Consider the following 57,117-nt stretch of genomic DNA (forward strand, 5'->3'; position numbering starts at 1 on the left):
CAGCTACAGCACCCTGACCGCTAGTAAATAAGCCGCGCCCTGCGCAAAGGCAGAAGCTCCCGAAAGGGGCTTCTGCCTTTTCATATTTCCGTTTCGAACTCGCAGGATGGGTTGAGCGCAGCGATACCCATTGCTGTGGTCGATCACATCATGCGTGGGCCGTCGAAACCTATGGATATCGCACACTCAACCCCTTCCTACGTGTGTGGATAACTCCTCGGCGTGTACACCCAGTCGCCGCCTTCGGCGCGGGGGAAGCGGCAGGTCTGGCTGGAGCCGACGATCACCAGGGTGCGCATGTCGACCATCGCCGGCGTCAACTCGCCCAGGGTCAGGGTGCGCAGGGTTTCGCCGGGGCGGCCGATGTCGCGGCCGAGTACCACCAGGGTTTCCGGCGTGCGTTGCTGGCGCAGGATCTCCAGCGCGCGGCCGAGTTGCCAGGGGCGGGCCTTGGAGATCGGGTTGTAGAAAGCCATCACCAGGTCGGCCGCCGCCGCGTGCTCCAGGCGGGTTTCGATGATGCTCCACGGCTTGAGGTTGTCCGAGAGCGAGATCAGGCAGAAGTCGTGACCCAGCGGCGCACCCGCCTTGGCGGCGGTAGCCAGGGCGGCCGACACGCCGGGGAAGATCTGCAGCTCGACCCGCTGCCATTCCACCTCATCGGCGCCGTGCAAGGCTTCCAGCACCGCGGCGGCCATGGCGAACACGCCCGGGTCGCCCGATGACACCACCACCACCCGCCGGCCGCTGGTCGCCAGCTCGAAGGCATGGCGCGCGCGCTGCATTTCCTCGCGGTTGTCGGTGCAATGGCGCACCTGGTCCGGGCGCAGTGAGCCGGCCATGTTGATGTAGGTTTCGTAGCCGAGCAGGTCCTGGGCTTCGTCCAGGGCCTGGCGGGCGGCGGGCACCATGAATTCCGCTGCGCCCGGGCCGAGGCCGATCACCGTCAGGCGGCCCCGCGGTCGGCCGAGCTGGCTGGCGTCGAGGGGGGCGCTGGCCTGCAGCAGACGCAGGGTGGCGTGCTGGCTGTGCAGCGGCGGCAGTTGCCGGCTGTCATCGATGAAACGCAATGGCACGTTCAGCTGCGCGGCGACGGCTTGCAGGTCGGCGTTGGCCATCCATTGTGGGGCGGCCAGCAGGCACGCCAGGCTCTGTTCGGCCAGCGCGGCGCTGTGCAGCGCCTGGCGCAGGTCGTCGAGCAGCGCCGGACCGGGTTGTTCGATCCAGGCGGCGACCTGGCGCGGGTGGATCAGCAGCTCGTCGGCGCGGGCAATCCGCCGGTTCGGGCTGATGTGGATAACCCGTTCGGCCTGGTTATCCACAGGCAGGTTGGCCTGTTCCAGCCAGGGCGCGTCGCCCTCGATACGCACCGTCTCGCCGCCCAGCAGGTCGCTGACGAAACCCTTGCCCTGTTCGAGGTCGGCCAGCACGTAACCGGCCGGCGGTTCCAGCAGGCAGGTGCCGAAGCGCAGCTCGCCGCTGGTGGTGATGGCCGCGTTGACCTGCAGGTGGCTGGCGATTTCCCGGGCCATGCGGTTGACCCCGGCCAGGCCGCCGAGCAGGGGCACCACGGCGCTGCCATCCTCGGCCACGGCCAGTACCGGTGGCTCGCTGCCTTTCTCGCCCAGCACCGCTGCCAGGCTGCGGATCACGATGCCGGCGGCGCACAGGGCGATGATCGGCACGTTGCGCCGGTACAGCCCGCGCAGGGTGTCGCCGAAATCGTCATAGGGCTGCTCGACGCCCTCGACCCGGCTGCGCAGTCCATGGATCTCGGCCTGTGGATAACAGGCCTGGATACGGCGGGCGCAGGCCAGGGCGGAGGGGCCGAGGATGAGGATGGCGGGCGTGCGGGTCATGCGGGTTCCATCTGGTCGGTGTGCCTGGAGCGGATCGGGTCCGGTTGGTGGGAGGGGCTTCAGCCGCGAGCTGTCTCAAGCCTGTCGCGGCTGAAGCCCCTCCCACGGGTTTGAATTCACCCGCGCCATTTCTCGCCGGGGATGATGATCATCGAGAAGTAGGGGGAGGACATCGGGTCCACGTCGTCCAGCGGCACGATGCGCTGGTTGCCCATGGTGGCGCGCTCCACGTAATGGGCGCGGCTGTCGATGCCCAGCTCCTGCAGCACACGGCGGACCTTGTCGAAGTTGCGCCCCAGCTTCATCACCACGGCGGCTTCGGCGTCGCGCAGGCGGTGCTTGAGCTCGTCTTCCGGCAGCACGCCGGACAGCACGCTCAGGCTTTGGTTGCGGTACACCAGCGGGGTGCCGAGCACCGAGGCGCAGCCGAGCATGGAGCACACGCCGGGCACCACCTCGACCTGGTAATCGGCCGCCAGGCGGTCGTGCAGGTACATGTAGGAGCCGTAGAAGAACGGGTCGCCCTCGCAGATCACCGCCACGTCGTGGCCGGCGTCCAGCAACTGGGCCACCTGGTCGGCGCAGGTGTCGTAGAAGTCGGCGATGACATCCTCGTAGGACAGCGGCGGCGCGAGCTTCTCGGTGGTCACCGGGTAGACCAGCGGCAGGCGCTGCTGCTCGGCGGTCAGGTGCTGCTCGATGATGCCGAAGGCGTTACCGCCGTGGCCGGCGTTGTGCTTGGCCTTGGCCACGAAATACGCCACTACCGGCGCCGACTGCAGCAGGCGCAAGGCCTTGAGGGTAATCAGCTCCGGATCGCCCGGGCCGACGCCCAGGCCGATCAGCCGGCCTTTGCCTGATGGGCCGCTCATCACTCCACCTCCGTGGCCAGGGCGTTGACCGCGGCCACCGCCATCGCGCTGCCGCCCCGGCGACCGCGCACGATCACGTAGGGCACGCCGCGGCTGTCAGCGGCGAGGGCGTCCTTGGATTCCGCGGCGCCGATGAAGCCCACCGGCATGCCGATGATCAGCGCCGGTTTCGGGGCGCCGGCGTCGAGCATTTCCAGCAGGTAGAAGAGGGCGGTGGGGGCGTTGCCGATCACCACCACGCTGCCTTCCAGGTGCGCGCGCCAGTGTTCCAGGGCCGCCGCCGAGCGGGTGTTGCCCAGTTCCTTGGCCAGCGCCGGAACGTCCCCGTCGTGCAGGGTGCAGATCACCGGGTTGTTGGCGGCCAGGCGCGGGCGGGTGATGCCCTCGGCGACCATCCGCGCATCGCAGAGAATCGGCGCGCCCTTGGCCAGGGCCGCGCGGCCGGCGGCGCCGGCACCGGGGGAGAAGCGCAGGTCCTGCACCACGTCGACCATGCCGCAGGCGTGAATCACCCGCACCGCGAGTTTTTCCAGGTCGGCCGGGATGGCGCTGAGGTCGGCCTCGGCCCGGATGGTCGCGAACGATTGGCGGTAGATTTCCTGGCCATCGCGGATGTACTCAAGCATCGCTGGTTCCTGTTGCACAGTGCGCGGCGAGCCAGTCGCCGGCTTGGTCGATATCGAGGGCGCTCGCCTGCAGCAGGCCGAAGCCGGCCACGCCGGGCGTGCGTTGGTAAAGCTGGTAACGGCCCTGCTCGCTGGCCAGCAGGGTGAAGGGCGCCACATGGGCCGCGGCGCAGGAGCGCGAGCAGCCGCTGAGGTGCACCGCGACCTGGGTGTGGTGCTGGCGCAGCAATTGGGCCAGGCGCAGGGCATCGGCCTTGCTGTCGGCCAGCCCTTTGGCGCAGGCGCTGGAGCCGGTGCAGGCGATCAGGCTGGCCAGCGGGTCGCCGGCATCGGTAAGCAGGCCCAGCCCGCCCATGGCCGTGAGCACGGCGTCAGCAGCCTCGGCTGGAATATTCGGCAGCAGCAGGCCTTGCCAAGGGGTCAGGCGCAGGGTGGCATCGCCGTGCTGTTCGGCCAGGTCCGCCAGTGCCTGCAGCTGTGTGCGGTCGATGCGGCCGAGGCGGGCCACGGCCGCAACCATGCAGCGGTCGGCCTGTCGCTGTGGATAAGTGCCGATGGGCGCCTGAGGCTGAGGCGCGGCGCGTTGCCAGTCGGCGGGCGGGGCCTGCAAGGCGAAGGGCAAGCGCCCTTGCAGCTGCTCCAGCACGCGGCTGGCGGGTGTCTTCACCAGCAGGTGGCGCATCCGGGTGTGCCCGGCGGCGGCCTGTTCGAGAAACAGCCGCAGCAGTTGCTCGACCAGGGCGGTTACCTGGCTGCCTTCGACGCTGCCGAGGGGCGTGTCCAACGGGCTGCCGGCCAGGCCGAATGCCAGCCGCGCAGGCTGCCCGGGGAGGGCGCTGAACCAGAGGTCATGGGGGTGTTCGAGCATCGCCAGCGCTTCGCCGCCGTCCAGTTGGATGGCGAACTTGGGCGACAGCGCGTGCAGCGCGGGGGTGTCCTGCAGCAGGTCGAGCAGTTCACTAGCCAGGGGCCGGGTGTCGAGCAGGGCCTGGGGATCGAGGCCGGCGGCAGGGCTGAGCAAAATGTTGCGCACATCGTCGGCGCTGGCCTGGCGCGGGCCGAGGCCGGCGGCCAGCAGGCGCTCGATCAGCGCCTCGTGCCGGTCCGGGCGCACGCCACGGATTTGCAGGTTGCTGCGGTTGGTCAGTTCCAGCACACCACTGGCGCAGTCGGCGGCGGCGCCTGCAATGACGCGGGCCTGGGTGCTGTTCACTTCGCCACCGGGCAGCTTGACCCGGCAGATGCCGCCATCCAGCGCCGGCACGATGCGCAGCAGGCCGGGGCACGCCGAGGCGGGAATCCCGGAGCGTGAGGCGAGCAGGTCAGCGGTGGTCGGATGGTCGGGCAACGGGTTCACCAGCAACGAAAGACGCGGCGACCGGACCAGGGCCCGCCATGAAGGCAGGCGCTACGGCATCGGCACACCCCGTCCGATGTTGGTACTCGCGACCAGCGTCGTCGGCAGGTCTCCTGGCTGACAGGTCATGGTCGACCGCTGCCTTCCCGGGAGACCCAGTGGCGCTGCTACGGTCGACTCGCTGTTCACAGTTGCGGGGGCAGCCACGGCTTGGCCGTGTTCCCTCTTAGGCCCGTTTCATGATCCTGTGCAAGGCTCATGGGGCACCGACGAAGGCTGTATTATGCCCGCTTTGCCCGGCATGCAGACAGCCTTGCTCGTCGGCCGGGCGCGGAGGAATGGCGATGCAACCCTGGTTGACCCTGGTGGGGATCGGTGAAGACGGCTATGCCGGGCTCGGCAAGGTGGCGCGGCGGGCGCTGCTCGAGGCGGCCTGCATCGTCGGCGCGCCCCGTCAGCTGGCGTTGCTGCCTCATTGCCTGAAGGCCACGCGCGAAGCCTGGCCAAGCCCCTTCGACCTGCAACCTGTGCTGGCGCGCCGGGGCAGCCCGGTGTGCGTGCTGGCCAGCGGCGATCCGATGTTCTACGGCGTGGGTGCCAGCCTGGCGCGGCAGGTACCGAGCGACGAGCTGCGGGTGCTGCCGGCACCGTCGTCGGTGTCCCTGGCGGCGTCGCGCCTGGGCTGGCCGCTGCAGGAGGTGACGGTGCTGTCGCTGGTGGCGCGGCCGCTGGCGGCCCTCAACGCCCAGCTGTTCCCCGGTGCCCGCCTGCTGCTGCTGAGCAACGACGGCAGCACCCCCGCTGCCGTGGCGGCGCTGCTGCGCGAGCGCGGTTTCGGCGCCAGCCGCCTGACGGTGCTGGAGCACCTGGGCGGCCCGCTGGAGCGACGCCTCGATGGCCTGGCCAGCAGCTGGGCACCTGCCGCGGTGGCCGATCTCAACCTGCTGGCGGTGGAATGCCAGGCCGACGCTGAGGCCACCCTGCTGCCGCTGACCGTGGGCCTGCGCGACGAGCTGTACCGCCACGACGGCCAACTGACCAAACGTGACGTGCGCGCCGTGACCCTGGCCCGCCTGGCGCCGATGCCTGGAGAGCTGCTGTGGGACGTGGGCGCCGGCTGCGGCTCCATTGGCATCGAGTGGATGCGCGCGCACCCGTCGTGTCGGGCGATTGCCATCGAGGCGGATGCCGGGCGCCAGGGGCATATCCAGCACAACCGCGACGCACTCGGTGTGCCCGCGCTGCAATTGGTGGCGGGTCGGGCCCCGGAGGCCCTGGCTGGCCTGTCGGCGCCGGATGCGATCTTCATCGGTGGCGGGGTGACCAACCCCGGTGTGCTGCAACAGTGCTGGGACGCCCTCAAGCCCGGCGGCCGCTTGCTGGCCAATGCGGTGACCCTGCAGAGCGAAGCCGCACTGGTCACCTGGCGCGAGCAGGTCGGCGGCGAGCTGACGCGCCTGGTGGTGTCCCAGGCGCAGCCGTTGGGCAGCTTCGACACCTGGCGCAGCGCCTTGCCCATCACCCTGCTGGAGGTGCGCAAACCGTGAGCCGGCGCCTCCTGCTGCTCGGCGGTACCACCGAGGCCCTGCGCCTGGCCCGTGACTTGGGGCCCGAGGCGATCTACAGCCTGGCCGGTCTTGGCCGGGTGCCGGACGACCTGGCCTGCCAGGTACGGGTTGGCGGTTTCGGCGGCGCCGACGGCCTGGCGGCGTTCATTGCCGAGCACGGCATCGAGCTGCTGCTCGACATGACGCATCCCTACGCGGCACAGATCAGCGCCAACGCTGCCCGCGCTGCCCAGCTGGCTGGCATTCCGTGCTGGGCGCTGCGCCGCCCGGGCTGGCAGGCCGGTCCCTGGGATGACTGGCGCGAGGTGGACGGCTGGAGTGAGCTGGTCGCCGCGTTGTTCGGTTTCCGGCGGCCGTTGTTCACCCTCGGCCGCGAGCCGCTGGCGCACCTGCACGAGATTCCCACCCACCAGCACTGGACCGTGCGCTGCCTGCAGAGTCAGCCCTCGGTGGCACGGGCCGATATCCTCGGTGCCCGGGGGCCGTTCAGCCTGGACGGCGAGCGCGCGCTGTTCGAGCGCCTGGGCACCGATGTGCTGATCAGCAAGAACAGCGGCAGCCAGTCCACCGAGCCCAAGCTGCAGGTCGCCCGTGAGCGCGGTGTGCCGGTGCTGCTGCTGCGCCGTCCGCTGTTGCCGGCGGTGGACCGTGAATTCACCGAGCCCGACGCGCTGCGCGAGGCGTTGCTGCAATGAATGGCTGTCGCGGCTGAAGCCCCTCCCACAACCGTGGTTCGACGGACGTAGGGTGGACAACGCGAAGCGTGTCCACCATTGGGGCATTCGAGATGGAATTGGTGGAAAACGCTTCGCGGTTTTCCACCCTACGCCTTCCCAAGTGCTGTCGCAGCTGAAGACCTTTCCGCGATTTCCTGCATACCCGCCCACATCACAGCCGGTCCCACAAACCCTGCACGTCGCACCGCAAGCCGTTAGACTGCCCGGCGTTTTCTGGAGACTGCGATGAACCCGACCCCCTACGCCCGCGTGCTGTTCGCGGGCTCCGGCCTGACCCAGAGTGCCTTCGCCGACCTGCTGCGCCAGCGCCTGAGCACGGTGCCGGGCGTCGGGGCGGACGACCTGATCGACATCACCGAGGGGTACGAGCCGCTGTGGGCCGCTGCCCGGGCGAGCGCGCGGCCGTTGCTGCTGGTCGACCTCGAACCCCAGGGCGGTGCCGGCCATGTCGATTGGCTGCGCAGCCAGCTGGCCGAGTGCGGCGATGCCGAGCAGTCGTTCGTGACCAGCCTGTTCTCCCAGGAGGACGCCTCCCTGCTCGACGGCGTGCCGACCCTGCTCGAACGCCGCGAGCTGCACCTGCCCTGCGTCGGTGTGCCGAAGCTGCCGAGCCACCACGCCTGGTCGGAGATCCCGGCGCACGACCAGCGCCTGCTGCTGTGCAACGGCCCGCGCTGCTCGCGCCGGGGTGCCCTCGACCTGTGGAAAACCCTGCGCCTGCGTCTCAAGGCGGCGGGCCGCCTGCAATGCGCCGGGGGCGTGCACATCACCCGCACCCAGTGCCAGTTCCCCTGCGACCTGGGCCCGGTGGCCAGCCTCTACCCGGCGAACGAGTGGTTCCGCGTGCGCGACGAAGCCGAGGTGATTCGCCTGGTGGACGAGCGCCTGGTCGACGGCAAGGCCGTGCCCGAGCTGCGCATCGACCAGCCGTGAGTCCCCACCTTCACCCGTAGGGTGGAAAACCGCGAAGCGTTTTCCACCAGATCCGAGTCGTCGGCCTTGAAAGCTCGCGGGCAAGCCCGCTCCTACGAAAGCGAACCGCGGCCTGCTGTTGATCGTTCCCATCCTCCGCGTGGGAATGCCTCCCCGGACGCTCCGCGTCCCAGCGGTGTACGGGATGGTGGACAAGCTCCGCGTTGTCCACCCTACGTCTGTCCTGCACGGGCTTGCCATCACGTTCGCGGCTTGACTTGATCGGGTGCGAATGTTCATATCCGCGCCGATTCAGGTGTCTCACGCCGCCGTGCGTGAGGTGAAACGGGAAGTCGGTGCAAGTCCGACGCTGCCCCCGCAACGGTAAGCGAGCGACGTCATCATCAGGCCACTGTGCATGCGCATGGGAAGGCGATGACGTTCTGATCCTCGCCAGCCCGGAGACCGGCCTGAATCACAGGGTACTGCCTGTCCGTGCCGATGACCTGTTCATCGCCCGCGACGCCATGGCAACAGTCCCTACAGTCTGGCAACCCGCGGTGGGCGGGCGTTGACGCCGACCTAGGGTGCTGCTGCGCCCCTGTCTGCTGTTACGCGTTTTCCATCGGATTTGCCGTGCCTTTTCTTTTGCGATGGAAGCATCATGGCGCGCTATCCCCTTTGTTCCACACCTGTCTCCCTGGCTCTGCTGCTGGCCGCTCCGGCCATGGCGAACGAGACCCCCGTCGACCTGCCCGCTGTCACCGTCCAGGCCCAAGCCGCGACGCCAGAGGGCGAGACCGACCTGCACACCCCGACCACCAGCGGTTCACGCCTGGGCCTGAGTGCCCTGCAGACACCCGCCAGCACCACCAGCCTCAGCGGCGAGCAGGTGCGCGGTCGCAACAACCTCACTGTGCAGGACGCGGTGACCCGTACCCCGGGCATCACCTTCATGGGCACGCCGGGCAACGGCGGCACCGCGCTGTCGGCCCGCGGCTTCACCGGCCATTCCTCGACCATGCAGCTGTACGACGGCACCCGCCAGTACATCGGTGCGGGCACGGTGACCTTCCCGGTCGACACCTGGTCGGTGGAGCGCGTCGACGTGCTGCGCGGCCCGGCTTCGGTGCTCTACGGCGAAGGCGCCACCGGCGCGGTGATCAACGTGGTGCCGAAGAAGCCGTTCGAGGGTGAGATCCGCAACCGCCTGCGCCTGGGCTACGGCAGCGACGACCGTCGCCAGGCGGCGCTGGACAGCGGCGGTTCGCTGGCCGATGGCCTGAGCTACCGCTTCAACCTCAACCAGCAGGCCAGCAATGGTTGGGTCGACCGTGGCGAGTCCGAAAGCCTCGCGCTCAGCGCCGCCCTGCGCTGGGACGCCAGCGATGACCTGAGCTTCACCCTGTCCCATGACCATGGCGACCAGGAGCCGGAGCGTTACTTCGGCACCCCGCTGGTGAACGGCGACTACCGCGAGAGCCTGCGCAACCGGAACTACAACGTCGACAACGCCGACGTGAAGTACAACGACCAGATCACCCGCCTGGTGACCGACTGGCGCATCAGCGACACCCTGAGCGCCAGCAACCAGCTCTACTACATCAAGACCCAGCGCTACTGGCGCAACGCCGAGACCTACACCTGGCAGCCGGGCGACCTGGTGGACCGCAGCGACTTCTACGAGATCAAGCACACCCAGGAGCAGGTCGGCGACCGCCAGAGTTTCACCCTCGACCACAGCCTGTTCGGCCTCGACAGCCGCACGGTGGTTGGCGTCGATTACAACCGCATTCACTTCGCCCGCCAGCACGATTTCGGCAGCAGCTTCACCGACACCGTGCCGCTCAGTGGCTACGGCCGTGGCCAGTACCAGAGCAACGACCCGCAGGGCTATGGGCCGCGCGAGCGCAACCTGGCTCGCCAGTTCTCGCTGTTCGCGGAGAACCGCACCCAGCTCACCGAGCGCCTCTCGCTGGTCACCGGCGTGCGCCGCGACCAGGTGCATATCCAGCGTGACGACCTGCTGTCGGGCACCAGCGTCGACCGCAGCCTGACCGGTGAGAACTGGCGGGCCGGCCTGGTCTTCGAATTGACCCCGGAGCTCTCGCTGTACGGCCAGTACGCCACCAGCACCGAGGGCGTCAGCAACCTGCTGACCCTGAGCCCGAGCCAGCAGCAGTTCGACCTGAGCGACGCCAAGCAGACCGAGATCGGCCTCAAGCACGCGTTCTGGGATGGCCGCGGCGAATGGACCCTGGCCGCCTACCACATCGTCAAGAAGAAGCTGCTCAGCCGCACCACACCGTCGTCGCCGACCGAGCAGATCGGCCAGCAGTCCTCCGATGGCCTGGAAGCCACGCTGGAGCTGGGCCTGGGCCAGGGCTGGCAGCTGTCGGCCAACGCCTCGTTCATCCGTGCCGAGTACGACGATTTCGTCGAAGGCAGCGGTGACCGCAGCGGCAATCGCCCGACCAACGTGCCGCGGCGCACCGCCAACCTGTGGCTGAACAAGGACCTGGGCAACCAGGTGGAGGCCGGCGTCGGCGCGCGTTATGTCGATGAGCGCTACGTGAACACCGCCAACACCGTGCGCGTGCGGGGCTACACGGTGGTCGACGCCAATATCGGCTGGCAGATGCTGCCGGACGTGCGTCTGGGTCTGGAGTTGAATAACCTGTTCGACCACCAGTACGCCACCACTGCCAGCAGTGATGGCGGACAGTGGTACCTGGGGGCGCCGCGTTCGTTCTTCGTGACCGCCGATTACAGCTTCTGAGTCTTCGACCATGGCCTCTCTGAACATCCAACACCTCGGCTGGGCCGTCACCAGCGGCAAGCAGTCGCGCTGGGTGCTGCAGGATGTCGGGCTGAGCGTCGGCGACGGCGAGCTGGTGGGGCTGATCGGCCCCAACGGCAGCGGCAAGACCAGCCTGCTGCGCTGCGCCTACCGCTACCAACGGCCCAGCCAGGGCGAGGTCGAGCTGGACGGGGAGGCGCTGTGGAGCCGCTCGCCGCGCTGGAGCGCGCAGCGGGTGGCGGTGGTGTTGCAGGAATTTCCCCTGGATTTCGGCCTGAACGTGACGGAAGTGGCGGCCATGGGCCGCACGCCGCACAAGGGCCTGTTCGACGGTGACGACCAGGCGGATGCGCGCCTGATCGAGGCGTCCCTGGCCCGGGTCGGCATGGCCGAGGCCCGGCACCAGGCATTCGCCAGCCTATCCGGGGGCGAGAAGCAGCGCGTGCTGCTGGCCCGTGCGCTGGTGCAGCAGCCGGGCCTGCTGATCCTCGACGAGCCGACCAACCACCTCGACCCCCGTTACCAGCTGGAACTGCTGCGCCAGATCAAGGCCCTGGGCCTGGCGACCCTGGCCAGCTTCCACGATCTCAACCTGGCGGCGGCCTTCTGCGACCGCCTCTACGTGCTCGACCAGGGCCGGCTGGTGGCCGCCGGCACCCCCGCAGAGGTACTGACCGCCGACCTGCTGCAGCAGGTGTTCGGTGTCCAGGCACTGGTCGATACCCACCCACTCGCGGGGCACCCGCGCATTACCTGGATCGTCTGATGGGCACTCACTGGTTTGGCTCGCCGCGCAATGCCGTGCGGCGCTTTCCTCTGTGGCTGATGGCGGCGGCACTGTGGTCAGGGGCGACCCCGGCCCTGGCCGCTACCGTCACCAGCTGCGACCGCCAGGTGACCATCGAGCGCCCGCCGCAGCGCGCGGTCAGCCATGACATCACCCTCACGGCGATGCTCCTGGCCCTCGGCCTGAAGGACAACATGGTCGGCTACAGCGGCGTCAGCGCCTGGAAAACCCCGACCCCGGCCCTGCAGGCCGAACTGGATGCACTGCCGGAGCTGGCGCCCAACTACCCGTCGCTGGAGAACCTGCTGGATGTCGAGGCGGACTTCTTCTTCGCCGGCTGGAACTACGGCATGCGCATCGGCGGCGAAGTCACTCCGGCCAGCCTGGGGCGCTTCGGCATCCCGGTCTACGAGCTGACCGAATCCTGCGGCCATGTGATGACCCGGGACGAAGCCAGCCTCGATGACGTCTACACCGACCTGCGCAACCTCGGCCGCTTGTTCGCCGTGGAGGACCGCGCCGAGGTGCTGGTCGGCGGCATGCAGGCGCGGGTCGCGGCGGTGACCGAGCGGGTGGCGGCTACCGGCAAGCGCCCGCGGGTGTTCCTCTACGACAGTGGCGAAGACGTGCCTTTCAGCGCCGGCCGGCTGGCCATGCCCCAGGCGCTGATCGAGGCCGCCGGCGGGCGCAACGTCATGGAAGGGCTGGCTGCCAGCTGGGTGCGGGTCGGCTGGGAAGCATTGGTCGAGCAGGACCCGGAAGTGATCCTGATCGTCGATTACGGCCAGCGCAGTGCCGCGCAGAAGCGCAATTTCCTGCTGCAGCACCCGGCTCTGCAGGGCGTGACGGCGATTCGCGAACAGCGCTTCGTGGTGCTGCCATACCTGGCGGTGACGCCGAGCCTGGAGAACGCCGAGGCCATCGAAACGCTGGCAGCGGCGCTGCACCCCGAGGCCTTCGCGCCATGATCCGCAGCCCGGCGTGCTACCGCCTGCTGCTGGCGGTGCTGGCGGCGTTGCTGGCGCTGTCCTGCGCGGTGTCGCTGGCGTTCGGCTCGGCCCAGGTGCCGCTGGAACGGGTGGTGGCGGTGCTCGGCCAGCGCCTGTTCGGGCTGGAGCCGGCGGTGGCGATCGGCATTGCCCAGGACAGCATCATCTGGCAACTGCGCGCGCCCCGGGCATTGCTCGGCGCCCTGGTCGGCGCCGGCCTGGCCCTGGTCGGCACAGCGCTGCAGGCGGTCACGCGCAACCCGCTGGCCGACCCACACCTGCTGGGGGTCAGCTCCGGCGCGGCGCTGGGCGCGGTGATCGTGGTGCTGTACCTCGGCGAGTTCGCCGGGCTGCTCAGCCTGCCGCTGGCGGCGTTCGTCGGCGCGCTGGCGAGCATGCTGCTGGTGCTGGCCATCGCCAGCCGCAGCGGCCGCCTGGAAAGCGACCGTTTGTTGCTGGCGGGGGTCGCGGTGTCCTTCGTGATGATGGCGGCGAGCAACCTGCTGCTGTTCCTCGGCGACAACCATGCGGCCAGTTCGGTGCTGTTCTGGATGCTCGGCGGCCTGGGCCTGGCGCGCTGGGAACTGCTCTGGCTGCCGGCCCTGTGCCTGCTGCTGGTGCTGGCAGTGCTGCTCGGCGTGGGGCGGGCGTTGAATGCGCTGATGGCCGGCGAGCAGAGCGCCGTGAGCCTGGGCCTGGAGCCGCGCCGGGTGCGCCTGCTGGTGTTCGTCTGCGCGTCGCTGTTGACCGGGGTGCTGGTGTCGCTGTCCGGTGCCATCGGGTTCGTGGGGCTGATGCTGCCGCACATCGCCCGCTACCTGGTGTGCGCCGAGCACCGGCGCCTGCTGCCGGTCAGCGCCTTGCTGGGGGCGCTGTTCCTGGTCTGGGTCGACGTTGCGGCGCGCACCCTGCTGGCGCCCCAGGACCTGCCCATCGGCATCGCGACCGCGGCCATCGGCGGACTGTTCTTCGTCATGCTGTTGCGCCGTCGCTAGGCGGCACTACCGCTTGGCGGTGCCGGCCGTGGGGCCGGAAAAGGGGTTGAACCGACGCCCTGCGCATGAGTCATCTGAACTACGCTTTCAGTGATTCAGCCGGGTGGAGGTTTCCATGTCCATGCAGCTACCGCCGGTCCTGCGTAACCTGAACATTCCGCTGCGCCTGCGCCTGTGGGATGGCAACCAGTTCGACCTGGGGCCGCAGCCCCACGTGACCCTGGTGGTCAAGGACCCGGCCCTGGTGGCGCAGCTCGCCCACCCTAGCCTGGATGCCCTCGGCGGTGCCTATGTCGAGGGCCGGCTGGATGTCGAAGGGCCGATCCGCGAGGTGATCGAGGTCGGTGACGCCCTGAGCCAGGCACTGCTCGGCGATGCCCCCAGCCACGATGCCCCACGCACGGCCCACGACAAGGGCATGGACGCGGCGGCCATCAGCTACCACTACGACCTGTCCAACGACTTCTACGCCCTCTGGCTCGACAGCGAGATGGTCTATTCCTGTGCCTATTTCGAGACCGGCATGGAGGACATCGAGCAGGCCCAGCAGGCCAAGCTGCGCCACCTGTGCCGCAAGCTGCGCCTGCAGCCGGGAGAGCGGCTGCTGGATGTGGGCTGCGGCTGGGGCGGCCTGGCGCGCTTCGCTGCCCGGGAGTTCGGCGCCGAGGTGTACGGCATCACCCTCAGCCGCGAACAACTGGAGCTGGGCCGCCAGCGCGTGCTCGACGACGGCCTGCAGGACCGGGTGCAGCTGGAGCTGCTGGACTACCGTGACCTGCCCCAGGACGGCCGCTTCGACAAGGTGGTCAGCGTCGGCATGTTCGAGCATGTCGGCGAGGCCAACATGCCCCTCTACTGCCGGCAACTGGTCGGCGCGGTGAAGGCCGGCGGGCTGGTGCTGAACCACGGCATCACCTCGAAATACACCGATGGCCGCCCGGTCGGGCGCGGCGCGGGGGATTTCATCGACCGCTACGTGTTCCCCAACGGCGAGCTGCCGCACCTGGCCAACATGACCCTGCACCTCAGCGATGCGGGCCTGGAAGTGGTGGACGTGGAAAGCCTGCGCCTGCACTACGCCAAGACCCTGGACTGCTGGAGCGCACGCTTCGAGGAGCGGATCGAGGAAGCCGCGCAGATGGTGCCGGAGCAGGCCCTGCGCATCTGGCGCCTGTACCTGGCCGGTTGTGCCTACGGCTTCGCCCACGGCTGGATGAACCTGCACCAGATCCTCGCGCTCAAGCCCCAGGCCGATGGCAGCCACGACCTGCCCTGGACGCGGGCCGACCTCTACCGCTGAGCGGCGACGTGCGGTGATCGGCCGCACGCAGGGTGCGCTTTGCCTTAACATGCCCGGACTTGTCCCGAGCCGAGCCGTGCATGCCTGCTTTCTCCCACCGCCTCAACGTTGCTGCGATCGTGCTGGTGATTCTTGCCGGTCTGATCGCCAGCATGTGGCTGGCCGGACGCTACGCCGAGGAGCGCGCCTGGCAGGAGCGCAGCATCGAGGCCGAAGGGCAGTTGAAACTGTATGCACAGTCGCTGCACACCCTGGTGCAGCGTTTCCGCTCGGTGCCCGAGGTGCTGGCGCTCGACAGCGATATTCGGGAGCTGCTGCATTCGCCGGATGACAGTGAGCTGCGCAACAAACTCAACACCCGCCTGGAGCTGCTCAACGTGGCGGCCGGCTCCAGCGTGCTGTACCTGCTCGACGCACGCGGCGAGGCCCTGGTGTCCAGCAACTGGCGGGACTGGAGCAGCTTCGTCGGCAACAACTATTCGTTCCGCCCGTACTTTTTCGACGCCATGCGTCAGTCCGCCGGGCGCTACTTCGCCGTGGGGGTGACCACCGGGGTGCCGGGGTATTTCCTGTCCCACGTGGTGCGCGACGAAGACGGCAGCGCCCTCGGCGTGCTGGTGGTGAAACTGGAGCTGGAAGAGCTGCAGCGCGAATGGGTGTCGCAACCCGGGGTCCTGCTGGTGGCCGACAGCTACTCGGTGGTGATTCTCAGCAACGTGCCGGTCTGGCGCTTCAAGGTGCTCGACGAGCTGAACGACGAGGCGCGCAACGAAGTGGTGGTGGTGCGCAAGTACGCCGAGCAGGTGCTCAGGCCACTGTCCAGCGAGGTGCGCCAGCAGATCGGCACGAACGCCGAATGGCGGGTGATCGACGGGCCCGATGGCCGTCGTGACTACCTCTGGCAGCGCCTGGCCTTGCCGGCAGAGGGCTGGGTGCTGCACCTGCTGATCGAGCCGCACACCGTGATCGCCAGTGTGCGCAGCTACCGTCTGGCCGCCGCCGGGACCTGGATGACCCTGGCGTTCCTGTGCTTGTTCCTGGCCCAGCGCAGCAAGAACCAGCGGCTGCAGGCCGGCATTCGCGAGCGCCTGGAGCGGGAGGTGACCCTGCGCACCGCCGAGCTGCGCGAGGCCCAGGAAGGCCTGGTGCATGCGGCGAAGATGGCGGCGCTGGGGCAGATGTCCGCCGCCATGGCCCATGAGATCAACCAGCCGCTGACTGCCATGCACATGCAACTGGGCAGCCTGCGCCTGCTGCTCGACAGCGGCCGCCAGGACGACGTGCGCGAGGGGCTGGCGCGGATCGATGGCCTGCTGCAACGCATGGCGGCGCTGACCATGCACCTCAAGACGTTCGCTCGCAAGACGCCGGCCGGTCTCAGCGAGCGGCTGCGCCTGGCGGATGTGCTGGAGCAGGCCCTGCAATTGCTGGCACCGCGTATCCGCAACGAGCAGGTCGAGTTGCGCAGCGAGGTGGACAGCAGCGCGGTGATCCTGGGTGATGCGATTCGTCTTGAGCAGGTGGTGCTCAATCTGTTGAACAACGCCCTGGATGCGATGGTCGGTGGCGAACGCCGCCAACTGGGTGTGCAGATCCGTCAGCAGGACCGGCATTGCGTGCTGCGGGTGACCGACAGCGGTGGCGGTATTTCCGAGGAACATCTGGCCCATGTTTTCGAACCGTTCTTCACCACCAAGCCCGTTGGCGAGGGCCTGGGGCTCGGCCTGGCCGTGTCCTATGGCATTGTCCGTGAGTTGGGCGGCACGCTGGAGGCGGGCAATGGCGAATTCGGGGCCGTGTTCACACTAAGGTTGCCACTGGCGCCATGAAGCCTGTGCGCCGGCGCCGCCCTTGGCGCTACACTGCGGGCCGATCAGTCAGGAGGTGATATGGGCGGTCAGGTAATTGTGGTCGATGACGAAGCGGCGATTCGCGAAGCCGTGCAGCAGTGGCTGGAGCTCTCCGGCTTCCGCGTGCAGACCTGCGCCAGCGCGGCCCAGGCGCTGGCGCTGGTCGACCGCGACTTTCCCGGGGTGGTGGTCAGTGACGTGCGCATGCCCGGCAGAGACGGCCTGCAATTGCTCGACGCCCTGCTGGAACGCGACCGCGACCTGCCGGTGATCCTGGTCACCGGCCATGGCGACGTGCCGATGGCCGTGCAGGCGATGAGCCAGGGCGCCTACGACTTCATCGAAAAACCGTTCACCCCGGAGCGCCTGCTCAACAGCGTGCGCCGCGCCCTGGATAAACGCCGCCTGGTCTGCGAGAACCGCCAGCTGCGCCAGCAGTTCGCGTTCAAGGACAGCATCGAAGGGCAGCTGCTCGGTGTGTCGCGCTCGATGGAGAGCCTGCGCCGGCAGATCCTGGAGCTGGCCGGCACCTCGGTGAACATCCTGATTCGCGGCGAAACCGGTTGCGGCAAGGAGCGGGTCGCCCGCTGCCTGCATGATTTCAGCGGGCGCGCCGGCAAGCCGTTCGTGGCACTCAACTGTGCGGCGATCCCGGAAAACCTGTTCGAGAGCGAACTGTTCGGCCACGAAAACGGCGCATTCACCGGGGCCCAGGGCAAGCGCATCGGCCGGATCGAACACGCCGATGGCGGCACCCTGTTCCTCGACGAGGTGGAAAGCCTGCCCCTGGCCCAGCAGGTCAAGCTGCTGCGGGTGTTGCAGGAGAAGACCCTGGAGCGCCTGGGGTCCAACCGCAGCATCCAGGTCGATCTGCGGGTGATCAGCGCGGTGAAGCCGGACCTGCTCGACGAGGTACGGGCCGGACGCTTCCGCGAAGACCTGTACTACCGCCTGAACGTCGCCAGCGTGCAGATTCCGCCGTTGCGCGAGCGCCGCGAGGACATTCCGCTGCTGTTCCAGCACTTCGCCCATGAGGCCGCGCAGCGCCACGAGCGCACCGCACCGCTGCTGTCGCCGGGCGAGCTGACCGGGCTGCTGGGCCATGACTGGCCGGGCAACGTGCGCGAGCTGATCAACGCCGCCGAGCGCCACGCCCTGGGCCTCAGTGCGCCGACCGCGGATGCGGCTGTCGGCCAGTCCCTGGCCGAGCAGATGGAAGCCTTCGAGTTGCAGTGCCTGCACGCCGCCCTGCTGCGTTGCCAGGGCAACATCGCCCAGACAATGGAGCTGCTGCAGCTGCCGCGGCGCACCCTCAACGAGAAGATGCAGCGCCATGGCCTGCAGCGCAGCACCTACCGTCCAGTGGGCAGCAGTGATGATGAATAGGCATATTTTTGCCTATTTTTACTGATTTATAGGCTGCAATCCGCTCATTTTTGCTGGCGCGGCATCGCCAACGGCCTTGGCACGGGCTTCGGCCCGCTGGCACGCTAACTGCTATAACTCTTGTCAGCCGGATACGTTTCCCTGTCCGGTATCCATAAGAACAAGAGGTCGCCCCCATGCACTGCCATACCCCTCCCATGAGCCTGTCTCATTCCCGACTGCCGGTGTGCAACAGGTTTCGAGCCCTGGCAGGCAACGGTTACCTCTGATTCATCCGCCCGGGGCCTCGACCTGCCCGTGGCAGGTCGCCTCCCATGAACACTCTGCATAACTACAACGACGGAGATTCATCCATGCGACTGACCAAGCGTTTCAGCCTGTTCGCGGCCGCTGCCGCTTTCACCGCCAGTACGGCGGTGCTTGCCGCGCCGACCTTCATCAACGTCCTGACCGGCGGCACCAGCGGTGTCTATTACCCGATCGGCGTGGCCCTGTCCCAGCTGTACAGCAATGGCATCGAAGGATCGAAAACCTCGGTACAGGCCACCAAAGCCTCGGTCGAGAACCTCAACCTGCTGCAGGCCGGGCGCGGCGAGCTGGCCTTCGCCCTCGGCGATTCCGTGGACGATGCCTGGAAAGGCGTTGAAGACGCAGGCTTCAAGGCGCCGCTGACCAAGCTGCGTGCCATTGCCGCCACCTACCCGAACTACATCCAGATCGTTGCCAGCAAGGAATCCGGGATCAAGACCCTGGAAGACCTCAAGGGCAAGCGCATCTCCGTGGGTGCCCCGAAGTCGGGTACCGAACTCAACGCCCGCGCCATCTTCAAGGCCGCCGGCCTGAGCTACGAAGACATGGGCCGTGTGGAGTTCATGCCGTACGCCGAGTCGGTCGAGCTGATCAAGAACCGCCAGCTGGACGCCACCCTGCAGTCCTCCGGCCTGGGCATGGCGGCCATTCGTGACCTGGCATCCATGGTCCCGATCACCTTCGTAGCGATTCCTGAAGACGTCGTCACCAAGATCGGTAGCAGCGCCTACCAGTCGATGGTCATCCCGGCCAACACCTACGACGGTCAGACCGAAGACGTGCCGACCGCGGCCATCGTCAACATCCTGGTCAGCCATGAAGGCGTTTCCGACGACGTCGCCTACCAGATGACCAAACTGATGTTCGACAACCTGGGCCGTCTGGCCAACTCGCACTCCGCTGCCAAGGACATCAAGCTGGAAACCGCTGTCCAGGGCCTGCCGATTCCGCTGCACCCGGGTGCCGAGCGTTACTACAAGGAAGTTGGCGCGCTGTAACGCCAACCGTGTCGCGGGGTGGTATTCCACCCCGTGATTGGCGGGCGAGGGCGGCGGGTTGACCCGCTTCGCTGCGCCCGCATTGACCACGCAGAATTTCGCACCGCGTCATGCGCAGCGCCCACGAGGTTGCTGGCGAGGCGCTCGTGCACACGAGGGTTGAACCACCATGAGCGAATACCAAGGGCTGCACGCCAGTCCTAGCCAATGGCCGAAGGCGCTGTTCTATGTCGCCTTGCTGTTTTCCATCTATCAGATCGTCACCGCGGCCTTCCACCCGGTTTCCAGCCAGGTGCTGCGCGCCGGCCACGTGGGTTTCCTTCTGCTGATGGTGTACCTCTGCTACCCGGCAAGAGGGGGCGATCGCCCCTGGCAGCCGCTGGCCTGGTTGCTTGGCCTGGCCGGTATGGCCACGGCGGTCTACCAATGGTATTTCGAGGCTGACCTGGTGCAGCGCTCGGGCGACCTGACCACCGCTGACCTGGTGATCGGGATCACCCTGACCCTGCTGGTGTTCGAAGCGGCGCGCCGCGTCATGGGCCTGGCACTGCCGCTGATCTGCGCCATCTTCCTGGCCTACGGCCTGTTCGGCGAATACCTGCCGGGCGATCTTGCGCACCGCGGTTACGGCTTCGACCAGATCGTCAACCAGCTGGCATTCGGTACCGAAGGCTTCTACGGCACACCGACCTACGTGTCGGCGACCTACATTTTCCTGTTCATCCTGTTCGGCGCGTTCCTCGAGCAGGCCGGGATGATCAAACTGTTCACCGACTTCGCCATGGGCCTGTTCGGGCACAAGCTGGGCGGTCCGGCCAAGGTGTCGGTGGTGTCGTCCGCGCTGATGGGCACCATCACCGGTTCGGGCGTGGCCAACGTCGTGACCACGGGGCAGTTCACCATCCCGCTGATGAAGCGTTTCGGTTACCGGCCAGCCTTTGCCGGTGCCGTCGAGGCGACGGCGAGCATGGGTAGCCAGATCATGCCTCCGGTCATGGGCGCGGTGGCGTTCATCATGGCCGAGACCATCAACGTGCCCTACGTCGAGGTTGCCAAGGCGGCCCTGATTCCGGCGCTGCTGTACTTCGGTGCTGTGTTCTGGATGGTCCACCTGGAAGCCAAGAGCGCCAACCTCAAGGGTCTGCCGAAAGACCAGTGCCCGAGTGCCTGGGCGGCGGTGAAGGAGCGCTGGTACCTGCTGATCCCGCTGCTGATCCTGGTCTACCTGCTGTTCTCCGGGCGCACGCCGATGTTCTCCGGCACCGTGGGCCTGGCCCTGACGGCCATCGTCATCCTCGGCTCGGCGATCATCCTGCAGGTGTCTTCGCGGACGCTGCGCATGGTCTTCTGGGTGGTACTGGGCGTGCTTTGCGCGGGCTTCTTCCAGCTCGGCATCGGCGTGGTGTTCGGCGTAATCGCCGCCCTGGTCGCGGCCTGCTGGTTCATCAAGGGTGGCCACGAAACCCTGCAGGCATGCCTGCATGCGCTGGTCGAAGGCGCACGCCATGCCATTCCGGTGGGTATCGCCTGTGTGCTGGTGGGCGTGATCATCGGCGTGGTCTCGCTGACCGGTATCGCCACCACCTTCGCCGGCTACATCCTGGCGATCGGGCAGAACAACCTGTTCCTGTCGCTGGTGCTGACCATGCTCACCTGCCTGGTGCTGGGCATGGGCATTCCGACCATTCCCAACTACATCATCACCAGCGCCATCGCCGCGCCGGCGCTGCTGGACCTGGGTGTGCCGCTGATCGTGTCGCACATGTTCGTCTTCTACTTCGGCCTGATGGCCGACCTGACGCCACCGGTGGCGCTGGCCTGCTTCGCCGCAGCGCCGATCGCCAAGGAAAACGGCTTCAAGATCAGCCTGTGGGCCGTGCGCATCGCCGCTGCCGGTTTCGTCGTGCCGTTCATGGCGGTCTACGATCCGGCGCTGATGATGCAGGGCGACAGCTGGCTGGCCGTCCTGTACATGCTGGGCAAGGCGGTGTTTGCCGTCGGGCTGTGGGGGCTGGTGGTGGTGGGCTACCTGAATACGCGACTGGCCTGGTGGGAGCGTCTGCTGGCATTCGCCGCTGGCGTGTCGCTGATCCTGGCGTTGCCGATCAGTGACGAAATCGGCTTTGCGCTGGGTGTCCTGGTCGTTGCCCAGCACCTGTGGCGTACCCGTAACATTCAGGCAGCTACCGCTTGATCGGACTGTGCATGGGGTTGGCCGGGGTGGTCTGGGCGCAAGTCCCCACCCCGGCCTTTACTCTGGCCTGGGACCACACGATCGAGAAGATCCGCTGGGAAGAGGATTACCGCGTGACGCCGGAGGGCTTGCTGCTCCTCGGCGCCCGGGTCAAGGGTTCAGGCGCCGGCATGGAGATTCCGGACGGCGCCGAACTGCGCGAGGGCAGCTGGCACTACCAGCGTCAGCTACCGCCCTTGCAACCGCTGCGTGTCGGGCGAACCCCCGAGGCAGGGGATTACCACCTGTGTTTTGACCAGCGTTGCCACGCGATGAGCGAATGGCTCGGCCCGCCACAAGCGGCCCAGCCCGCGCTGGATCTCTGGAGTTGTGAGTTCGACTCCCCGGCGCCCCCTGTGAGCGACGGCCAGGACGCACGCTAGCGCGGCGTCCACTCCCGGCATTACCCGTGCCGGCGCCCCAAGAGGAAAACCCCCATTCGGCCTGGCCGGTGGGGGTTTTGTTCGTCTGGGGGCTGGGGTTTGTGGGAGGGGCTTCAGCCGCGATATCGCGATGAAACGCTCGCGGCTAAAGCCCCTCCTACCCCTGATCGTGTGAACAGATGGCTACGCCTGGCGGCGCAATTCCCCCAGCTCCGCGCGCAGGGCCTTGAGTTCGTCGAGGATCATCTGCTCGCGCTGCGCCTGGGCGATGGCTTCGGCGCTGGGTCCCTGGGCGTCCTGCATGGCGTTGACCACCACGGCGATGAACAGGTTGAGCATCATGAACGTGGCGATCAGCACGTAGGGGATGAAGAACACCCAGGCCAGCGGATAGACCTCCATGATCGGCCGCACCGTGCCGCTCGACCAGCTGTCCAGGGTCATCATCTGGAACAGCGAGTAAAGGCTGGCGGTCAGCGTGCCGAACCACTCGGGAAAGCGCTCGCCGAACAGCTGGGTGGCCATCACCGCCGAGACGTAGAAGATCAGCGCCATCAGCATGACGATGCTGCCCATGCCCGGCAGCGAAGAGAGCAGCGCCTGCACCACCTTGCGCATGCTCGGGTTGATCGACACCAGGCGCAGCACCCGCAACACGCGCAACGCCCGCAGTACGCTGAACGGCCCGCTGGCCGGCACCAGGGCGATGCCCACCACCAGGCAGTCGAATACCGCCCACGGATCGCGCAACAGGCCGATGCCGCGAGCGGTGAAGCGCAGCGCCAGTTCGATCACGAACACCGCGAGGATGAACATATCCACAGGCAACAGCAGCCAGCCCCATTCCTCCACGATCTCGGACGAGGTGAGCAGGCCGAGGATGGCCGCGTTGATCAGGATCAGCACGGTGATCACGCGCTGGACGAAGCGACCCTCCATGACCTGGGCCAGTTGCTGGCGCCAGGCACTCGGGGGCTGAGGTGAAGCGATGTCGTTCATGAGAGGTGTTGGACGGTTGCCATGGGGGGAGTGAGGGTAAATAAGCGCTGTGACGGAAGAAAGCGCGCCGGCGAACGGCTTTTTCGCCAAATGTGTAGAAGCCGGCCTGGCGAAGCCGTGTGGCGGGTTGCCGAATGGCCGTTGGATCTTTAGCCTGCGCTCTTTGCCACGGGCCGGACGGCCCCAGAATAGAGCGGCGGACCAGGGCATGAGCGAGCACGGCGGCACCATCACCTTTTACCTGGAGATGCACGATCCGGCGCAGCTGCGCGGCAAGCCGCTGCCGGACGCGCTGCAGGTCGTCGAGTGCCGGATCAAGCAGTTCCCGCTCAACCGCTTCCTCTACCAACTGGTGGGCGGCCCCTGGGGCTGGACCGACAAACTGAGCTGGTCCGACGCGCAATGGCGCGAGCTGATCGAACGGGACGATCACCGTACCTGGGTGGCCTATCACCAGGGCGCCATCGCCGGCTATTACGAGCTGCAGCGTGACGCCGAAGGCTCGGTGGAAATCCTCTATTTCGGTCTGGTCGAGGCCTTCTTCGGTCAGGGGTTCGGCGGGCCATTGCTGACCCACGCCATCGAGTCGGCCTGGGCCTGGGCCGGCACCAGGCGGATATGGGTGCACACCTGCACCCTGGACCACCCCAGCGCCCTGGCGAACTACCAGGCCCGCGGTTTCCAGGTCTATCACCAGGAACGCGAGGACTAGCGCGGCTGCAACCTTGGCGCGGACTCTGCGGTCTACGGTTCTGGAAACCCAAGCAGAGGAAAGCGACCATGCGAGCCAGCCTGTGGATAACCCTTTTGATGAGCGCGGGCCTGATGCCTGTGGCGGCGATGGCCCAACCCATCCTGCCCGGGCTGTGGGAAATGCGCTCGACCAACATGCAGATGGACGGCCAGACGCTGCCGGACATGGATGTGATGCTGGAGAAGTTCAGGAACCTGCCCCCCGAACAGCGCGCGATGATGGAACAGATGATGGCCAAGCAGGGCGTGCAGCTCGGTGGCCAGGGCGTGCAGGCGTGCCTGAGCAAGGAGCAGATCGAGGCCCGCAACATCCCGCTGCAGGACCCTCAATCCGGCTGCACCCAGCAGATCACCGAGCAGAGCGACACGGTCTGGACCTTCCGCTTCACCTGCCCGCAGGCCCAGGGGCAGGGCGAGACCCGCTTTCTCAGCGACAAGGCGTTCGTCACCCAGGTCAGCGGCACCTTCGTCTCGGCAGCGGGTGAGCAGCGCGGCAGCATGGAATCCCATGCCAAATGGATCGGCGCCGATTGCGGCGGTTTGCAGCCTCGGCAATAAGCGCTAGAGGATCGGCGAGATCAGCCGGGCGACCCGCATCCCCAGTTGCTGCAGGCGCCGCACGTTGCGCCGGTCGGCGCCCACCAGCTCCCGGGAATGGCTGAAATCGGTTTCCAGCATCTGCTCGACCTCGGCGGCGAAGGCGCTGTCGATGGTCAGCAGGGTGACCTCGAAATTCAGGCGGAAGGAACGGTTGTCCAGGTTGGCGCTGCCGATGGCGCAGGCGGCTTGGTCGATCAGCATCACCTTCTGGTGCAGGAACCCCGGCAGGTAGCGGAAGATCCGCACCCCGGCCCGTAGCGCTTCCAGGGCGTACAGGCTGGAGGCCGCGTACACCACCCGGTGATCCGGACGCGACGGCAGCAGGATGCGCACGTCCACCCCACGCATCACCGCCAGGCGTAGCGCGCTGAACAGCGCCTCATCCGGGACGAAGTACGGGCTGGTGATCCACACCCGGTCGTTGGCGCTGTGGATCGCTTCGATGAACAGCAGCGAACAGGTCTCCTGCGGGTCGGCCGGGCCGCTGGAGATCACCTGGCACAGCGCGCCGTCCTCGGGATAACGCTCGGGCAGCACCATCGGCGGCAGCGTGTGGGTGGCCCAGAACCAGTCCTCGGCAAAGGACTCCTGCAGGCTGGCGACCACCGGTCCGCGCACCTCCACATGGGTGTCGCGCCAGGGCGCCAGTGGCGGCTTCAGGCCCAGGTACTCGTCGCCGACGTTGTGCCCGCCGAGGAAGCCCCGTTCGCCATCCACCACCACGATCTTGCGGTGGTTGCGGAAATTCAGCTGGAAGCGATTGAGCACGCCGGCCCGTGTCGGGAAGGCATGCACCTGCACACCGCCAGCGCGCAGGGAGTCGATGTACTGGCGCGGCAGGCTGTGGCTGCCGACGCCGTCGTACAGGCAGTGCACCTGCACCCCTGCCGCCGCGCGTTCCAGCAGCAGGGCGTGCAGGCGCCGGCCCAGGGCGTCGTCATGGATGATGAAGAACTGCAGCAGGATGATCTGCCGCGCCTGGGACAGTGCCTCGAAGATCGCCGAAAAGGTGGCTTCGCCATCGATCAGCAGGCGCACCTGGTTGTTCGCCAGGCATGGCATGCGGCCCAGGCGAGGCAGGGCGCGGAAGCGCTGGTAGATTTCCGAGGCGTTGGCCGCCTGGGCGACCTCGACCCAGGGGCGCCAGTCCAGGTCCGCCACGGCGCGGCGCATCTGTTCGTCGGCTTCGCGCCGCGCCTCGATGTAGGCGTCGTAGCGGCTGCGGCCGAACACCAGGTACGGCAGCAGCGTCAGGTAAGGCATGAAGAACAGCGACAGCGCCCAGGCGATCGCGCCCTGGGCGGTGCGCACGGTGAAGACCGCATGGATGGCGGCGATGACGCCGAGCACATGAATCGTCGCGATCAGGTAGGCGAACAGGTTGGAAATGCCGAACTCCATGGGGCGCCCGTTTGCGTGGGTCTGGCCTCCAGCATAGTCCAGACCCGCCCCGGGTCGACACGTCGGTCGATCAATGCCAGCGGTGCTGGCTGCAGGCCACGGCGTCGTGGGCGTGCAGGCTTTCCGCGTGCACCACCCGCAGGTGGAAGGCCTCCAGCCAGGGCAGTTGCAGCAGAGCGCGGTGCAGGCGTCGGGCGGCGTCCTCGCAGAACATCAAGTTCTGCCCGTTGGCCAGGGCAAAGGCCTGCTCGTCCGCCCGTTTCACGGCCGTCTGCACGGCGGTGCCCAGGGCCTGCTCGGCGGCATCGACCAATGGCTGTATCAGGAACTCCCCGGTGTGCGGGGCCAGGCGTACCTGCAGGGTGGCCGTGCTGCGCTGGCTGTGGGGTGTGGCGACGATGCCCTGGGTCGAACCCAGCCAACTGTGTACGGCCTGGTAATCCAGTGACTGGCCTTCGAAGGTTTCGCTGAAACGCTGCTGGATCAACTGCCGGGCCAGGGCGGCGGAGCAAGGGCAGGTCGATGAATAGGTCACGTTCACCTGCCATTCCAGGTGAAAACCCGAGGCGTCGAGGCGTGCACGAATCTCGAACGGGTAGGCCTTCCAGCCGGCGAGCGGGCTGACCAGCGCCGGACGGCTGAGCAGCAGCTCGCCGCGCAGGGCGATGAACGCCCGGTTGGACAGCGCCAGGTGGCTGTCGAGAAAGCGCTCCAGTACCTGCTGCAACAGCTGCGGCGTCAGCGGCTGCGTCTCCAGCGTCGCCAATGCGAGGTACAGCCGCGACATGTGAATGCCACGGGCGTCGGGGTCGTCGAGGCTGACGCCGGCGTCCGCCCGGGCGCTGATGCGTTGGTCACCCAGGTGGAGGGGCAGGGCGATGGCCTGCATGCCGACCCAGTCCAGGGCGTGGTCATGGGGCGTGGACTGGGCAGCGATGTCGGGCAGGGTCATGAGAATTCCTGAGGGGTGGTTTACGGCAGTTAATGTTATGTTATAACAATTGCGTTGCCGTGCCAGTGAATTCAGCCATGCCCTCGTCCAGCCCTTCCACGTCGTTCCACCTCACCGAAGCCGAGCTGCTCGCGCAGCCCGCCGATGCCTACATGGATACCGCCCAGCAGGCGTTTTTCCGCGAGCTGTTGCTGCGCCAGCGCAGCGAATTGCAGCTGCGCATCGATGGCGAAGTCGGCGAGTTGCGGCAGGTCGAGCGGGCCGCGGATGACGTGGACCTGGCCAGCGGCGAAGAACAGCGCCAGTGGCAACTGCGCCTGCTGGAGCGCGAGAAGAAGCTGCTCGACAAGATCGACCAGGCCCTGCAGCGCCTGGCCCGGGGCGAGTACGGCTGGTGCAGCGAGACCGGTGAACCCATCGGCCTGCCGCGCCTGCTGCTGCGCCCCACGACTGACCTGTGTATCGAGGCGAAAGAGCGCGAAGAACAGCGCGAACGCCACCACCGTAACGCCTGAACCCCTGAGGACTCCCACCATGCCCCATCGTCTCCCCGTGACGGTGCTTTCCGGCTTTCTCGGCGCCGGCAAGAGCACCCTGCTCAACCATGTGCTGAAGAATCGCCAGGGTCGCCGCGTCGCGGTGATCGTCAATGATATGAGCGAAATCAATATCGATGGCAGCGAAGTTCAGCGCGATGTCAGCCTGAACCGTGCCGAAGAGAAGCTCGTGGAAATGAGCAACGGCTGCATCTGCTGCACCCTGCGCGAGGACCTGCTGGAAGAGGTCAGCCGCCTGGCCCGTGAAGGCCGCTTCGATTATTTGCTGATCGAGTCCACCGGTATCGCCGAGCCGCTGCCGGTGGCGGAAACCTTCACCTTCCGCGACGAGCAGGGCCAGAGCCTGGCGGACCTCGCACGGCTCGACACCTTGGTGACCGTGGTCGACGGGGTGAATTTCCTCCGGGACTTCCACGAAGCCGAGAGCCTGGCCAGCCGGGGCGAAACCCTGGGCGAGGATGACGAGCGTTCGATCACTGACCTGCTGATCGAGCAGGTGGAGTTCGCCGACGTGATCCTGATCAGCAAGCTGGACCTGATCAGCCAGGCCGAGCGCGAAGAGCTGACCGCCATCCTGCGCGGCCTGAATACCGTCGCCGAGATTCGCGCCATGAGCATGGGCGACGTGCCCCTGGACGCGATCCTCGACACCGGTCGCTTCGACTTCGAACGCGCCGCCCAGGCGCCGGGCTGGCTGAAGGAGCTGCGCGGTGAGCACATACCGGAAACCGAGGAGTACGGTATCGCCTCCAGCGCCTACCGGGCGCGCCGGCCGTTTCACCCGCAGCGTTTCTTCGACTTCCTCAACCGTGAGTGGAGCAACGGCCGGTTGCTGCGTTCCAAGGGCTTTTTCTGGCTGGCCAGCAAGTACCAGGAGGCCGGGAGCTGGTCGCAGGCCGGTGGCCTGATGCGCCATGGCTTCGCCGGGCGCTGGTGGCGCTTCGTGCCTAAAGGCCAGTGGCCGCAGGATGAAGAAGGCCTGCAGGCGATCATGAAGAACTGGCAGGCGGCGACCGGCGATTGCCGCCAGGAGCTGGTGTTCATCGGCCAGAACATCGATTTCGCGCAGTTGACCGCCGAGCTGGATGCCTGCCTGCTGGACGACCAGGAAATGGCCCAGGGCGTCGAGGCCTGGCGCAGCCTGCCCGACCCGTTCGGCCCCTGGCACGAGGTGGCCGCCTGATGCTGGCGCTGCAGATGCCGGCCCTGGCGCGCCGGGCCGCGCCTCGCCAGGTCATGGGCGAGCAGATCCAGGTGCTCACCGAGGTGCTGCGCGATGACGTCAACCTCGCGGTGTGGCAGCGGCAGTTGCCGGTGCAGGTGGCGGATTTCGCCAGCCAGGTGCTGATCCAGGGCGAGCCGCTGGCCGAATCCATGGTGCTGGAGTTGTCCAGCGCCGACGCCGAGCCCGACCTCGGCGGGCTGGTGGCGAGCTACAGCGACGTGCCCGGGCAGGGCGCGTTCCTCGCGGATGTCGCCTGGCTGGTGCGCGCCTACGCCTGTCTGCTCGACGCCACGCGCATCGGTCTGCGCCTGCGGGCGATGGAAAAGGCCATGTGCCCGCGCTTCCATGTCGACCATGTGCCGCTGCGGCTGATCACCTGCTTTGCCGGGGCGGGCAGCCAGTGGTTGCCGGAGGGGGCGATGGCGCGCGCGCAGTTGGGCGGCGCCGCGGCGGAGCCGGAGCCTGGAGCGTCAATCGAAACGATCGGTACCGGCCATGTGGCGTTGGTCAAAGGCGAGAAGTGGGTGGGCAATGAGGGGCGCGGGTTGATCCACCGTTCGCCGCAACCCGCCGCTGGCGAGCGCCGTTTGCTGCTGACGTTGGACTGGATGGCCTGAGCCTGGAGGGGCAATAAAAAAGGGCCGCGACTGGCGCGGCCCCAAAAGCACCAAGAAGACTGCCGGCGCGAGGGCCGTCAGGCTGGGGGTATGAGGTACCCGACATCATTAGACAGGGCGCAGATGACCGTCGTGTGACGGTGCTCAGCGGGCCATCCACACGCCCTGGTTCTGCTTTTCGCAGAACGCCTTGAGGTAGACGGCGTCGCTGGCGACCCCGTAGTAGTGGATGTCCTGCTGGTACGGCGTGCCGCTGACCTTGGCCCCGCGGCACACGCCGTAGCTGCCGATCGGGCATTGCTCGACGAAGTCCACCGCGACCTTCTGACCCTTCAGTTGCGGCTGGCAGAAGCCGCTGCGGAACAGGTTGGGGGGAATGCTGCGGTTCTGCTGGCAGACTTTGATGTCGAGGCGTTCGGCCTGGCTGTGGACAACGCAGGCTTCGCCCCAGGCCAGACCCGAAGCAAGGCAGAGTGCCAGGACAGTCAAACAGCGCATCGAACACCCCCTAGAGACAATGCCGCGACTCTAGCACGGGCCGTTTCCCGCGTCTGTGCGGGCGTTGGCCGTGCACGTCGGGCTTTCGCAGCGCGCCGTTCGCCCGCACCATAGGCCCCATGTTGAAACAGATTCCCACGCACCTGATCGCCGGCCCCCTGGGCGCTGGCAAGACCAGCCTGATCCGTCACCTGCTGGCGCAACGGCCTGCGCATGAACGCTGGGCGGTGCTGATCAACGAGTTCGGCCTGGTGGGCCTGGATGCCGCGTTGCTCAGCACCGACGATGACGGCATCGCCTTTGCCGAGGTGGCGGGGGGCTGCCTGTGTTGCGTCAACGGCGTGCCGTTCCAGGTGGGCCTGGGCCGGCTGCTGCGCAAGGCCCGGCCGGATCGCCTGCTGATCGAACCCTCCGGCCTGGGGCACCCGCTGCTGTTGCTCGAGCAGTTGAACCAGGCGCCCTGGCAGGGGGTGCTGGCGGTGCAGCCTTCGTTGCTGGTGCTGGACGCTGCGGCCCTGGCGGACGGCGCTGCGGTGCCCGAGAGCCAGCAGCAGGCGCTGGAGCACGCCGGCCTGCTGCTGTTGAACAAGTCCGAGCACCTGGATGACGCCGCCCGGTCCCGCCTGCTGGCGCGTCTGCCGGATCGCCCGCACCTGTGGACAACCCAGGGCGCCCTGCCGCTGGCGCAGCTGCCAGGCATCCGCGCGCAGGCCGAACCGGGGGGCGAGTTGCCGGCGGCGCCCAAGGCCCGCGAGCCCCTGCCTCAGGTCTGGCGTACAGCCGAGGAGCCGATCTGCCAGGTGCAGCAGCAGGTGGAGGGCTGGAGCATCGGCTGGCGCTGGCACCCGAGCCAGCGCTTCGAGCTGATGCAGGTGCAACAGTGGCTGATGGCGCTGCCCTGGCGCCGGGCCAAGCTGGTGCTCCACAGCAACGCGGGCTGGTTGTCGGCCAATGCCCTGGATGGCCAGGCGCTGCACTGGCAGAACAGTGAATGGCGCAAGGACTCGCGGCTGGAACTGATCTTCGAGGCGCCTCAGGACGCTGAGGCCCTGTCGGCAGGGTTTTCCCGCTGTCGACTGGACTGACCAGGCCAGCCACTCGACGGCATAGCCATCAGGGCGATCACCAGGCACACGACCCCGGTGCGCAGCGTGCCGGTTTTCGCGGGAACTGGCGAGTCAGCCGGGATGGCCCGATAATCCGGCCACCTGTCCGTCACGTGGCGTCGCCCATGCACCTGCTTTCCTGGTCCCACCCCTGTTCCGCCGGCTTCACTCTGCGTGGCTGGCATTCCCAGCCGTCCGGCAAGCCCGTACTGCATTTTCTGCACGGCAACGGCTATTGCGGCCGGGTCTACGAGCCGATGCTGGAACGCCTGGCCGAGGATTTCGACCTGTGGCTGTGCGATGCCCAGGGCCACGGCGACAGCGACCATGGCGGTCGTTTCCATGGCTGGAACCGCAGCACGGAACTGGCGCTGGAGGCCTTCGCCGCGGGCCGCGAGCGCTTTGGCGATGCCCGGGTGTTCGCGGTCGGCCACAGCTTTGGTGGGGTGCTGACCAGCCTGATGCTGGCGCAGCAACCGCAGGTCTTCCAGCGCGCGGTGCTGCTCGATCCGGTGCTGTTCTCGCCGGCGATGATCGGGGTAATGGCGTTGTCCGACGTGGTGGGCCTGATTCGTCGCAATACCCTGGCGAGCAAGGCGCACAACCGGCGCAGCGTCTGGACCGACCGCGCCGCCGCCCATGCCGCGCTGCACGGGCGCGGGATGTTCAAGGGCTGGGACGAGGCGGCGTTCGATGCCTACATCGCCCACGCGCTGAAGGACACGGACGCCGGTGCCGAGCTCAAATGCCGGCCGAGCCGCGAGGCCGATATCTTTTCTTCCTTCCCCCGGCGCCTGTGGCCGTCGCTGGCCAAGGTGACCACGCCCACCCAGGTGTTGCACGGCCAGCGCAGCTACCCGTTCGTGGCCAAGTCGGTGGCGCGCTGGTGCGCGAGCAACGGCCATGTGCAGGGCCAGGTGGTGGCCGGCGGGCATTGCTTCATGCAGGAATTCCCGCAGGACGCCGCCGAGCGCGTCGCGGCCTTCCTGCTGCCCGGCGGAATCTGAACCGTGGCGGACCGGGAGCGCCTCTGGCTCGCGGTGTCCGAGTTGTGGCTGGACGTGCCCTGGGAGGACTACCAGCACAATCACCTGGCGCGGCTGCTGATCGACAGCGGCTTGTCGTGCGAAGAGCTGGACGCCCTGTACCTGTTCGAGGTCGCGCCCCGGGTCTGGGGCAATCAGTGGGTCACGGCGGGGGTGTGGGACGGCTTCGACCCGGACTGGCTGCTGGAAGGCTGTCGACATAACCAGCAGCGCCGCCTGCGCGCCTGGTTTCGAGGCCTGTGCCGGCTGTTTCGGCGGCCGATGACCTACGCGGTGGAGGCTGACTGGCAGCGGCTCATGGCACAGGTCGCAGCGGCTCAGTCCCGTGGGGGCTGATGCTCGCGGCGCCAGCGGTCGAGTTCGATGACCTGGGCGTGCGGGTGTTGCTCCGGCGGTTCGCGGAACGGGTGCGGCGCCAGTTCGATACCGCCCAGGTGCGGGCCGAACATGGTGATGGTGCCGACATGGCGCTGTTCGCCGGTGACCGTGAACTCGAAGCCGTAGACGCGTGCCAGGCGCTTGCGCCCGCGCGCATCCGGCAACAGGGCGATGCGGCGCAGCGCCACGTTGCCGTCCAGCAGCTCCACATCGACCTTGGCGCAATGTTGCTTGACCAGCGACAGCGCCCGCTCGCGCAGGCCGTGGGCATGCCACAGCCAGGCGCCGGCGGCAGCCAGCAGCATCAGGATGAACAGGTTGCCGAGGGTCAGCATGAAGATCGAACTCGGGAAGGGGAGCCCCAGCTTACCCGATAAGCCGGGGCTGAAAAACGCGGGCTGAGCCTCAGGCCGTCGCCGCGTTGATGCCCAGGCGCTCGAACATGACCCGGGCGATTTCCCGCTCGCCCATCACCACCAGGTCCGCGTCGTGCTCCTTGAGGTAGTCCACTTCGTCGTCGAAATGGGCACGGGCGATGATGTCCAGGCCGGCATTGGCCTGACGGCCGTGGAGGGCGATCTGGCCGGCTTCCAGGCTGTTGGGGATGGCGATCATCAGCCAGCGGGCCTGGGTGACGTTGGCCAGCTCCAGCACGTGGGTGCTGGCGGCGTTGCCGAGCACCACGCTGAAGCCTTCCTCGCGCAGTTCCTGGGCGCGTGTGCGGTTGTCATCGATGATCACCAGCGGAATGCCTTCGGCGCGCAGGCGCTTGCTGATGCGGCTGCCGACGCGGCCGTGGCCGATGAGGATGGCGTGGCCGACTTCGGTGATCGGGTGCAGGTCGTGGTCTTCGTCCGGCTCTTCGGTGGCCAGGTCGGCCGGGGTGGTGTGCTCGCGACGATCCAGCCAGGGCTGCAGGCGATCGATCAGCAGGAACAGCAGCGGGTTGCACAGGATCGACAGGATCGCACCGGCCAGGACCAGGTCGCGGGCGGCTTCCGGCACCAGGCTCAGGCCGATACCGAGACCGATGAGGATGAAGGAGAACTCGCCGATCTGCGCCAGGCTCACCGAAATGGTCAGCGCGGTGCTCAGCGGCTTGCGGAAGGCCAGGACGATGAGCATCGCCGCCAGGGATTTACCGACGACGATCACCAGGAAGGTGCCGAGCACCAGCAGCGGCTTCTCCAGCAGGATCGCCGGGTTGAACAGCATGCCCACGGAGACGAAGAACAGCACGGCGAACGCATCGCGCAGGGGCAGCGAATCTTCCGCGGCCTTGTGGCTGTATTCCGACTCGTTGAGGATCATGCCGGCGAAGAACGCACCCAGGGCGAACGACACGCCGAACAGCTGCGCCGAGCCGTAGGCGATGCCCATGGCGATGGCCAGCACGGCCAGGGTGAACAGCTCGCGCGAGCCGGTGCCGGCGCTGCGCTCGAGCAGCCAGGGAATGACCCGGCGACCGACCACGACCATGAGCGCGACGAAGGCGGTGACCTTGCCCAGGGTCATCAGCAGCTGCATACCGATGCTGGCGTCGCTGTCGCCCTGCGGGATGCCGCCGAGCACGCCGGACAGCGCCGGCAGCAGGACCAGCGCCAGGACCATCACCAGGTCTTCGACGATCAGCCAGCCCACGGCGATCTTGCCGCGGCGGCTGTCGATCAGCTGGCGTTCTTCAAGCGCGCGCAGCAGCACCACGGTACTGGCCACCGACAGCGCCAGGCCGAATACCAGGCCGGCGCCCCAGGTCCAGTCCATGGTCCAGGCCAGGCCCATGCCGAGCAGGGTGGCGACGGCGATCTGCACGATCGCGCCGGGGATGGCGATGTGTTTCACCGACATCAGGTCTTTGAGGGAGAAATGCAGGCCCACGCCGAACATCAGCAGGATCACGCCGATCTCGGAAATTTCGTGGGACAGCTCTTTGTCGGCAACGAAGCCGGGGGTGAAGGGACCTACGATGACACCTGCGAGGAGATAGCCTACCAGTGGCGACAGGCGCAGGCGGTTGGCCAGGCTGCCGAACAGGTAGGCCAGCACGAAGCCGGCGGCAATGGTCGCGATCAAGGGTGTGTGATGAGGCATGCGATCTCCCGGTGACGAGGGGGCCTGACGTGTCTGCGCTGGAGGGGAGTGCAGCGCAGAGCTGTATGGGCGGAGGGCAGCCGAATTGCTCGGCCTAAAGACCGATATTTTATATAGAAAACTTGCTTATAACTAAATGATATTTATACAGGATGTGTGTGGCATCGCAGAAAAACTGCCAACCCTGCGTCGTTACTCGCTCTTGAGGGCCTGGTAACGGCTTTCCAACTCCTGGCGGATCTCCCGGCGCTGACGCCCCTGATTGAAACGGCGGCGTTCTTCCGCGGTTTCGGGTTGACGCGGCGGCACTTCGGTGGAGCGACCCTGTTCGTCCACCGCGACCATGGTGAAGAAGCAGCTGTTGGTGTGGCGCACGGAGCGTTCGCGGATGTTCTCGGTGACCACCTTGATGCCGACTTCCATGGAGGTGCGGCCGGTGTAGTTGACCGAGGCCAGGAAGGTCACCAGTTCGCCGACATGGATGGGCTCGCGGAAGATCACCTGGTCCACCGACAGGGTCACCACATAACGCCCCGCATAGCGGCTGGCGCAGGCGTAGGCCACTTCATCAAGGTACTTGAGCAGGGTGCCGCCGTGGACGTTGCCAGAGAAGTTGGCCATGTCCGGGGTCATCAGTACGGTCATCGTCAGTTGGGCGGTACCGGCTTCCATGGGTGCTCCGAAGGTGAGGGGGTATGGGCGATGGGGCGTGCATCACGGTGTGGCGCACGATAACAGGTGTTTCATTGCACGCCGGTTAAGATAGCGCTTTCTCCCTGCAAGGATGCCAGATGATTTCCCTCCGCAACGCCGCGCTATCGCTGCTAGTCCCGTTTGCCCTGCCAGCGATGGCGGAGGTCCCGTGCGCCACCCGGGCGCAATGCAACCAGGTCGGGACCGCCGCCTACCAGGCGGGTCGCTTCGACGCCGCCACGCATGCCTTCGCGCGCCAGTTGCGCCGCGTGGAGCCCGATGACACCGGCGGCTACCAGCTGGCCGTGAACAACCTGGCACTGGCCAATCTGCGCGCCGGCCAGCCTGGCATGGCCCGGGCCTGGCTGAGCCTGGCCCTGCAGGACAATCAGGCCGACAAGGCGACCCTGCATAACCTGGCCAAGGTCACCCAGGTGCTGGATTACCAGGCATTGAGCGCGAGCCCGGTGGGACGTTACGTGCGTTACGAAGGCCAGGCGGTGTGGAGCGAGCTGGAAATCCGCCAGGAAGCCGGGGTGTACCGTGCCAGTTTCTGGCCGGTGCGGCTCAGTGCGTCCGTCGAGGAGTACGGCCCGGCCGCTCTCGGCGAGCTGGAGGGCGTCCTGGTGGGTGGCACGGTGCAGATGCGCCTGGAAGAAGCGGGCCTGGGGGCGGATTGCGGGGTTCAGCTGCTGCGCGAGGGGATCGAACTGCGGGTGCTGGAGATCTTCGCCGGGGGCTGCCAGGAGTACGGCGGCATGGGCATCAGCGTGGGCGGCCGCTACATCAAGATCGCCAGCGAGGGGCGCCCATGAAGCGGTTGACCGGCGTCGCCGGGCTGTTGGTGCTGGTGGTTGCAGGCAGCGCCTGGGTGCGTGATGAGCCGCTGAGCGCCGAGGTGCAGCATTGGCAGCAGCAGGTACAGGCTGCGACGGGCGAGAGCCATGCCTATCTGTATCTGAGCGGACTGGATGCGCCGTTCGACCAGCAACCCGAAGCCCTCGGCGCGGCCCGCCTGCAGGATTACGAGCATTGGTTCGCCGGTCGTGGCGTGACCGACGCCGACTACACGGCACCGACGATCGACCGCCTGCCGGTGCCGGAAGGTCCGCTGTTCTGCCAGATCGAGACGCCTGGCTGCTTCGAAAAGCTGTTGGCACAGGCTTCGCAGTTGGCGGATATCAATGTGGCTCAGAGCGCATTGCGCGAGCGCTACATGCATTTTCTCGATCTGGATGATTACCGCACGCTGACCTCGGTGAGCATCGCCGAGCCGGTGCCTCGATTGACCTATATGTACAAGGGTCAGCAACTCTTCGATCTGTTTGTGCTGCAACTGGCCCACGATGGCCAGGGCAATCTGGCGCGGGCTGGATTGCACTGGGAGCTGAGCCAGCTGCGCGAGCAGTTGATTCGAGCGGACAATCTGGTGCTGAAAATGCTCCTGGGCGTGCTGGTCAACCGCAACCTGGAATGGCAGGTACGCCTGTATCGCAACGGGCTGATCCCGCCGCCGGTGATGCCGCCGCCCTTCAGCGAGGAGGAGCGCTCGCTGCTCAAGCCCATGCAGCGCGAGTTCTTCGGTATCGCGCAGATGTATGCGCAGCTGCAGGACAGCGTATCGGGCACGGAATACCTCAACCTGTTGCTGTGGTTTCGCCCGCAGATGACCATCAATGCCAGCCTGGCGCCCTACGCGCAGGCAGCCGCGTTGTCGCGGCTGGAGCCGCAGGCCTTCGCTGCCGCGCTGGACGAGGCCGTCGCTACCCCGCCCGCCGTTGGCGGGCTGCGTAATCGTGCCGGCAATATTCTGTTGGCCGTCGCCGGACCGGATATGCGTCTGTATGCCGGCCGCCTGCAGGACCTGGAGGCCAAGCGGCGCTTGCTGGCGGTGCTGGTGCAGTTGCCACAGGGGGCGTTGGATGAGCAGCGGTTGGCGCGCTTGCCGGAGGCGCGCAATCCCTATTACCCGACACGCAGTGCCAAACATGATGGGCAAGGCCAGCTGTGTTTCGACGGCCCGCAGGAGGCAGCCTTCAACGGGCGCTGCATGCCGCTCTAGCGGCAGGCGTGATCGGTATGATCATTGTGGTGGGCTGAAGCGGATCGCCGCCCGGCCCACCCTACGGGGTGATGGTTGCAGGGGGAATCAGGCCTGGGTCAGGTACCAGCGCCAGTCCTGCTCGCTGACTTCACCCATGAATTGGCGGTACTCGGCCCATTTGATCGCCAGGAATACCTTGAGAAAGTCCTCGCCCAGCGCTTGCCGCGCCCAGGTCGAGTCTTCCAGCGCTCGTAACGCCGTGAGCCAGTCGGTGGGCAGGGTTTCCCGGGCCTGCTCGTAGCCGTTGCCGACGATGGCTTCACCCGGATCAATCTGGTGGTTGATGCCGTGGTGGATGCCGGCGAGGATCGCCGCTGCCGCCAGGTAGGGGTTGGCGTCGGCGCCGCAGATGCGGTGTTCCACATGACGACTGTTGGCCGGGCCACCCGGCACGCGGAACGACACGGTGCGGTTGTTGACGCCCCAGCTCTTGGCCAGCGGCGCGTAGCTGTTGGCCTGGAAGCGACGGAAGGAGTTGGCGTTGGGGCAGAAGATCGCCAGGGCGTCGTTGAGCGTGGCCATCATGCCGCCGATGGCGTGGCGCAGCAGCGGTGTGCCGTATGGATCTTCACTGGCCATCAGGTTGTTGCCGTCGGCATCCGCCAGGCTGACGTGCAGGTGCATACCGCTGCCCGCCTGGTCGCCGAACGGCTTGGCCATGAAGCAGGCCTGCAGGCCGTGCTTGTTGGCCACGCCCTTGACCAGGCGCTTGTAGCGCACGCCTTCGTCCACCGCCTGCAGGGCGTCGAAGCGGTGCTCCAGGGTCAGCTCCAGCTGGCCGGGGGCGTATTCGGAAATCGCCGTGCGTACCGGCAGGCCCTGTGCCTCGCAGGCGGCGTAGAGGTCGTCGAGGAACGGTTGCATCTGTTCCAGCTCATACACGCCATAGACCTGCGGCGCCTGCGGGCGCACGCCGTTCATCTGTACGGCCGGCTGGGGGCGGCCGTTGGCGTCGCGCTGCTTGTCCAGCAGGTAGAACTCCAGCTCCACTGCCATCACCGGGTGGTAGCCGTCAGCCTTCAATGCCTCGATGGTGCGTGCCAGTACGTGGCGCGGGTCACCGGGCGTGGCCGGCAGGCCCTGGGTCGGGTGCATGCTCACTTGCAACTGGCCGGTGGGCACGTTGCGCCAGGGCTGCAGGGTGAGGCTGCCGGGCAGCGGATAGGTCCAGCAATCGGCATCGGCCACTTCCCAGACCAGGCCGCTTTCTTCCACGTCTTCGCCCTGGATGGTCAACGACAGGATCGAGCTGGGCAGTGGCCGGCCGTTCTCGTAGATGGCCAGCAGCTCGTCGCGGTGCAGCAGCTTGCCGCGGGGAATGCCGTTGGCGTCGATCAGCATCAGCTCGATGCTGCGCACCTCGGGGTGGCGGTCGAGAAAGTCGCGGGCTTCCTGGGGATCGGCGAATTGCATGGTGATTCTCACAGTGAGTCGTGTAGGCGCCAGTCATCTGTGGGAGGCGCTTCAGTGGCGACTGTCGCGGCTAAAGCCCCTCCCACGGGCATCTCGATGGGTTACTCGCGGGCGCTGGGAATGGCCAGCAGTTCGCCAATGGCGGCATCCAGGGTGGCGATCAGCGTATCCACATCCGCCGCGGTGGTGCTCGGGCAACACAGCGTCATGTTGTGAAACGGCGTGATCAGGACGCCGCGGTTGATCAGGTACAGGTGCAGTGCCATCTGCAGCTCGTCGTGGAACGCCGCCTCGGCTTCGGCCCCGGTGCGCGGCGGTGTGGCGCAGAACTGGAATTCGCAGCGCGCGCCCAACTCGGTCACCGACCATTTCAGGCCGTACTGGCTGATCAGCTGACGGAAGCCGTCGGCCAGGCGGCTGGCCAGGGGCAGCATATGGTCATAGGCGGCCTGGTTCATCACCTGTTCCAGGTTGGCGCGCATGCAGTGCATGGCCAGGGCGTTGGCCGAAAGAGTGGTACCCATACCGCTGTGGCCGTGGCCATGGCTGCCTTCGCTGGCGCGCTTGCGCGCCTCGGTCATGGCGTCGGCCATCGCCGCGCTGCAGCCAAAGATGCCGCACGGCACGCCACCGGCAATCGGCTTGCCGACCACGAAGAAGTCCGGTTCCAGGCCCCACAGCCGGGTGCAGCCGCCGATGTCGGTGGAGATCGTGTGGGTTTCGTCGATAATCAGCAGGGCGCCGTACTGCCGGGTCAGCTCGCGGCATTTCTGCAGGAAGCCCGGCTCCGGCAGCACCATGCCGATGTTGGTCATCGCCGGCTCGCACAGCAGTGCGCAGACGTCGCCCTGGGCCAGTGCGGCCTCCAGCGCTTCGACATCGTTGAACGGGACGGCGCGGCTGTACTCTGTGAGGTCGTAGGCCTGGCCGATCAGCCCGGAGCGCGGCACGGTGGCGCCGTCGCGGTGGCGCACCATCACGTCGTCCACGGTGCCGTGGTAGCAGCCGTCGAACACCAGCAGGGTCTTGCGCTGGGTGATGGCGCGGGCCCAGCGCAGCACGTAGCGGTTGGAGTCGGTGGCGGTGGCCGTGACCTGCCAGTAGGGCAGGCCGAAGCGCTGGGCCAGCAGCTCGCCGCAGATCACCGCGTCTTCGCCGGGGAGCATGGTGGTCAGGCCGTTGTTGCCTTGCTCGGCGATCGCCCGGGCGATCGGGTCAGGCGAGTGGCCGAACATGGTGCCGGTGTCGCCCAGGCAAAAGTCGCTGTACTCGTGCCCGTCCACGTCGTAGAAGCGGGCGCCCTTGGCGCGCTCGACGAACAGCGGCACCGGGGTCGACCAATCGGCCATCCAGTGCATCGGCACGCCGCCGTACAGGGAATGCCGGGCGCGTTCGGCCAGGGCCACGGACTTCGGGTTGCGGGCCAGGAACCGTTCGCGCTCACGGGCAACGAACCGTTCTACGGCGGCGGGGCTGATACCACTGGCGGTCATCTCGGCATACCTCGTCGATACAGTGACGGCATGATATTTTGTGATCACATTTTAGTAAATGCCGAAAAATTCATGCCATGATTCAATCGATGAAATGGCTGCTCGTGATCACAAAATATTCAGTGTTCTATTCAAAAAGAACAAATGCGTAGACTCATGCACCTTTCTGTCGGAGGTTTTCATGCGTGACTGTAGCCTGACCCTGGCCCAACTGCCGGCACCACCGCTGGAGACGGGCGATGGTCGATAACTTGCAGGAACAGCTGTACCAGAACATCCGCGCCGGCCTGTTGGCCGGGCATTTTCAACCGGGCGAACGCCTGAAGATCCGTGACCTGGCGGCCCAGTGGGGCACCAGTCCGATGCCGGTGCGCGCCGCCTTGCAGCGCCTGGTGGCGGAAGGGGCGCTGGAGGGCGAGCAGCAGCGCTCGGTGCGGGTGCCAGCGATGACTCGCCAGCGTTACGAACACATTTTCCAGGTGCGCATGGGCTTGGAAGGGCTGGCCGTGGAGCTGGCCACACCGCGCCTGGGCGCAGCCGATATCGCCCGTCTGCGTGACTGCGTGCAACGCATGGACGTGGCCATCGAGCAGCGCCGGGTGCAGGATTACCTCGACGCCAACAGCCAGTTCCACCTGCAGCTCTACGCCGCCTGTGGCAACCCGGTGCTGCTGCGTTCCATCGAATCGCTGTGGCTGCAGATCGGGCCGTTCTTCAACCGCCTGTTCACCGGCGCCGACCTGTCGCTGCGGCTCAACGATTTCCACGAAGACGCCTTCGCGGCCATCGAGGCCGGCGACGCCAAGGCCGCGCGGCATGCCATGGAGCAGGACCTGATCTACTTCGCGCGTTTTCTGCTCAACCTGCTGGCCCTGGAGCAGGGCGAGGGCTGAAGCCGCATGAAGACGCCCGTGGGAGGCGCTTCAGCGGCGATGTCCTGAGCCGTAGGGTGGATGAAGCGCCATCCGCCCTTACGGCTCAGGGATGGTGCAACGGCGCCGGCCGGCTGAACGCACTCAGCTTTCCAGCCAGACGTCGCGGCACCAGTGCCACACCGAGTCCCAGCTCTCGTCCGTCAGCTCGCCTTCGTCGCCGTCCCATAGCCACACCTGGCCTTCGACATCCACGGCGTAATAGTCGCGACCGTCCTGGCACAGCGGCACCAGGTCTCGCGGCAGGCCCAGGCTCCAGGCCTCGGCGGCGACTTCCGGCAGGTAGGTGTGCGACTGCGGGTCGGTGGCGGTCACCGGCTCCAGGCGGCCGTAGACCACATCGCTGACCTTGAGCAGGTACTCGCGCAGCTCGAACGGCAGGTGAATGAGGATCTGTTCCTGGATCTCCACCAGGGTTTCTTCCTCGGGCAACTCCAGCGGCACCGGAACCGGCTCGTTGAGTTCGCGCAGTTGTTCGATGACTTCTTCCACGTATAGGCCCTCATGCAGTGGGATCGGCTTTATACAGTAGCTGGCCGATGGAGGGAAAACCGAGCGCTTCACCGCGTGATGATAGGCCGCCGCAGCCGATGCGGGCCTGAAACGAAAAACCCCGGGCCAGGGCCCGGGGTTTCGGTGTTGCGTCAGTGCAATCAGTTCTGGCGGATACCCGCGACCAGCCAAGGCTGGTTCTCGCCAACGGCACGCTCCAGGCGCCAGCTTTCGCTGAAGGCTTCGCCCTGGTCGAAACGCGAGGTTTTCGACACGCCGCTGAAGGTCAGGGTGGCGATGGTCTTCTCGGCCTGGTCGTCGACACCGTCCAGCTGCACGTCGAGGTTGTCGATGTAGGTGGACTGGAAGCCATCACCCAGGTCGGCGCGCTCGCGCTTGAGGAACTCCAGCAGCTGCGGGGTGACGAACTCGGAGATCTTGTCCATCTCGTTGGCGTCCCAGTGCTGCTGCAGGCTCAGGAAGTGCTCGCGACCGGCGGCCACGAAGCTCTGCTCGTTGAACCAGGCCGGTGCGTTGATGACCGGCTTGATGGCGGCTGCGCCGCTGCCACCGAAGATCGAGTTCGGTGCAGCTTGCTCCGGCATTTCACGCTGATACGGTGCCCCACCAGCGGCAGCCGGGTGGGCCTGCGCCTGGGCCTGACGGCGACGGGCGGACAGGAAGCGGAACAGCAGGAAGGCGATCAGGCCGAAGATCAGCATGTCCATGATCTGCAGGCCTTCGAAGCCGTCACCCATGAACATGGAGGCCAGCAGGCCACCGGCGGCGAGGCCGGCCAGCGGGCCGAGCCAGCGCGAAGCACCGCTGGCGGCAGCGGGCTGACGACCGGCTGCCGGAGCGGCAGCAGCGGGCTGGGATTGTGGGGTCGCCTGGCGGGTCTGGTGGCTCGGGGCCGAACCAAAGGACTTGCCGCCGCCGAAACGCTTGGCGTCGGCTTCGAGGCTGAAGGACAGGCCGATAACCATGGCCAGGGCAATACTGAGGAAACGCTGCATCAGGGGTTTCTCTTGGTTATTGGGTCTACGCGCGGCATCTTGCACGCCCTGCCAGTCGCTGGCTAGCCGGAGAATGTTTCCGGCTTTTGCTTCTGTCACAGCCACGCTGATCGTCGGTAAAAATCAGCTGATTGGCCGTGATCTGTCGCTAACGCATAACCGACGGGTGGATCAATAGCGCAGCAGCAGGCACAGCGGTCCGCAGCGCAGCTGGCGCCGCAGGAAGGCCCGGAATTCCACCGGGTCTTCCTCGGGATGGCGCAGCCAGTGGACGACGCTGCGCAGATAGGCGCCGGTCAGCAGGGTTTCTTCGGCGATGCGGCCCAGGTGCAGGGTTTCCCGCCGGGCCGCCTCGCGCCACCACTGCACGGTACGGCTGATGCGCAGCAGGCCGAGCACCTGCAGGTGCACGTGCCCGGGTTCGAGTTTGTACAGCAGCATCTGGCCGCTCACGGCGCGGTGCGACGACAGGCTGTCGAGCCAGGCGATCAGCAGTTCTTCCAGACGCTTGGCCGGGCTCAAGGTCATCAGGTCGTCTGCTTTGGCGCGCAGCAGCAGGGCCTGGTCGGCGCGGTCGAACCAGGCTTCGACCAGTTCGTCTTTCTCGCGGTAGTGCTGGGCGATGGCGTCGAGGCCGATGCCCAGGTGGGCGGCGACATCGAACAGGTGCAGGCGCTCCCAGCCACAGGTATCCGCCAGGTGGAGGGCGGCGTCGAGGATCTGCGGCGCGGTGGTTGTCGGTTTTTTCATCGGCTCACCTCGCCGACGAGTATGGGCCTCACCTGGCCGAGGGTGGCCGTGAAACGACAAACGGAACCCGAGGGTTCCGTTTGCCTGTGCTGCCTGGTGGACGAGCGAGCCGGCTCAACGCCAGTTGTACAGCTCCTGCTCGGACAGCTTGTGCATCTCGCTGACGGTGGCCTGGAAGGCCTGCATCGAGGCCCAGATGCGGCCGTTCAGCTCGCTCTGCGCGGCCAGTTCGCCGAGCACCACCTCGGACTCGCGCTGCATGGCGTCGAGCACTTCGTCGGGGAAGCGCTTGAGCTGGGTGCCTTGTGCCTTCAGGGCGTCCAGGGCGGTGGCGTTGTGATAGACGTAGTCGTCCATCATGTCCTGGCTGGCGGCGCGGGCCGCTTCGGTGAGGATGGCCTGCAGGTCTTTCGGCAGGCTGTCGAACGCCTTCTGGTTGATCAGCAGCTCGAGGACCGCCTGGGGCTCCTGCCAGCCCGGGTAGTAATAGTACTTGGCCGCCTTGTGCAGGCCGAAGGCCAGGTCGTTGTAAGGGCTGACCCAGTCGGTGGCGTCGATGGCGCCGGTCTGCAGAGCGGTGAACACTTCACCGCCAGGCAGGTTGACGGTGATCGAGCCAAGGCGGCTGAACACTTCGCCGCCCAGGCCCGGGGTGCGGATCTTCAGGCCCTTAAGGTCCTCCAAGGAATTGATTTCCTTGTTGAACCAGCCGCCCATCTGCATGCCGGTGTTGCCCACCACCATCGGCTTCACGCCGAACGGCGCATAGGCCTCGTCCCACAGGGCCTGGCCGCCGCCCTTGCTCAGCCAGGCGTTCATTTCAGGAGTGGACAGGCCGAACGGCACGGCGGTGAAGAACTGCGCCGCCGGCACCTTACCTTTCCAGTAGTAGGCCGCGCCGTGGCCCAGCTCGGCGGTGCCGCGCGACACGGCATCGAAGACTTCCAGCGGCGGCACCAGCTCGCCACCGGCGTACACCTTGATGGTCAGGCGGCCGTTGCTCATGGCGTTGACCCGCTCGGCCAGGCGTTCGGCGGAAGTGCCCAGGCCCGGGTAGTTCTTCGGCCAGGCGGTGACCATCTTCCAGTGGAAGCTTTGCGCCGGTTCGGCGGCGGCCTGCGGGGTGCTGGCGGTATCGTCCTTGCAGCCGGCCAGGCCAATGGCAGCGGCGAGCGCGGCGGCAGCGCCGAAAAGAGTGCGGCGGTTCATCGAGAATCTCCCTGTGGGGCACGCGTCAAGTGGGCAAACAGTGTGCGGGCGAACCCGCGTTCAGCCGTGGGGCAGATGCACCCGCCAGGCCTGCACTGGGCGCCAGGCGCCCGGTGGTCCATCAAAGTGGGTCGAGCTTGGCGTAGGCGAGCATCAGCCACTTGCTGCCTTCATCCTCGAAATTGACCTGCACCCGCGCCTGGGCGCCGGCCCCTTCGAAATTGAGGATGGTGCCTTCGCCGAACAGCGAATGGCGCACGCGCTGGCCGAGGCTGAAGCCCGTGTCCGGCACGGCGCTGCCGGCGAACAGGCTGCCGCCACCCATGTCGCGATTGCCGGTGCCGAACGGGCGCTGGACGCTGTTGGACAGGCGCACTTCCTGGATCAGCTGCGGCGGCACCTCGCGGACGAAGCGCGACACCTTGTTGTAGGTCTCGCTGCCATACAGGCGACGGGTTTCGGCGTAGCTGATCACCAGCCGCTGCATGGCGCGGGTGATGCCCACATAGGCCAGGCGGCGTTCCTCTTCCAGGCGGCCGGGTTCTTCCAGGCTCATCTTGTGCGGGAACAGGCCTTCTTCCATGCCCACCAGGAACACCAGTGGGAATTCCAGGCCCTTGGCGCTGTGCAGGGTCATCAGCTGGATGCTGTCTTCGTTCTCGGCGGCCTGGGTATCACCGGCCTCGAGGGAGGCGTGGGTCAGGAACGCCTGCAGCGGCGTCAGCTCGTCGTCTTCGTCGTTCTCGAACGCCCGCGCGGCGCTGACCAGTTCTTCCAGGTTTTCCACCCGGGCCTGGCCTTTCTCGCCTTTCTCTTCCTTGTGGTAGGTGATCAGCCCGCTCTGCTCGATGACGGTCTGGGTCATCAGGTGCAGCGGCATGGTCAGCACCTTGGCCGCCAGGTTTTCGATCAGTTCGATGAAACCGGCCAGCGCTCCGGATGCGCGACCCGGCAGGGCCTTGTTGGCCAGCATCAGGCGAATCGCTTCCCACATCGACAGGTCGTGGCCGCGGGCGTACTCGCGGATCGCTTCGACGGTCTTTTCACCAATGCCGCGGGCCGGCACGTTGATTACCCGCTCCAGCGCCGCATCGTTGCCGCGGCCGTCGAGCAGGCGCAGGTAGGCCATGGCGTTCTTGATCTCGGCGCGCTCGAAGAAGCGCTGGCCGCCGTAGATGCGGTAAGGGATCTTCTCGCGCAGCAGCGCCTCTTCCAGGACCCGCGACTGGGCGTTGGAGCGGTAGAGAATGGCGATTTCGCTGCGTTTCAGGCCGTCCTTGCGCAGGGCGTCCTCGATGGTCTCGACCACGTAGCGCGCTTCGTCGTGCTCGTTGAATGCGGCGTACAGGCTCAGCAGGTCGCCGTCGCCGACATCGGTGCGCAGCTCCTTGCCCAGGCGGCCCAGGTTGTTGGCGATCAGGCCGTTGGCCGCGTTGAGGATGTTGGCGGTGGAGCGGTAGTTCTGTTCCAGGCGGATGATTTCCGCCCCGGGGAAATCGCTGTCGTACTGCTGGATGTTCTCGATCTTCGCCCCGCGCCAGCCGTAGATCGACTGATCGTCGTCGCCCACCACCATCAGGCTCTCGCCGCCGATGGCCAGCAGGCGCAGCCAGGCATACTGCACGGCGTTGGTGTCCTGGAACTCGTCGACCAGGATGTGCCGGAAGCGTTTCTGGTAGTGCTCGAGCAGGCCGGCATTGTTGCGCCACAGGTCGAGGGCACGCAGCAGCAGCTCAGCGAAGTCGATCACCCCGGTGCGGGCGCAGGCCGCTTCATAGGCTTCGTAGATGCTGCGCATGGTGGCCAGGAACAGGTCGCCACCGGCCTGGATGTTCTGCGGGCGCAGGCCTTCGTCTTTCTGGCCGTTGATGAACCACTGGGCCTGCTTGGCCGGCCAGCGCTGCTCGTCCAGGCCGAGGTCGCGGATCACCCGCTTGACCAGGCGCTGCTGATCGTCGGAGTCGAGAATCTGGAAATTCTCCGCCAGCCCGGCTTCCTGCCAGTGCGCGCGCAGCAGACGATGTGCCAGGCCGTGGAAGGTGCCGACCCACATGCCGGCCGGGTTGTGCCCCAGCATCTGTTCGATGCGGTGGCGCATTTCGGCGGCGGCCTTGTTGGTGAAGGTCACCGAGAGGATCGAATGCGGCGAGACGTTCAGCCGCTGGATCAGAAAGGCGATGCGGTGCACCAGCACGCGGGTCTTGCCCGAGCCGGCGCCGGCCAGCACCAGCTGGCGACCTGGCGGTGTGGTGACCGCGTGGTGCTGGGCTGGATTCAGGCTGTCGAGGAGGTGTTCGAGGTCATTTTGCATCGCGGCATTCTAGGGGGCCGGGCAGGGGAGGGCAAACCGTGTCGACTCGGCGGTTTGCCGCGACTTGTGCGCGGAGTAGACTGCGCCCTTCAATGGACCTGAGAGAGCTGCCCCGTCGATGTCGACCGCTACCCACGCCACGCACAGCCCGCTGCTGGGCATTGACCTGGGCACCACCAACAGCCTGATCGCCGTCTGGCGTGAAGGCCGCGCCGAACTTATCCCCAACGCCCTGGGCGAGATACTCACACCGTCGGCCGTGAGCCTGGACGAGGATGGCAGCATCCTCGTCGGCGCTGCCGCCCGTGCGCGCCTGACCACCCATCCGCTGCGCAGCGTGGCGGCGTTCAAGCGCTACATGGGCAGCGACAAGCGCTTCACGCTGAGTGATCGCCCGTTCACGCCCGAGGAACTCTCGGCGCTGGTGCTGGGTTCGCTCAAGGCGGACGCCGAGGCCCATCTGGGTGTGCCAGTGACAAGCGCGGTGATCTCGGTGCCGGCCTACTTCAGCGACGAGCAGCGCAAGCGCACGGTATTCGCCGCCGAGCTGGCCGGGTTGAGCGTCGAGCGCCTGATCAACGAACCGACCGCCGCAGCGATGGCCTACGGGCTGCACGAGCAGCCGTTGCAGCGTTCGCTGATCTTCGACCTCGGCGGCGGTACCTTCGACGTCACCGTGCTGGAATATGCCCTGCCGTTGATCGAGGTGCATGCCTCCACGGGCGACAACTTCCTTGGCGGCGAGGACTTCACCGAAGCCCTGCTCAAGGCCTGCCTGAGCGACTGGGGGCTGGCACGCAGCGAATTGGACGGCCAGGCCCTGGCCAGCCTGGAAGACGCCCTGGAACAACTCAAGCGCCGCCTTGCCGACGGGGTACAGACCCTCGACTGGAGCGGACGCCAGTGGCAACTGGACGAAGCCCGCGCGCAGCAGATCTGGGCGCCGCTGCTGGCGCGTCTGCGCCAGCCCATCGAACAGGCGCTGCGGGATGCGCGCCTCAACCCGCGTGATCTGGACAGCCTGGTGCTGGTCGGCGGCGCGACGCGCATGAGCGCGGTGCAGCAACTGGTGGCCACGCTGTTCGGGCGCCTGCCTTATCGTCACCTCGACCCGGACACCATCGTCGCCCTCGGTGCCGCCGCGCAGGCCGCGTGCAAGGCGCGTGACCAGGCCATCGAAGAGCTGATCCTTACCGATGTGTGCCCCTATACGCTGGGCATTTCCTCGCGGCGCAGTGACGAGCAGCCGGGGGCCTTCTCGCCGATCATCGAGCGCAACACGGTGATTCCGGCTTCGCGCGTGCAGCGCTACTACACCACCCACCCGCAGCAGGAACACATCCGCATCGAGGTCTATCAGGGTGAGCGGCCCTGGGTGCGTGACAATATCTTCGTCGATGCCTTCGAGGTGAAGCTGACGCAGACCGGGCAGGTGCAGGCGCTGGATGTGCGTTTCAGCTACGACATCAACGGCCTGCTGGAAGTGGACGTGACCCTGGAGAGCGGACAGCGTCATGGCCATGTGATCGACCGCAGTCCCACCGGCCTCAGCGCCGAAGCGCGCGCTGCCAGCCAGGCGCGCCTGGCCGGCCTGAAGATCCATCCGCGCGATACCTTGCCCAACCGCACCCTGCTGGCGCGCCTTGAACGCGCCTGGGTGCAGACCCTGGGCGCCGAACGCGAGCAGATCGGCCATTGGCTGGATGAATTCCAGAGCGTGCTCGGCGCTCAGCAGGAACAGCCGATAGTTGCTACGCGCCAGCGCCTGGAGCAACAGCTGGACGCGCTACGGTTTTAATTTCAGGGTTGGCTGTTTGGCCTTGTTCAGACGCCGCAGCTGGGCCTGCAAATCGCGCTCCCCGGGCGGTGCCGTGCCGCCCGGCAGGCCGTAGCGGTTGGGCAATGGATCACCCGGCCAGACGCACAGCACCAGCAGCATGTAGGGCATCAGGAAGCTGCCCGCTAGCAGCATCAGTAGCGTGCCCAGGCCCCGGCTCATGTCGTGCAGGCGGCGCAGCAGGTTGCCAATCAGCACCAGCAGGGCAACACCCAGTATCCCAAGCGCCAGGTTGGGGTTCAGCGTCTCCACCAGGACGATCGGCGCAAGGGCCGCCACCACCAGGCCCACGCTCTGCAGCGTGAAGTTGCGTCGGTTCAGGCGCCCGCCGAGGTGCCAGATGTGCCATTGCGAGCGCTGGGTCGACGGTTCCGGTACCGGTAGCAGCCGCTCACAGCGTGACAGCAGTACGGCCAGGGTCAGGCGTGTTGCCTGCGGCGTGGTGTCGTTGTCCTTGGCGTCCTGCAGTTGGCGCATCAGGGCGGTGCGGGGTAACTGCGGGCGCTTGCCGCCGAACAGCTCACGCATGGCTTCGAATATCGCCTGCATGGTGGCGTACTTCAGGTTGTTGTCCCGGCACACCGATTGCGACAGGTTCTGTGGGCGCCCCTTTATCAGCCCCTTGCGGAAGGGCTCGAACCAGCTTTCGGGGCAGGTGAAGCCGTTCAGCCGCTGCAGCGCCTCGTCGCGCAAGGCCTGTGGCAAGGCCGGATCGTGATAGAGCGCGGCATCGAGCAGCATCTGGCCGACGGGGTCTGTGCCCATCTCATGGCCATGCCGTTGTACGCAGGCCTCGACCCGGGCCGCCGAGGGCAGGCGCCAGGGATTCAGCAGTGTGTCAGGGCTGACCAGCTCGCCGGCGATCAGTCCTTGCAGTACATCCTGCTCGTCGAGCTCCAGCATCCATCGCCAGGGCGTGTCCGCTGCCAGCAGTTGCGCCTTGATCGCGTGCGCGGGGTGTTCGTTGTCGGTTGGCAGCTTAGCGAGGGTCTTGCCCAGGTACTGCAGCCATTGCTCCGGTTGCTCCAGCAGACCCAGCAGCAGAAGCGTCTGGCGCTGCCAGTGCCAGCGCGCGTCAGGATTGCTGGGTTGCGCTGGCAAGCGGCGGCCGGCGCGCCAGAGGGCCAGTTGCAGCTGCAGGCAAGGCGGTAGCAACCAGCGCGGCAGCGGTGCGAACAGTTCGTCCAGACGTTGCAGGCTCGCATCGTCATGCAGGCGCAGCCGCTTGAGCGCGCGCAGCACCTGGGCGCGGGCCACCGTGTTGTCGCGCAGTGCCTCTGGTAAGGCGGCGCCAGGGGTGCTGATCGCCTGTTGCAGCGCCTGCAACGCGGGCGAGTCGCGCAGCCATTCGAGTTGTTGCCGGGCCTGGTGCCTGAGGCCTTGCACCAGCAAGGCGTCGAGCGGATGGTCGCCTTGCTGGTGCAGGTCAGGCAGCGCTTCGAGGTCAATCTCGTCACCGCGTTGCAGCAGCCAGGCCTGGCGGTAGGCGCGTGCGAGCGGCTCGTCCGCGGCGCCGAGCAGTTCGGCAAGAAATGGCCATTCGCTGTCGCCCAGTTGCCACGCGATGAAGGTGCGCGCCAGGGGGGGCAGATCGGTGTCGGCAGCGCGCTGCCAGCGTGCCAGGGTTTGCGGGGTCTGCGCCGGCTCGCCGTCGGCCAGCTGATAGGCGTCGAGCGGGTGCTGGTGGCCGAGCGCACGCTGGCTGCGGTTGAATGCCAGGATCAGCAGGGGCAGGCGCTCGGGTGAGTGATGGGCACACCAGGCCAGCAACCAGGCGGCTGCTTCGGGCATCTCGTGCTCGTGCCACAGGCGGCTCCACAGGTCGAGGGCATCCTGATCATGGAGCTGCTTCTGCGTCGCCAGTAGGTACAAGGTGTCGACGTCATCGGGTGCTTCGCCATGACGCGCCTGGTAGTGCTCCAGGGCATCGCCGAGCGCTACACCGGCCAGGGTGCACTGGCGATACAGGTGCGGGTAGTAGGCGGGGTCGGCCGGCATCGGCAGGCACAGGTGGACCGAACTCAGGCCACGAAACTCCTGCAGCGGGCGATTCCTGAACACATGCTCCAGGGTGCGTACGTACCAGAGGCTTTCGACCTGCGCGACGGCGGGCAAGCCGGACAGGCTGGCGAGATCGAAGGGATCCGGTTCGGCGATGCGCTGGAGCAGGTGGTCCAGTGCTTCGGCTTCTTCGAAGGGCAGTTGCATCAGGCGGTTGGCCCAGGCCATGCGCTCCGTGAGCAGCAGTACGCAGCGGTGTGAAAGCGGCCCGTTGCTCAGCAGCAGATGCCGCAGCGCGCCGTCGATGCTTTCCAGAACCTCCAGCGGCAACTGATCGAGTACGCGGCAGTAGGCCTGCCAGGCTTCGGGGCGAAAGCGCTGACTAGGGTTCTGCAGCAGATCGACGAACTGCTGGATGGCCTGTTCACTGGCACTGGGCAGGGCGGCCTGCTCACTGACGGTGGGCGATTCGCCGCGCGCCTGACTCAGGGCGTTTTCGTAGGCGCCCCGCAGGGCCTGGAAGCCTTCCGGGTCACGCTCCGGATGCACGTCCGGCAGTCGTGCGCGGTAGGCGTTGCGGATAGCGTTCTGATCGTTGGTCGGCTCGATGCCGAGGTGTTCCCAGCAACTCATGACCAGTCGAACGCCTCCAGCGAAGTGGGTTTTTCCGGCAGATCCAGCTCCATCTCCCAAGGCAGCTCGTCGAGCTGTGCCGCCGGGGTTAGGGCCAGCTCGCGCACCAGGGCGCGGTGAGTCGGGTCGCTGCCCTGGCGACTGAGGCACAGCGCCTGCTCGCCGGGCTGTTCATTGCCCAGGCAGTTCCAGTAGCAGCGGCCGATGAGAAAGCCGGCCAGGTAGCTGTGCCAGCTCTGGTAGTAGTAGCGCGCCCGCAGGCTCAGGCGGGTGTGCAGCCAGAGGTTCTCTTCCAGGCTCAACCAGCCATTGAGCTGGCCCAGACGGGCGAGAAAGCTCATGCGCCCCAGGTCCCAGGCACGAATGCCTCCGGAGCCGCAGACCAGGATGGTCTCGGCGACGTAGCGGTAGGCCACCTGCTGGCGTTCGTCCAGGCTGTCGACCAGAGCCTGCCATTCGCTTGGCAACAGGCGTGCGTTGTCCCAGTAGGCACCGCTCAGGTCCCGGGCATGCCCGTCGTCGGTCATGCGCTGGATCATCGCCAGCAGGGCGCCGCGATCAGCGATGTCCCAGGATTCGCTGAGATCGATGTGTTCGTTGCCGGGGTAGAAGTTTGGCAGGGCGTATTGAGCGCCCGAGCTGGCGTTGATCGCCACCATCGGTGCTGACAGGGCGAAGAGCCAGCGTTGTTGCAGGTCATCCATGGGGTGTGTGCCGTCGTCCATGAGTACGGAATTGCCCATCCTAGGAGCTATTGCCGGGGTGCCGCAAGCGTCTCGCCAGGGGCGTGAGAGCCGGGTCATGAACACGGCCAGACAGCCGACGACCGGCGGGTCACCGGCCCACACGGTGCCTGCGGCGATAGACCGCGGCTCAAGTCGATCATCCAGCGGGTGAATTCGCCAGGATGGCAGTTGGGCATCACGTCTGGCTCGGGTATGCTCCGGCGACGCTGGGGGGTTGTCGGGGCTCAACGAAGTGCCGCAATCCGATAGGCAACCATTACAAGAACATCGCCTATGACTGTTTCGACGAGCGCCGCCCTACAGGATCAGACACTGGAACCCCATCGCTCCATCCGTCAGCAATTCGCCACGGATATCGAGGCGGAGCGCACGCGCCTGTTGTATCAGGGGTCGCGGGTGCCGACCCTGTTCATGCTGCTCAATGGCCTGGCGTGTGCCTACCTGCTGTGGGAGCCGCAGAATACGGTGGTGTTGTCCGGTTGGCTGGTCTGGCTGGTGCTGCTGGCCGTGCTGCGCCTGGTTCAGGTCACGGCGTTCAACCGGGCCCTGCCGAGCCGCCAGGCGCATCCGCACTGGCGCCGCAGCTTTCTCCTGGGGGCCGGCGCCTCGGGCCTGACCCTGGCCTTTGCCGCTATCGTGCTGGTGCCGGTGGATATCTTTTACCAGCAGGCCCTGGTCTATGGCCTGATCGCCGCCGCCATTCTCTCTGCCAGCGTGGCCTATGCCGTCAGCCGGGCGGCTTTCCTGACCTTCGCCTTGCCCTGCGTGCTGCCAGCGCTGGTCTACCTGATTTCCAGCGATGACGGGCTGTTGCAAGGCTGGGGCGTGCTCAGCGCGATTCTGCTGCTGTCGCTGGTGGTGGTGGCCTGGCAGGTCAACCGGCTGGTGCAGCGCAGCCTGCTGCAGCGGTTCCACAACCAGGCGCTGATCGCCAACCTGGAACACGCCAAGCAGCAGGCCGAAGGCCTCAACGCCGAGCTGGCCCGGGAAGTCGAGCAACGCCGGCGGGCCGAGCGCGAGTTGCGCGCTGCCCATGGCGAGCTGGAAATGCGTGTGGCCGAGCGCACCCTGGAGCTGGACGAGGCGACCCATGCCCTGGGCAAGAGCCAGGCGCGGCTGGCCATGGCGCTGGAGGCCAGCGAGTTGGGCCTGTGGGACTGGAACCTGCAGAACGACGAAGTCCACCATTCGCAGCTCAAGGAAATCTTCGGCGTCGAGCCGGAGGAAATCCACGGCATGCTGCGCGACCTCAAGCCGCGCCTGCACCCGGATGACCTGCCGGCCCTGCGCCGGGCCCTGGTCGAACACATGAAAGGGCAGTCCGACGGCTACCAGATCGAATACCGCATCCGCCATGCCGCCGGGCACTGGGTCTGGATCGAAGACCGCGGTCGCGCCGTCGAGCGGGACGCCGACGGCCGGGTGCTGCGGATGCTCGGCACCCGCCGCGACATCAGCGCCCGCAAGCAGCAGGAAGAACAGCAGCGCCTGGCCGGCACGGTGTTCGAAGCGGCCAGCGAGGGCATCTTCATCCTCGACCCGGACTACCGCATGCTGGCGGTCAACCAGGCCTTCAGCCAGGTCACCGGCTACCGCCAGGACGACGTGATCGGCAAGAACGTCGCCGCCCTGATCGGCAGTCGGGAAGCCCGCCGCCAGTACCAGCTGATCAACCTGGAGCTGGAGCAGGGCGATCATTGGCAGGGCGAGCTGATCGAGACACGCAAGAATGGCGAACTCTACCCGCAGTGGTTGCAGCTCAATGTGGTGCGCGACAGCAAGGGGAACGTCAGCCATATCGTGGGCTTCTTCGCCGATCTGACCGCCCGGCGCGAGGCGGAAGAGCGGCTGCGCTACCTGTCGCACTACGACGAACTGACTGGCCTGGCCAACCGCAGCCTGTTCCGCGCGCGGCTGCACGAGGCCAGCCAGCGCTCGCGCCAGAGTGGCCGTAGCCTGGCGTTGCTGCACATCGACCTGGACCGCTTCAAGCTGCTCAATGACAGCCTCGGCCATGACGTGGCGGACCAGTTGCTGCGGCAGATGAGCCGGCGCCTGACCCAGGCGGTGCCGGAGGCGGACACCATCGCGCGGCTGTCGGGCGACGAATTCGCCGTGTTGCTCGACTCCTACAGCAGCCTGTCCAGCCTGGCGCGGTTGGCCAGTCGCCTGCTCAGCAAGCTGCGCACACCGGTCACGGTCGGTGGCCAGGAGCTGGTGGTCAGCGCCTCCCTGGGCATCAGCCTGTTGCCGGACAATGCACGGGAAATCTCCGCCCTGATCAGCCAGGCCAACATGGCCATGCAGCACGCCAAACACCTGGGCGGCAACACCTTCCAGTTCTTCACCGACAACCTCCAGGCCTGCACCCTGGAGCGCCTGCAACTGGAAACCCAGTTGCGCAAAGCCATCGAGGCTGGCCAGCTGGAGGTGTTCTACCAACCCAAACTGTGCCTGGCCGACGATAGCCTCAATGCCGCCGAAGCCCTGGTGCGCTGGCGCCATCCAGAGCTGGGGCTGGTGCCGCCGGGCGATTTCATCGGCCTGGCCGAGGAGACGGGGCTGATCGCGCCGATCGGCGAATTCGTCCTGCGCCAGGCCTGCCTGCAGGCGCGTACCTGGCAGCGCGATGGGTTGGCGGATATCCGGGTGTCGGTGAACCTGTCGGTGCACCAGCTGCGCCAGGGCAACCTGGTCAGCCTGGTGCGTCAGGTCCTGGAAGAAACCGACCTGGCACCGCATTTCCTCGAACTGGAGCTGACCGAAAGCCAGCTGCTCGACAACGTCGAGAACGTCATCACCACCTTCCAGCAACTGCGTGACCTGGGGGTCAAGCTGGCGATCGACGATTTCGGCACCGGCTATTCCTCCCTGAGCTACCTGAAGCGCTTCCCGGTGGACGTGGTGAAGATCGACCAGACCTTCATCCGCGACCTGTCGCCAGGCAGCGAGGACGCCGCGATCACCCGGGCGATCATCGCCATGGCCCATAGCCTGGAGCTGAAAGTGGTGGCCGAAGGGGTGGAGACCCAGGCCCAGATGGATTTCCTCAAGGCCCAGCGCTGCGACGAGATTCAGGGCTTTCTGATCAGCCGGCCGATCGCCGCCGAGTACTTCGAGCGGTTGCTGCGGGACCAGGCCAAGGTCACCCTGATCCGCAGTCATCAGTGACGGGAGCGTGGTGCCTCAGTTCAGGCTGAGCGCGCGAGTCGCTGGCCCCTGGAACAGGGCTTCGATGGCCTGGGTGTATTGCTGGCGGCCCATGCGCAGGCTGTTGTTGTGGTTGGCACCGTCGATCAGCAGCAGGCGCTTGGGCTCGTTGGCCGCGGCGAACAGGGTTTCGCTGAAGCGGGCCGGCACGTAGCGATCGCCAGTGCCGTGGGCGATCAGCACCGGCACCTTGACCTTGTCGATCTTGCTCAGCGAATCGAACTTCTGCGACAGCAACCAGTGCACCGGCAGCGAGGTGTTGCTGATCGCGGCGGCTGCATCGGCCAGGCTGGTGAAGGTGGACTCGATGATCAGCCCGCCCAGTTGCGGGGCGTCTTCGTCGGCCAGTGTTTCGGCCAGGTTGACCGCCACCGCGCCGCCCAGGGAGTGACCATAGATAAAGCGTTTGGCGGGATCGGGCTGCAGCTCCAGCAGGTGTGCCCAGGCGATCTCGGCATCCTCGTAGACCGTGCGCTCCGACGGCAGCGCGCCCAGGCTCTGGCCAAACCCCCGGTAGTCGATGGCCAGTACGCCGAAGCCCATGGCATGCAATTGCTCGATGCGAAACAGCTGGCCGGTGAGGTTCCAGCGCGAACCATGCAGGTAGAGCAAGGTGGGGGCGTCCTTGCGTGCTGCCGGCCACCACCAGGTGTGGATGCTCTGGGTCTCGTCGAATTCGGGTGAGCGCAGCACGCGCTCTTCCACGCCTGCCGGGATGCCGCTGAACCAGTAGGCCGTGCCGGGCTCGATGCGAAATACCAGCTCGCGTTCCTTCTGCTCCAGCGTGGAGCACCCAATCGGCAGGCCCAGGATCAGGGCGCACAACAGGCTGAAGCTGAACCAGCGCCTGCGCAGGCGCGCTAACCAGGGGTTGGCCATGGGCACTCCATTAAGAAAGGGGGCTGTGGCCTCGCGGCGAGCAGGCCGCGAGTGCAGGAAAGGATGCCAGCATAGACCCGGGCCGGCGTTGGTCGTTCGTCGTCGCCAGGCGGGAGTTGTTAGCGAATATGTGGGGGCGCCGGGGTGGCGCTTGTATCGGTAACGGTGTCTGGATACTGTCGCAGCGCCCGCATGCACTCGAGAACGCCATGTCGCTGCCGTCATCTGCTGCCTTTGCCCGCCCGTCCACCGGTACCCTGGTGCTGCTGGCCTCGCTCTACTGCGCGCAGGGCCTGCCTTCGGGCCTGATCGCTCATGCTCTGCCGGTGCTGCTGCGTCAGCACGGCGTGGACCTGGCGCTGATCGGCCTGCTCAAGCTGCTGGCGTTGCCCTGGCTGCTCAAGGTGTTCTGGGCGCCCTGGATCGATCGGCTGGCGTCGCAGCGGCTCGGCCATCATCGCGGCTGGATCCTGCCGCTCCAGGGCACGGTGATCCTCTGCGTCGCCGCCCTGGCGCTGCTGTCGCCCCAAAGCCTGTTCGGCAGCGGCTTGTGGTTGCTGCTCGGCCTGCTTCTGTTGATCAACCTGACCGCCTCCACCCAGGACGTGGCCACCGACGGCCTGACGGTACGCCTGCTGCCCGAACGCTGGCGCGGCCTTGGCAACAGCCTGCAGGTGGGCGGCTACAAGGTCGGCATGATCGTCAGCGGCAGTGGCCTGCTGCTGGTGATCGACCCGCTGGGTTGGAACCTGGCGGTGGGGGTGGTAGCAGGCCTGCTGCTGCTCATGACGGTGCCGATCTGGCTGTTTCCCGAGCGCCGCGTACTGCCCTTCCAGCCGGCGTTGGCGGAAACCGCATTGGGCCCACGCTTGTTGTGGCAGCACTACCGTGGCCTGCTGGTGCAGCCCGGCATGCTGCTCTGGCTGGCGGTGGTGTTGACCTTCAAACTGGGCGACTCGCTGGGATCGCCGATGATCAAACCGATGCTGGTGGACCAGGGCTGGAGCACCGGCCAGCTCGGCCAACTGACCCTGATCAGCAGCCTGGCCGGGATCGGCGGCGCCTTCCTCGGCGGCCTGCTTTATGCCCGTATCGGCGTGCTGCGCTCGCTGATCCTGTTCGGCGCCCTGCAAGCCGCCGGCATCGCCGCCCTGGCCCTGTTGGTGGGTAACGGCGCACAGGTAGGACTGGTCTACGCCGTGGCCCTTTTCGAG

General features: G+C 66.8%; 48 protein-coding genes and 2 riboswitches (1 of these 50 only partly in view). Of the genes, 27 read left to right on the forward strand and 21 right to left on the reverse strand.

Annotated elements, in window-relative coordinates; all coding sequences use genetic code 11:
* Positions 1-197: 197 nt before the first annotated feature.
* The 4 genes from cobJ to cobG form a co-directional block, all read right to left on the reverse strand.
* On the reverse strand, positions 198-1,859 hold the full coding sequence (gene cobJ / locus N5C28_RS12450; RefSeq protein WP_279822665.1) for a precorrin-3B C(17)-methyltransferase: 1,662 nt from the start codon (positions 1,857-1,859) through the stop codon (positions 198-200).
* Positions 1,860-1,975: 116 nt separating this feature from the next.
* A complete protein-coding gene (locus N5C28_RS12455) occupies positions 1,976-2,731 on the reverse strand; it encodes a precorrin-2 C(20)-methyltransferase (protein WP_279822666.1) in 756 nt (251 codons plus the stop codon).
* Positions 2,731-3,357, reverse strand: coding sequence for a precorrin-8X methylmutase (locus tag N5C28_RS12460; RefSeq protein ID WP_279822667.1), 627 nt, complete (start codon positions 3,355-3,357; stop codon positions 2,731-2,733). Before N5C28_RS12460 ends, N5C28_RS12455 begins: the two co-directional genes overlap by 1 nt.
* The gene (cobG, locus tag N5C28_RS12465; protein WP_279822668.1) at positions 3,350-4,705 is read right to left on the reverse strand and encodes a precorrin-3B synthase; all 1,356 of its coding nucleotides are present in this window, start codon (positions 4,703-4,705) and stop codon (positions 3,350-3,352) included. The genes N5C28_RS12460 and cobG overlap by 8 nt, the downstream gene beginning before the upstream one ends.
* A 94-nt stretch (positions 4,706-4,799) precedes the next feature.
* A riboswitch (cobalamin riboswitch) is annotated at positions 4,800-5,000 on the reverse strand.
* Between the two features lie 58 nt (positions 5,001-5,058).
* Here cobG and cbiE point away from each other — a divergent pair.
* From cbiE to N5C28_RS12530, 13 genes are all read left to right on the forward strand, one after another.
* On the forward strand, positions 5,059-6,261 hold the full coding sequence (gene cbiE, locus N5C28_RS12470) for a precorrin-6y C5,15-methyltransferase (decarboxylating) subunit CbiE (RefSeq protein ID WP_279822669.1): 1,203 nt from the start codon (positions 5,059-5,061) through the stop codon (positions 6,259-6,261).
* Positions 6,258-6,977 (forward strand): cobalt-precorrin-6A reductase, encoded by a 720-nt coding sequence (locus tag N5C28_RS12475; RefSeq protein WP_279822671.1) that lies wholly within the window; start codon positions 6,258-6,260, stop codon positions 6,975-6,977. The genes cbiE and N5C28_RS12475 overlap by 4 nt, the downstream gene beginning before the upstream one ends.
* A gap of 267 nt (positions 6,978-7,244) precedes the next feature.
* A complete protein-coding gene (locus tag N5C28_RS12480) occupies positions 7,245-7,952 on the forward strand; it encodes a (2Fe-2S) ferredoxin domain-containing protein (RefSeq protein ID WP_279822672.1) in 708 nt (235 codons plus the stop codon).
* 276 nt (positions 7,953-8,228) lie between these two features.
* A riboswitch (cobalamin riboswitch) is annotated at positions 8,229-8,420 on the forward strand.
* A gap of 175 nt (positions 8,421-8,595) precedes the next feature.
* Entirely contained in the window at positions 8,596-10,710 is a 2,115-nt protein-coding gene (locus N5C28_RS12485) for a TonB-dependent receptor (protein ID WP_279822673.1), read from the forward strand.
* A gap of 10 nt (positions 10,711-10,720) precedes the next feature.
* Entirely contained in the window at positions 10,721-11,497 is a 777-nt protein-coding gene (locus tag N5C28_RS12490; protein ID WP_279822674.1) for an ABC transporter ATP-binding protein, read from the forward strand.
* 59 nt (positions 11,498-11,556) lie between these two features.
* The gene (locus N5C28_RS12495; protein ID WP_279823059.1) at positions 11,557-12,486 is read left to right on the forward strand and encodes an ABC transporter substrate-binding protein; all 930 of its coding nucleotides are present in this window, start codon (positions 11,557-11,559) and stop codon (positions 12,484-12,486) included.
* Positions 12,483-13,502, forward strand: coding sequence for an iron ABC transporter permease (locus tag N5C28_RS12500; protein WP_279822675.1), 1,020 nt, complete (start codon positions 12,483-12,485; stop codon positions 13,500-13,502). Before N5C28_RS12495 ends, N5C28_RS12500 begins: the two co-directional genes overlap by 4 nt.
* Positions 13,503-13,617: 115 nt before the next feature.
* Positions 13,618-14,802: a C17 cyclopropane fatty acid synthase CfaB gene (gene cfaB / locus N5C28_RS12505; protein ID WP_279822676.1), complete on the forward strand. Its 1,185-nt coding sequence runs from the start codon at positions 13,618-13,620 to the stop codon at positions 14,800-14,802.
* Between the two features lie 80 nt (positions 14,803-14,882).
* Positions 14,883-16,631 (forward strand): ATP-binding protein, encoded by a 1,749-nt coding sequence (locus N5C28_RS12510; protein WP_279822677.1) that lies wholly within the window; start codon positions 14,883-14,885, stop codon positions 16,629-16,631.
* A gap of 60 nt (positions 16,632-16,691) precedes the next feature.
* Complete coding sequence (locus N5C28_RS12515; protein WP_279822680.1) at positions 16,692-18,038, forward strand: sigma-54 dependent transcriptional regulator; 1,347 nt, start codon at positions 16,692-16,694, stop codon at positions 18,036-18,038.
* 353 nt (positions 18,039-18,391) lie between these two features.
* Positions 18,392-19,345, forward strand: a complete 954-nt coding sequence (locus tag N5C28_RS12520; RefSeq protein ID WP_279823060.1) for a TAXI family TRAP transporter solute-binding subunit — start codon at positions 18,392-18,394, stop codon at positions 19,343-19,345.
* Between the two features lie 169 nt (positions 19,346-19,514).
* Positions 19,515-21,539, forward strand: coding sequence for a TRAP transporter permease (locus N5C28_RS12525; protein WP_279822682.1), 2,025 nt, complete (start codon positions 19,515-19,517; stop codon positions 21,537-21,539).
* Positions 21,536-21,961 (forward strand): DUF1850 domain-containing protein, encoded by a 426-nt coding sequence (locus N5C28_RS12530; RefSeq protein ID WP_279822683.1) that lies wholly within the window; start codon positions 21,536-21,538, stop codon positions 21,959-21,961. The genes N5C28_RS12525 and N5C28_RS12530 overlap by 4 nt, the downstream gene beginning before the upstream one ends.
* A gap of 183 nt (positions 21,962-22,144) precedes the next feature.
* On the opposite strand, the gene N5C28_RS12535 is transcribed toward N5C28_RS12530, so the two are convergent.
* Positions 22,145-22,960 carry an ion transporter gene (locus tag N5C28_RS12535; protein ID WP_279822684.1) on the reverse strand — a complete coding sequence of 272 codons (816 nt, stop codon included), beginning with the start codon at positions 22,958-22,960 and terminating at the stop codon, positions 22,145-22,147.
* Between the two features lie 208 nt (positions 22,961-23,168).
* Here N5C28_RS12535 and N5C28_RS12540 point away from each other — a divergent pair, with 208 nt between their 5' ends.
* On the forward strand, positions 23,169-23,672 hold the full coding sequence (locus N5C28_RS12540; protein WP_279822685.1) for a GNAT family N-acetyltransferase: 504 nt from the start codon (positions 23,169-23,171) through the stop codon (positions 23,670-23,672).
* 128 nt (positions 23,673-23,800) lie between these two features.
* Complete coding sequence (locus N5C28_RS12545) at positions 23,801-24,271, forward strand: DUF3617 domain-containing protein (RefSeq protein WP_279822686.1); 471 nt, start codon at positions 23,801-23,803, stop codon at positions 24,269-24,271.
* A 3-nt stretch (positions 24,272-24,274) separates the two neighbouring features.
* On the opposite strand, the gene cls is transcribed toward N5C28_RS12545, so the two are convergent.
* Both cls and folE2 read right to left on the reverse strand, forming a co-directional pair.
* Positions 24,275-25,714 carry a cardiolipin synthase gene (cls, locus tag N5C28_RS12550; protein ID WP_279822687.1) on the reverse strand — a complete coding sequence of 480 codons (1,440 nt, stop codon included), beginning with the start codon at positions 25,712-25,714 and terminating at the stop codon, positions 24,275-24,277.
* A 70-nt stretch (positions 25,715-25,784) separates the two neighbouring features.
* Positions 25,785-26,666, reverse strand: a complete 882-nt coding sequence (gene folE2 / locus N5C28_RS12555; protein ID WP_279822689.1) for a GTP cyclohydrolase FolE2 — start codon at positions 26,664-26,666, stop codon at positions 25,785-25,787.
* Between the two features lie 77 nt (positions 26,667-26,743).
* Here folE2 and dksA point away from each other — a divergent pair, with 77 nt between their 5' ends.
* Genes dksA through N5C28_RS12570 form a run of 3 tightly spaced genes read left to right on the forward strand, consistent with a single transcriptional unit; the run spans position 26,744 to position 29,065 of the window.
* Positions 26,744-27,181 (forward strand): RNA polymerase-binding protein DksA, encoded by a 438-nt coding sequence (dksA, locus tag N5C28_RS12560; RefSeq protein WP_279822690.1) that lies wholly within the window; start codon positions 26,744-26,746, stop codon positions 27,179-27,181.
* Positions 27,182-27,200: 19 nt separating this feature from the next.
* Entirely contained in the window at positions 27,201-28,406 is a 1,206-nt protein-coding gene (zigA, locus tag N5C28_RS12565; protein WP_279822691.1) for a zinc metallochaperone GTPase ZigA, read from the forward strand.
* Positions 28,406-29,065, forward strand: coding sequence for a DUF1826 domain-containing protein (locus tag N5C28_RS12570; protein ID WP_279822692.1), 660 nt, complete (start codon positions 28,406-28,408; stop codon positions 29,063-29,065). Before zigA ends, N5C28_RS12570 begins: the two co-directional genes overlap by 1 nt.
* 144 nt (positions 29,066-29,209) lie before the next feature.
* On the opposite strand, the gene N5C28_RS12575 is transcribed toward N5C28_RS12570, so the two are convergent.
* The gene (locus N5C28_RS12575; RefSeq protein WP_279822694.1) at positions 29,210-29,563 is read right to left on the reverse strand and encodes an NADH:ubiquinone oxidoreductase; all 354 of its coding nucleotides are present in this window, start codon (positions 29,561-29,563) and stop codon (positions 29,210-29,212) included.
* A 119-nt stretch (positions 29,564-29,682) separates the two neighbouring features.
* On the opposite strand from N5C28_RS12575, the gene N5C28_RS12580 reads away from it, so the two are divergent.
* The 3 genes from N5C28_RS12580 to N5C28_RS12590 all read left to right on the forward strand — a co-directional run bounded on the left by N5C28_RS12580 (position 29,683) and on the right by N5C28_RS12590 (position 32,051).
* Entirely contained in the window at positions 29,683-30,648 is a 966-nt protein-coding gene (locus N5C28_RS12580; RefSeq protein ID WP_279822695.1) for a CobW-like GTP-binding protein, read from the forward strand.
* Positions 30,649-30,794: 146 nt separating this feature from the next.
* On the forward strand, positions 30,795-31,676 hold the full coding sequence (locus tag N5C28_RS12585) for an alpha/beta hydrolase (RefSeq protein ID WP_279822697.1): 882 nt from the start codon (positions 30,795-30,797) through the stop codon (positions 31,674-31,676).
* Positions 31,677-31,679: 3 nt separating this feature from the next.
* Entirely contained in the window at positions 31,680-32,051 is a 372-nt protein-coding gene (locus N5C28_RS12590; protein ID WP_279822698.1) for a hypothetical protein, read from the forward strand.
* Here N5C28_RS12590 and N5C28_RS12595 read toward each other — a convergent pair.
* The 3 genes from N5C28_RS12595 to N5C28_RS12605 all read right to left on the reverse strand — a co-directional run bounded on the left by N5C28_RS12595 (position 32,033) and on the right by N5C28_RS12605 (position 34,856).
* On the reverse strand, positions 32,033-32,428 hold the full coding sequence (locus N5C28_RS12595) for a DUF3301 domain-containing protein (protein WP_279822700.1): 396 nt from the start codon (positions 32,426-32,428) through the stop codon (positions 32,033-32,035). The genes N5C28_RS12590 and N5C28_RS12595 overlap by 19 nt on opposite strands.
* A gap of 70 nt (positions 32,429-32,498) precedes the next feature.
* Positions 32,499-34,184, reverse strand: a complete 1,686-nt coding sequence (gene ybaL / locus N5C28_RS12600; RefSeq protein ID WP_279822701.1) for a YbaL family putative K(+) efflux transporter — start codon at positions 34,182-34,184, stop codon at positions 32,499-32,501.
* A gap of 192 nt (positions 34,185-34,376) precedes the next feature.
* Positions 34,377-34,856, reverse strand: a complete 480-nt coding sequence (locus N5C28_RS12605) for an acyl-CoA thioesterase (protein ID WP_279822703.1) — start codon at positions 34,854-34,856, stop codon at positions 34,377-34,379.
* A gap of 119 nt (positions 34,857-34,975) precedes the next feature.
* Here N5C28_RS12605 and N5C28_RS12610 point away from each other — a divergent pair, with 119 nt between their 5' ends.
* Positions 34,976-35,692, forward strand: a complete 717-nt coding sequence (locus N5C28_RS12610; protein ID WP_279822704.1) for a tetratricopeptide repeat protein — start codon at positions 34,976-34,978, stop codon at positions 35,690-35,692.
* 5 nt (positions 35,693-35,697) lie between these two features.
* Entirely contained in the window at positions 35,698-36,939 is a 1,242-nt protein-coding gene (locus N5C28_RS12615; RefSeq protein ID WP_279822705.1) for a hypothetical protein, read from the forward strand.
* Between the two features lie 87 nt (positions 36,940-37,026).
* On the opposite strand, the gene N5C28_RS12620 is transcribed toward N5C28_RS12615, so the two are convergent.
* Entirely contained in the window at positions 37,027-38,394 is a 1,368-nt protein-coding gene (locus N5C28_RS12620; protein WP_279822708.1) for a glutamine synthetase family protein, read from the reverse strand.
* Positions 38,395-38,495: 101 nt separating this feature from the next.
* Complete coding sequence (locus N5C28_RS12625) at positions 38,496-39,887, reverse strand: aspartate aminotransferase family protein (protein ID WP_279822709.1); 1,392 nt, start codon at positions 39,885-39,887, stop codon at positions 38,496-38,498.
* A 239-nt stretch (positions 39,888-40,126) separates the two neighbouring features.
* On the opposite strand from N5C28_RS12625, the gene N5C28_RS12630 reads away from it, so the two are divergent.
* Entirely contained in the window at positions 40,127-40,780 is a 654-nt protein-coding gene (locus N5C28_RS12630) for a GntR family transcriptional regulator (RefSeq protein ID WP_279822711.1), read from the forward strand.
* A 123-nt stretch (positions 40,781-40,903) separates the two neighbouring features.
* Here N5C28_RS12630 and N5C28_RS12635 read toward each other — a convergent pair whose 3' ends face one another.
* The 5 genes from N5C28_RS12635 to uvrD form a co-directional block, all read right to left on the reverse strand.
* Positions 40,904-41,311 (reverse strand): SMI1/KNR4 family protein, encoded by a 408-nt coding sequence (locus tag N5C28_RS12635; protein ID WP_279822712.1) that lies wholly within the window; start codon positions 41,309-41,311, stop codon positions 40,904-40,906.
* Positions 41,312-41,472: 161 nt separating this feature from the next.
* The gene (locus tag N5C28_RS12640; RefSeq protein WP_279822713.1) at positions 41,473-42,327 is read right to left on the reverse strand and encodes a TIM44-like domain-containing protein; all 855 of its coding nucleotides are present in this window, start codon (positions 42,325-42,327) and stop codon (positions 41,473-41,475) included.
* A 171-nt stretch (positions 42,328-42,498) separates the two neighbouring features.
* Positions 42,499-43,077 (reverse strand): TetR/AcrR family transcriptional regulator, encoded by a 579-nt coding sequence (locus N5C28_RS12645; protein WP_279822714.1) that lies wholly within the window; start codon positions 43,075-43,077, stop codon positions 42,499-42,501.
* Positions 43,078-43,191: 114 nt separating this feature from the next.
* Entirely contained in the window at positions 43,192-44,286 is a 1,095-nt protein-coding gene (locus N5C28_RS12650) for a TRAP transporter substrate-binding protein (protein ID WP_279822715.1), read from the reverse strand.
* Positions 44,287-44,407: 121 nt separating this feature from the next.
* Complete coding sequence (gene uvrD / locus N5C28_RS12655; RefSeq protein ID WP_279822716.1) at positions 44,408-46,597, reverse strand: DNA helicase II; 2,190 nt, start codon at positions 46,595-46,597, stop codon at positions 44,408-44,410.
* A gap of 118 nt (positions 46,598-46,715) precedes the next feature.
* On the opposite strand from uvrD, the gene N5C28_RS12660 reads away from it, so the two are divergent.
* Positions 46,716-48,395 carry a molecular chaperone HscC gene (locus N5C28_RS12660; protein ID WP_279822718.1) on the forward strand — a complete coding sequence of 560 codons (1,680 nt, stop codon included), beginning with the start codon at positions 46,716-46,718 and terminating at the stop codon, positions 48,393-48,395.
* On the opposite strand, the gene N5C28_RS12665 is transcribed toward N5C28_RS12660, so the two are convergent.
* On the reverse strand, positions 48,384-51,068 hold the full coding sequence (locus tag N5C28_RS12665; protein ID WP_279822719.1) for a DUF805 domain-containing protein: 2,685 nt from the start codon (positions 51,066-51,068) through the stop codon (positions 48,384-48,386). The two genes, N5C28_RS12660 and N5C28_RS12665, sit on opposite strands and share 12 nt — an antisense overlap.
* Positions 51,065-51,772 (reverse strand): DUF1266 domain-containing protein, encoded by a 708-nt coding sequence (locus N5C28_RS12670; protein ID WP_279822721.1) that lies wholly within the window; start codon positions 51,770-51,772, stop codon positions 51,065-51,067. The genes N5C28_RS12665 and N5C28_RS12670 overlap by 4 nt, the downstream gene beginning before the upstream one ends.
* 315 nt (positions 51,773-52,087) lie before the next feature.
* Between N5C28_RS12670 and N5C28_RS12675 the strand changes: the two genes are divergently transcribed.
* A complete protein-coding gene (locus tag N5C28_RS12675; protein ID WP_279822723.1) occupies positions 52,088-54,985 on the forward strand; it encodes a GGDEF domain-containing phosphodiesterase in 2,898 nt (965 codons plus the stop codon).
* Positions 54,986-55,000: 15 nt separating this feature from the next.
* Here the strand turns inward: N5C28_RS12675 and N5C28_RS12680 are convergent, their stop codons facing one another.
* Positions 55,001-55,903: an alpha/beta fold hydrolase gene (locus N5C28_RS12680; RefSeq protein WP_279822724.1), complete on the reverse strand. Its 903-nt coding sequence runs from the start codon at positions 55,901-55,903 to the stop codon at positions 55,001-55,003.
* Positions 55,904-56,112: 209 nt separating this feature from the next.
* Between N5C28_RS12680 and N5C28_RS12685 the strand changes: the two genes are divergently transcribed.
* Positions 56,113-57,117, forward strand: partial view of an MFS transporter gene (locus N5C28_RS12685; protein WP_279822725.1) — the 5' portion only. It continues 264 nt past the right edge of the window; 1,005 of the gene's 1,269 nt are visible here — the first part of the coding sequence; the start codon lies at positions 56,113-56,115; its stop codon lies beyond the right edge, outside the window.

Origin of the sequence: Pseudomonas sp. GD03944, assembly GCF_029839275.1 — a bacterium.
Classification (GTDB): domain Bacteria; phylum Pseudomonadota; class Gammaproteobacteria; order Pseudomonadales; family Pseudomonadaceae; genus Aquipseudomonas.

Coding starts and splice junctions, on each gene's coding strand:
- N5C28_RS12460 (WP_279822667.1), bottom strand. CDS start 3,357: ATGCTTGAGTACATCCGCGATGGCCAGGAAATCTACCGCCAATCGTTC.
- N5C28_RS12595 (WP_279822700.1), bottom strand. CDS start 32,428: ATGCTGACCCTCGGCAACCTGTTCATCCTGATGCTGCTGGCTGCCGCC.
- N5C28_RS12510 (WP_279822677.1), top strand. CDS start 14,883: ATGCCTGCTTTCTCCCACCGCCTCAACGTTGCTGCGATCGTGCTGGTG.
- N5C28_RS12500 (WP_279822675.1), top strand. CDS start 12,483: ATGATCCGCAGCCCGGCGTGCTACCGCCTGCTGCTGGCGGTGCTGGCG.
- cbiE (WP_279822669.1), top strand. CDS start 5,059: ATGCAACCCTGGTTGACCCTGGTGGGGATCGGTGAAGACGGCTATGCC.
- N5C28_RS12480 (WP_279822672.1), top strand. CDS start 7,245: ATGAACCCGACCCCCTACGCCCGCGTGCTGTTCGCGGGCTCCGGCCTG.
- N5C28_RS12610 (WP_279822704.1), top strand. CDS start 34,976: ATGATTTCCCTCCGCAACGCCGCGCTATCGCTGCTAGTCCCGTTTGCC.
- N5C28_RS12525 (WP_279822682.1), top strand. CDS start 19,515: ATGAGCGAATACCAAGGGCTGCACGCCAGTCCTAGCCAATGGCCGAAG.
- N5C28_RS12490 (WP_279822674.1), top strand. CDS start 10,721: ATGGCCTCTCTGAACATCCAACACCTCGGCTGGGCCGTCACCAGCGGC.
- uvrD (WP_279822716.1), bottom strand. CDS start 46,597: ATGCAAAATGACCTCGAACACCTCCTCGACAGCCTGAATCCAGCCCAG.
- N5C28_RS12540 (WP_279822685.1), top strand. CDS start 23,169: ATGAGCGAGCACGGCGGCACCATCACCTTTTACCTGGAGATGCACGAT.
- N5C28_RS12485 (WP_279822673.1), top strand. CDS start 8,596: ATGGCGCGCTATCCCCTTTGTTCCACACCTGTCTCCCTGGCTCTGCTG.
- N5C28_RS12640 (WP_279822713.1), bottom strand. CDS start 42,327: ATGCAGCGTTTCCTCAGTATTGCCCTGGCCATGGTTATCGGCCTGTCC.
- N5C28_RS12535 (WP_279822684.1), bottom strand. CDS start 22,960: ATGAACGACATCGCTTCACCTCAGCCCCCGAGTGCCTGGCGCCAGCAA.
- N5C28_RS12620 (WP_279822708.1), bottom strand. CDS start 38,394: ATGCAATTCGCCGATCCCCAGGAAGCCCGCGACTTTCTCGACCGCCAC.
- N5C28_RS12675 (WP_279822723.1), top strand. CDS start 52,088: ATGACTGTTTCGACGAGCGCCGCCCTACAGGATCAGACACTGGAACCC.
- N5C28_RS12605 (WP_279822703.1), bottom strand. CDS start 34,856: ATGGAAGCCGGTACCGCCCAACTGACGATGACCGTACTGATGACCCCG.
- N5C28_RS12570 (WP_279822692.1), top strand. CDS start 28,406: ATGCTGGCGCTGCAGATGCCGGCCCTGGCGCGCCGGGCCGCGCCTCGC.
- cfaB (WP_279822676.1), top strand. CDS start 13,618: ATGTCCATGCAGCTACCGCCGGTCCTGCGTAACCTGAACATTCCGCTG.
- zigA (WP_279822691.1), top strand. CDS start 27,201: ATGCCCCATCGTCTCCCCGTGACGGTGCTTTCCGGCTTTCTCGGCGCC.
- N5C28_RS12455 (WP_279822666.1), bottom strand. CDS start 2,731: ATGAGCGGCCCATCAGGCAAAGGCCGGCTGATCGGCCTGGGCGTCGGC.
- N5C28_RS12650 (WP_279822715.1), bottom strand. CDS start 44,286: ATGAACCGCCGCACTCTTTTCGGCGCTGCCGCCGCGCTCGCCGCTGCC.
- N5C28_RS12670 (WP_279822721.1), bottom strand. CDS start 51,772: ATGGATGACCTGCAACAACGCTGGCTCTTCGCCCTGTCAGCACCGATG.
- cls (WP_279822687.1), bottom strand. CDS start 25,714: ATGGAGTTCGGCATTTCCAACCTGTTCGCCTACCTGATCGCGACGATT.
- N5C28_RS12515 (WP_279822680.1), top strand. CDS start 16,692: ATGGGCGGTCAGGTAATTGTGGTCGATGACGAAGCGGCGATTCGCGAA.
- N5C28_RS12665 (WP_279822719.1), bottom strand. CDS start 51,068: ATGAGTTGCTGGGAACACCTCGGCATCGAGCCGACCAACGATCAGAAC.
- N5C28_RS12580 (WP_279822695.1), top strand. CDS start 29,683: ATGTTGAAACAGATTCCCACGCACCTGATCGCCGGCCCCCTGGGCGCT.
- N5C28_RS12575 (WP_279822694.1), bottom strand. CDS start 29,563: ATGCGCTGTTTGACTGTCCTGGCACTCTGCCTTGCTTCGGGTCTGGCC.
- N5C28_RS12585 (WP_279822697.1), top strand. CDS start 30,795: ATGCACCTGCTTTCCTGGTCCCACCCCTGTTCCGCCGGCTTCACTCTG.
- cobJ (WP_279822665.1), bottom strand. CDS start 1,859: ATGACCCGCACGCCCGCCATCCTCATCCTCGGCCCCTCCGCCCTGGCC.
- N5C28_RS12545 (WP_279822686.1), top strand. CDS start 23,801: ATGGCCCAACCCATCCTGCCCGGGCTGTGGGAAATGCGCTCGACCAAC.
- folE2 (WP_279822689.1), bottom strand. CDS start 26,666: ATGACCCTGCCCGACATCGCTGCCCAGTCCACGCCCCATGACCACGCC.
- N5C28_RS12645 (WP_279822714.1), bottom strand. CDS start 43,077: ATGAAAAAACCGACAACCACCGCGCCGCAGATCCTCGACGCCGCCCTC.
- N5C28_RS12630 (WP_279822711.1), top strand. CDS start 40,127: ATGGTCGATAACTTGCAGGAACAGCTGTACCAGAACATCCGCGCCGGC.
- N5C28_RS12520 (WP_279823060.1), top strand. CDS start 18,392: ATGCGACTGACCAAGCGTTTCAGCCTGTTCGCGGCCGCTGCCGCTTTC.
- N5C28_RS12625 (WP_279822709.1), bottom strand. CDS start 39,887: ATGACCGCCAGTGGTATCAGCCCCGCCGCCGTAGAACGGTTCGTTGCC.
- ybaL (WP_279822701.1), bottom strand. CDS start 34,184: ATGCCTCATCACACACCCTTGATCGCGACCATTGCCGCCGGCTTCGTG.
- N5C28_RS12680 (WP_279822724.1), bottom strand. CDS start 55,903: ATGGCCAACCCCTGGTTAGCGCGCCTGCGCAGGCGCTGGTTCAGCTTC.
- N5C28_RS12495 (WP_279823059.1), top strand. CDS start 11,557: ATGGCGGCGGCACTGTGGTCAGGGGCGACCCCGGCCCTGGCCGCTACC.
- dksA (WP_279822690.1), top strand. CDS start 26,744: ATGCCCTCGTCCAGCCCTTCCACGTCGTTCCACCTCACCGAAGCCGAG.
- N5C28_RS12660 (WP_279822718.1), top strand. CDS start 46,716: ATGTCGACCGCTACCCACGCCACGCACAGCCCGCTGCTGGGCATTGAC.